This is a genomic window from Egbenema bharatensis FJBBOT/2019, assembly GCF_048077055.1.
Taxonomy (GTDB): domain Bacteria; phylum Cyanobacteriota; class Cyanobacteriia; order Elainellales; family Elainellaceae; genus Egbenema; species Egbenema bharatensis.
In genome coordinates, this window is the sequence record NZ_CP182236.1 from 6,356,935 (window position 1) to 6,414,605 (window position 57,671).

Sequence of the window (57,671 nt, forward strand, 5' to 3'; positions counted from 1 at the left end):
TTCTCGACATCTTCCGGCTGACCGATGATCAGGATTTTGACGAAACGACGAGCAGCAGAAACCGGTCGATCGCCGGAGGGTGGCTGACCGATGAATTTATTTGCCATAGGGAATGAATCTCCTTGTGTTCCAGGGTTTGAAGAAACCCTAGAGACTAGCTCCTAGTTTCAGACAGCACAAGCTAAGAGCATCGGATGCTATCATGCATCCTAGCCGAGGACTAGTGTTCGTAGTCTGAGGTTAGGGGGTTAAGCGTTTTGCTTGTCACGGCACGCTTGACCTCCGCTAGAGAATTCGCCTCTAGGTGATCCAGCTCTCCTTCGGATCAGGTCAACCCAAAAGATCGCTATAGCTGATGAGCGTAGCATCAAACGTTTCGATAAATCAAGTCAAAAATGTTACCGATCGCGTGAAGTTATCTATCTTTTTTCGATGGGCGATCGCTTGGTTGCTGGTGGCAGAGTTTCCACGGGTGGCTTAACTGGCTGGCTTGACGAATGGCGCAGTATATTTGAGAATATTTGGCATTAAATCTAAAAACTTACTGCGATCGTCCCTCAAGCACTCATGGCAATTACCCTTTCCAGAGCAGACTACGATGAGTTGTGGAAACAGTGTAATCCTACGACCCCATTCGCAAATGCCTCAGAAACCCCTGAGATTGTTAAGTCTGTCCCACCACAAATTGGACAGGGATACATTTGCTTAATTCCACTGCGGGGGATGAACCTCTCTATCTTGAGATACCAACTCCATGATGACCTGTTCATTAAAGAGGAATCTGCTGGAACTGAATGGGAATTTGGCTTCAATATTTCTGGAAATCGTGGCGGAAAGCGAACCGGGGAAAGCTTTATTGGCTGGGGAAATTATGAGAATGAAGGAATATATGAAACCTATGCAAATGATGCCATCTTGAAAATGGATATTGATTTACACGCCCCAGGTTATCTTTATCAACTGATTGGTGAAGAGTTAGAGGAAGTATCTCCAGAAATTAGAAAACTCGTTGAAGAAAACCATCAATCATTTTTTAGTGATATTAATTTGATCACACCCGCAATGCGATCGGCACTCGATCAGATTTTGAATTGTCCCTTTACCGGAAACACAAGACGAATTTATTTAGAAAGCAAGTGCTTAGAATTAATTGCCCTGAGACTGGAGCAGTTTAAACAGAGGGATAGATACGATCGCAAACCCTTATGCTCCCTCAAGCCAGATGATGTCGATCGGATTTATCTGGCACGGGATATTATCACCGAGAATGCAGACCATCCCCCCTCTTTAATGCAGTTAGCACGGCAGGTAGGACTGAATGACTTCAAGCTGAAGCTGGGATTCCGCCAAATTTTTGGAACAACGGTGTTTGGCTATGTGCATCGCCATCGGATGGAAACCGCCCGTCAACTGTTGAGCGATCGCCGTATGAATGTCAGGGAAGTTGCTCAAGCTGTAGGCTATGCCAATCAAAGTCGGTTTGCCGCTGCGTTTCGCAAACAGTTTGGCATGAATCCGAAAGCCTATCTCTTGAATAAAAAATCCGTTTAGGGCGAAAAAAGATCCGGATGGGATCGATCGTCCTGCCCCACAGTGCCTAATTTCTCGGTATCTTTTTGAGAATAGTTCTTAGCAATTCAGCATTGCTAACAAATTTCAATAAAGTGTGGGGAGAGAGTAGGAATGAGTTTGTTGTGGAACAGAATGTTGTCGCGGTTCATTTCTAGAGATGCAGCGCGATCGTCTGCCTTGCTGGGGTTGTGGGTTTTGGGGCTGCTGTTGACGAAGATGCAGCCAGTGTGGGCGAATGAAGGAATGACAACAACATCGGATGATGCACAGCTTACAGAAACCGTAGATGTGGAAACTGGAAGCGAAGATGCACCGATTTCTACATTTGCTCTGACCTCTGATTCTACGGCGATGACCATTCCTCAACTGAATGAACTGGAGCAACCCGCTACCACGATCGAAGATTGGGTGGCTCAGATATCGCAGGCTCTTGTGCAAGTGACAGGAGTGCGGGTGGAGGTGACGGAATCCGGTTTGCAGGTGGTGCTGGAAACTGCTGAGGGCGAATTGCCAACTCCCACAACGCGATCGGTGGGTAATGCCTTGATTGCTGAATTTCCGAATGTGATGTTGACCTTACCAGATGGAGATGAATTTTCTCAAGCAAATCCGATCGAGGGGATTGCGCTGGTGAACGCGACGAGTTTACCGGATAACCGGGTCAGGGTTGCCATTACCGGGGTAGAGGCTCCTCCGATGGCAGACGTGCGCGGGGAAGGTCAGGAATTTGTCCTCAGCGTGGTTCCAGGAACGGAAGGGATGGGTGCAGGTCAAGATGCCGCCATTCAGGTAGTGGTGACGGGTGAACAGGATGAAGGCTACAACCCTTCCAGAGCCAGCACTGCGACGCGAACGGATACGCCCTTGCGCGATATCCCGGCTTCTATTACTGTGATTCCTCGTCAAGTGATTGAAGATCAGGGAGCCGTTCGCCTCGACGAAATATTGCGTAACGCAAGTGGGGTGACTTTCTCCAGTTCTTTCGGGAATCGGGGGCAGGATTTCCGAATTCGGGGATTTAGCGCAACGCAGTTTAGAAATGGATTAAGGGAAGATGCGGGCGGTGGCGGTTCTTTTGTCAATCGTACCGTACAAGAAACGGCAAACATCGAGCGGGTTGAAGTGCTTCGAGGCCCTGCTTCGGTTTTGTTTGGGCAGGGTGAACCGGGGGGAGTGATTAATCTTGTTTCAAAAAGCCCTCTCACCGTGCCTTTCTACAATATTGACTTTACGGCTGGAAACTTTAACTTTTACCGTCCTACACTAGATTTTTCCGGCCCATTAACGGATGATGGTGCGCTGGCATACCGTCTGAATTTGGTCTACGAAGATACCGATAGCTTTCGAGATTTTGCTGATTCAAGGCGTTACTTTATTGCTCCGACCTTAGCGTGGCGAATTGGTGCAGATACAACGCTGACCTTAGAGGCTTCTTATCTGCAAGATCGACGCACATTCGATCGCGGTTTGATTGTGTTAAATGGCGACGATCGCCCAGCCGATTTACCCTTGAGTCGAGCCTTGTATGATCCCAGATTCTCTAGAAATAACTTTGACGAAACGCGAGCCTACCTTTACCTTGATCACGAGTTTTCTGATAACCTTGCCATTCGTAGTGCCTTTCGGTACACCACTAGCTTTGAGTCCGATCGGGAAGGAACATCACAAATCAGTCGGTTGCGGGATGATAATCGTACGGTTGAAATTGAAGCCTATTTTGGTGAGCAATTTTTTGAAACTTACACCTTTCAAAATGATTTGACGTGGGGATTTAGCACAGGGCCGATCGATCACACATTGTTAGTTGGCGTAGAGCTGGCAAGTAATAGTTCCCGATTTGGATCTTCTGCTCCTGAAGGACGGCAAGCCCTGACTGGAGGGGTACTCGACATCTTTGATCCAGACTATGATGCGATTACCTATACGGGAGGCTACGATTTCTATTTTGGAGGTGAGCGTCAAGATCAAAGAACATTGGGTATCTATGTACAAGACCAAATTAATGTATTGGATAACCTCATCTTGTTATTGGGTGGTAGATTTGATCTCGTTAACTCTGAGGAACGGTTTGGAGATTTCAGACAAGATATTGACGATACTGCTTTTTCTCCACGGTTTGGAATTGTTTATCAACCGAATGAGATTTTATCGCTCTATGCCAGTTACGCTCGATCGTTTGTTCCAGTCGGAGGGCGAAATGCCACAAATACGCCATTTGAGCCAACCAGAGGCACTCAGTACGAAATTGGAGTTAAAGCCGATTTTCTAGACGGTCGCCTTTCCTCAACCCTGGCTGCCTATGACATCACCCGAAGTAATATCACCACCCCTGACCCTGACAATCCTAATTTTTCGATTCAAGTGGGTGAGCAAAGAGGTCGAGGAATTGATTTTGATATTGCTGGCGAAATCCTGCCCGGTTGGAATATTATTGCTGGCTATTCTTACCTGGATGCATCAATTACTAGAGATAATAATTTCGAGGTCGGTAATCAACTCAATAATGCGCCTCGCAATTCAGCAAGTTTATGGACAACATACACCATTCAATCAGGTAATTTAAGAGGGCTTGGTTTCGGTGCAGGAGTCTTTTTTGTGGATCAACGTACGGGAGATCTGGCTAATAGTTTCACGATTCCAAGCTATACTCGGTTTGATGCAGCCCTTTACTATAACCGTGATAGGTTCCGGGCTGCGTTGAATTTCAAAAATTTATTCGACACTGAGTATTTTGCAGGTTCACAAAATCGGTTTGCAGTTGTACCCGGTGCGCCTTTTGAGGTGAGAGGTACGGTTTCCTGGCAGTTCTGAGTCGTTGGAAAATGAAGTATTGGTCTAGGCGATTGAATGTGTGGTTATTGGCAACCCTTTTATGTGTTGTTATCATTGCTTGCAATGGTAATTCATCTCAATCAGGAAACTCTCAATCTAACAGCAATCAAACTGTAGACAACATTCCTTCAGATTGTCGTGTCATTCAGCATGACGGAGGAGAAACTGAAATCTGTGGGCAACCCCAAAAGATTGTGGCTCTCAGTCCGCCTTTGCTGGACATTCTGCTGTCATTAGGGGTGCAGCCTGCTGGTTATGCAGAAGTAGACTTGCTAAGTCAGAAAGTATTTGACAATCCTGCTGAACAAATTCCCTTCCTGGGCGATCGCGTCACCAGTCAACCTGTGAATTTGGGCGATCGCCACAATCCTTCCATCGAAACCCTTTTGCAACTTAAGCCTGACTTAATTCTAGGTGAAGCTTCTTACTTAGAAGCAAATCACAAGCTGTTATCAAACATTGCACCCACTGCGGCTTTTGAAATCAGTGGAGAGACGGGATGGAAAACTGCATTACAGGCGATCGCCCCAGGATTGGAACGCGAACAGCAGGCACAACAGGTTATTGCTATGTATGAGCAGCGTTTGCAAACCGCAAAGCAGCAACTCGCACCCCTCACATCAGAGCAAACGATCATTGTTTTAGGCTGGCAGCGTATCTCCAATCAATCCTTTGTTTTTGCCTCTGATTTCATCACTGAACTGCTAGAAGCTCTGGGATTTGAGGTAATTGTGGGAGCATCCGATCGTCCCAGCATCTCCATTGAAGCCATCGCCCAAATAGAAGCCGATCATATTTTGGTGATGCCCTCTGGAGATAACACCATTGATAACGCAAAGCAGCAGTGGCAAAGTGATCCGATTTTGAGTTCTATTCCTGCTGTAAAAGCTGGCAACATCTATTTGATGGACTATCAATTCGCCCGCATTCGCGGCCCGATCGCCGCTGAGATTTTTATTAATCAATTTCAAGATCTTCTCATGGATCATTAAATTAAAGCAGTGAAACAACTGGCGATCGGGGATAATGAGAAGCTATCCCATTAAGCTGTCGTTGGTATGCACCGCTGGGGGCGATCGCTCCCAACACTCAACTGGTGCTTCAGCAAATTCTTAACTGTCCCTACATCGGGTCAATCCAGCAGGTTTATCTGGAAGGGAAAGCCCTAGAACTGATTGCCCTCCAGTCAGCTCAATTCTTGCAGTCAGCTCCAGCCAGCCCACATTATTTCCTAAAGCGATCGGATATTGAGCGCATTCATCAAGCCAGAGAACTCGTCCCTCAGCGGTTAGAAAATCTACCCTCGCTAGGGGCGATCGCCCCACAGTGCCCTACTCTAAATTCTCAAACCAGGCTTCCAAGTCTGTGAGGGTTTCAAAATCCAGCAACGCTTCACCAAGTGCTTCAAGTTGTTCCAGGGAAAGCGTAGTCAGGCGCGATCGCAGTTCCTCTGGCACTTCTCCAATGCGTCGATTCAGCAAACGCAAGATGAGCGATCGTTCTCCTTCCTGCCGTCCTTCCTGTCGCCCTTCCTGTCGCCCTTCCTGTCGCCCTTCCTGTCGCCCTTCCTGTCGCCCTTCCTGTCGCCCTTCCTGTCGCCCTTTTTCCAAAATGTCCTGATAAATGACTGACTCCCGCATCATGCCCTCCCGAAAGACTTGCCGAATCACATCCTTCTCAAATTTTAGCCCAGCTAGAATCTGGGTATATCCAGACACCTCTTGTCGTTGAATCTCCTCCAGTTGGCTCACTTGTGCTGCCACTCGTTGTAATAATGCTTCTGCCTGGGTCGTTGCGGTCAATGGGGCTAAAGTGCTCTGAATATTCTTCAGACAGCAGCTTACAAACATTATCGAACGACATGCACCTGGACTATGTGATGATTTCTACAAAACCAATGCGATCGCTCACCATCAAACTTCAGGAAGCTGATCCGGATCAATTCCTTGCGATCGCAGGTAATGCTGCATGTTGTAGTAGACGGTCAGGTTACCGGAGATGTAAAAGACTTGGCGATCGTGCCACCAGGCTTTCAGTAGTCGAATCAGCAGGTCAATCTGATGGCGGTGGAGGTCACTTTCCAAGGATGGCTCATCACTATACAGGTTGCTCGGAGGCAGTACAATTTCGTCAGCGATGTCCTCACCGACCACGGGGAGATTCTCATCCAGACGAACCATAGCCAGACGCTCCGACGATACTGACATCAGTATAACTGCAAGAGAAAAGTTGCCTTGATTCAGTGATATCGTCGCTACTGCCACTTTCAACACTGCCAGATACCGCTCAGCGTAGCAAATTTGGGATGTTTGCTCCAAATGGTTCAAATGGGTAGTGCATGATTGCCATTCGCTCGATCGTTGCGGTATGAGTAATAGTAATCTTTTTCAATAAGAGAGTGGGCTAGTTATGGCGATCGCGCTTTCGGAGACAACCTGGTATGAACTGTGGAATCAAAGCCGCTCCCAGTCTACCCTTGCTGACCCAGACGATGGGGGCGATCGCCTGGTGATCTGTCCCACTCCGTTGGCAACGGGGTATAAACGAGACATTGCCCTCAGGAATGGCATTGACCTGACCTTGCATCGGTTTAAGTTCCATGACGACGTTGCCGTCACCCATGAGCAGTCTGAGGACACAGGGTTTCTGGAGTTTGTGTTTAACCTATCATCCAGGTCTAGCCTGGAAAACGGAGTTGCGCTAACGGCTGGTCAGTATTGCTTGCTGGGACGGTTCAGCCCAGAACAAGAGACCCTTGTTTACTTTGCCCAGGAGCCGACGGTAGGGGTTGACATCCATATTGAACCTGAAGCATTCCAGACCCTACTGGCAGGCAACACCGACCCATCGGGGATCATAGAGCGCCTACCCTCAGACCTTCAGCGCATGATTGCGGGCGATCCAACCATCACCGTTTCATCGCCTCAGCCCATCTCTCCAGCGATGCAGGTGGACTTGCAGCAGATCTTAAATTGTCCCTATCACGGAGTGGTGAAGCAACTGTATCTGGAAAGCAAATCCCTGGAAGTGTTAGCCCTCTGGCTAGAGCAAGCTCTTTGCACCCCTGCCCCAAAGCCCACCTGCGCCCGGTTACAGTCGGACGAGATCGATCGCATCCACCATGCCCGCGACATTTTGATCCAACAGATGGATCATCCTCCGTCCCTGACCGATCTGGCCCACCAGGTCGGACTCAACGACTGCACGCTCAAACGCGGATTCCGGCAGGTGTTTGGCTATACGGTGTTTGGCTATCTGCAACAGCATCGCCTGGAGCAGGCCCGATCGCTCTTGCTCGACCATCAGTTAACCATTACGGCGATCGCCCATCGGGTCGGCTATACCAATCTTTGTGCCTTCAGCACGGCCTTTCGCAAGAAGTTTGGGGTGAGTCCCAGGGAGATGAGAGGGTGAGGAAGTGTTGGTGTTGCCTGCCCGCAGTACTCAGGCTGGACGAGCTATGGTTTGCCCTCGTACCAATCTTGCCCTCCTGGCAATTGGGCGAGATGAGCGGTGATGACAGCGGGTAGTGCTTTAGGGGAACAGTCATAGGTCAAACTGAGCAGTCTTTGAGCTGTACTGATCACGCTCTCTCTATCAACCCGTTTACTCAGCTGATCTGGATTTAATTGACCATTCAACACCTCGACACTGGCAGGGGCAATTGCTGCCTCGGTTGACTCTTCTAACAATAGCAACCATTTATTTTCGTTGACATAGTAAGAGGCTTTGTTTGCTTTTAAGTTCAACTTCTGGATTCTCAAAATCGAATCTGAAATCGAAGCCGCCCAGGAGTTAGTCAGTCGTTTTTCGATCTGATTTTTAATCAAATGCACCATTAACCGAATCAAGAATGACTCAATACTGCGTAAGATGGACTGTTTACTCATCTCCTCCAGTTCATCCACAATGGCCAAGGCATCTTCATAGCGCCCTTCAACGATACTGAGTCGCAGATCGAGCAATTCTTGAGTCATCTTTATCACCTTTGATTCAGTAATTCAGTTTGGTACCCCTGAACAAACCCAGCCTCTATATTTTATGCGTACTTTCACTTTCATCATAATCTGGATCAAGTCGGTGGGCTGATTGACTTGTGTGTACACTCTAGGAGAAATGAGAGGATAATGCCTCGGCAAAAAATTCCGTTTCAACAAACAAAAGTTCCGTTTCAACAAAGTCTCCTTCTCGAAATCCAGATATTATCTCATTCATGATAATTGCGAGTGATTCCCAACTAACTCGCTGTTGAGGATGAGTACTGCTGTCATGGTCGTTTGATCTGCTCATCAACGGGATGAAGGGCGATCGCCATGCGCTATCGGATGAGATGAAAGGTGTGAGACAGATGCAAAATTGGTGTTCGTTCAGTCTTATTCTGGGATTTTTAGTAACCTTCGCCGCACAGCCAGTCTGGGCCGAGGTGAATGAGTCAAGTCAGGTGGGCGTGACTCAGTCGTCATTTTCCCACCCATCTACCCACTTACCCATCCACCCATCCACCCCCCAACCCGCGACCACTGTGGCTGAATGGCTGGCTCAACTGGAAGCATCACGGGTGCAAATTACGGGGGTGCGGATTGAGACGACTGAGACTGGCTTGCAGGTGGTGTTGGAAACGGCTGCGGGAGAACTATCTGCTCCCACTACAGAGGCGGTAGGGAATGCCCTGATTGCCGAAATTCCCAATGCAGTGCTGGCCTTACCGGAAGGAGACTCGTTTGAGCAGTTTAATCCGGCTGAGGGGATTGCGCTGGTGAGTGTGACGGGTTTACCAGGCGACAGAGTGCGAGTGTCGATTACGGGAACGGATGCGCCGCCAGAGGCACAGGTCGGTATGACAACGGGGAGCCTGGTGTTGAGCGTGGTGCCAGGGATAGCTCAGGTGGGGGATGCCGATGATGCCATTCAAATCGTGGTAACTGGGGAACAAGACGAGGGCTACAATCCTTCTGAGGCGACGACGGCAACCCGAACCGAGACTCCTCTGCGTGATATTCCGTTTTCCGTGCAGGTGGTGCCCCAGGAGTTATTAGAAGATCGGCAGGTACAGAGCGTTAACGAAGCCCTGCGTACTGTGGTCAGCGTCACCCCCGATAACTCTTCTCAATCAGCCTTTGAAGGATTGACCATTCGCGGATTTTCGGGTCGAAACATCATCCGCAATGGTCTGCGCGACGACACCAATATTACCAACCGCATCGCTGTTCCCAATATCGAGCGCATTGAGGTGCTACGAGGCCCTGCCGGAGCATTGTTTAGCCAGGGCGCACCGGGCGGCACGGTAAACATTGTCACCAAAAGGCCGCTGGAGACTCCTCAATATCAGGTCAATGGCATCTTCGGCAACTTCGACACCTACAGTGGCTCACTGGATTTTACCGGCCCCTTAAATGACTCAGCAACGTTGCTCTATCGGTTGGTTGCAGGTGCATCTAGCACCAATACATTCATCGACTTTTTTGAGCGTCGTAGCTATGTGGTGGCCCCTTCACTGACCTGGCAAATCGGAACCAACACTCGGCTTAACCTGGAGGGAGAATATACAGCTTCTGAACAGCCCAACGATCGCGGACTGCCTGCGATCGGCACCGTCTTGCCTAACATCAACGGTCAACTTCCCCGCAATCGCTTCATCGGCGAACCCGACGACGAATTAGATCAAAACAATCGCTACGCGCTGCGGCTGGGCTACACCCTGAATCATCAAATCGATCCTGACTGGCAACTGCAAAATGCCTTTCGCGTCACCTTTCAGCGGGTGCCCCAAAACTCTCTTTTCCCCAGTAATTTATTGGACGATCAACGCACCCTGGAACGCGGCCTTTTTAGCACCAGCGATCAGGCGCAAGACAACTGGGCCATCGATACTAACCTTGTAGGTCGCTTCAACACGGGCAGTATTAGCCACCAGGTGTTATTTGGCTTTGATTTTAATCGTGATGTTTACTCGGCGAGCAGCCAGGAATTTACCCTTGACCCCATCGATATTTTTAACCCTGTGTATGGGCAGGCTCAGCGACAGTTTGTGGCCGATTACCCCAGGGATGTCTATACCACGGATACCTTTGGCCTTTATCTACAAGACCAAATTGATTTGCTGCCTCAGCTCAAACTGCTGCTAGGGGGGCGAGTCGATTGGGCCGCCCAACGCGCCGATTTTGGGGATGGGTCTGAGTCTTCCCAGCAGGATTTTGCCTTTAGCCCTCGGGTGGGATTAGTCTACCAGCCCAGCCCAGAACATGCTCTTTATGCCAGTTATAGCCGATCGTTTCTGCAAAATGTGGGCACTGCCTTTGACAACACTACCTTCGACCCCGAACGCGGCACCCAGTACGAGGTTGGTTTGAAATCGGATTGGCTGGACGGACGGCTATCAACGACACTGGCACTGTACCAAATTACCCGCTCCAACGTGTTGACGGATGATCCGATGAACCCCAATTTTTCGGTGCAGACGGGGGAACAGCGCAGTCGTGGGGTAGAACTGACGGCCACAGGGGAGATTTTACCCGGATGGAATCTGGTAGTGGGTTATGCCTATACCGATGCCCAGATCACCGCTGACAATACGCTAACCGTTGGCAACCGCATCAATAATGTCCCAGAGCACGCTGCAAGTTTATGGACAACCTATGAGCTGCAATCGGGTTTGCTTCAGGGACTGGGCTTTGGGCTAGGGGTGTTTTATGTGGGCGATCGCCAGGGCGACCTCGATAATTCTTTCCAGGTACCGGGCTATACCCGGACTGATGCTGCTGTGTATTATCGCGGCGACAATTTTCGCGTCGGCTTAAACGTTGAGAACTTGTTCGATGTCAACTACTTTGAAGCCGCAGAAGGCCCGTTGCGCGTTTTTTACGGTGCTCCTTTTACGGTTAGAGGCACCGTCTCCTGGACGTTTTAAGGATTATGGACTGAATCACCTGCACAACGTTTTACTTTGCTGACTGGGCGGGCAAGATGCCCACCCCACAAGAGTTCCAGATTATTGAATTCGCACTCTTAAGCGTTTGTCTAGGGGGGACGAGGAACAGAGGCATGATCGATAAAGTTTGGTGGCAACGATTCTTATTGTTCTGGGTTGGAGTTTTGATGGTAGCTCTGCTCCAGAGTTGTGGCAGTTCAAAAAACCAGGTGGCCGGGAGCCTAACGTCACCCACCGAATCATCAAATTGTCGGATGGTGCGCCATGCAATGGGGGAAACCTGTGTTCCACTCCAGCCGCAACGGGTCATTACCCTCAGCGTGCCGAGTCTGGGAGATGCGATCGCCCTTGGCATTGAGCCGATCGCCACCATTGTCTACTTTGATGATCCCCCTCCTTATCTGGCGGAACACTTAGGCTCTATTCAAGTGTTAGGTCAAGAAGAACAGCCGAATCTGGAAAAGATATTGGCCTTAAAGCCAGATCTGATCATTGGCATCAGAGATTCAACCGAAGCCATTTACAATCAATTGACTCAAATTGCTCCAACCGTTGTAGACGAGTGGGAAGGCTATCCATCCTGGCGAGAGCATTTTGACTTTATTGCCGATGTATTAGGAAAGTCGGAGTCCGCCGAACAGGTTTGGAGTCATTACTACCAACGCATTGAATCCCTCAAAACTGCCCTGGGCGATCGCACTCAAGACTTAGAAGTGTCGTTTGTGCATAGCTGCTGCGGCACAATTGATTTGGATTTGAAGAATTCCTTCAACGGCAGTATCCTCGCCGATGCAGAATTACGCCGTCCGCCTGCCCAGTCTGTTCCCATTGCAGGAGGGATCGTGTCAATCTCGCAGGAGCGGCTTATGGATGTTGATGGCGACGTTCTATTTGTTGCAACCGATGGAGACGAAGCCACGCAAAAGATAGCTAACCTCCAGCGCAATCCATTGTGGCAGAGGCTAAGAGCGGTGCAGAACGATCGCGTTTACCCCGTCAATTATCCTACATGGCGCGGGGGCAATCCCCTGGCGGCTGATGCTGTGATCGATGACTTATTTAAGTATTTAGTAATCGCACAAATGCCTGATGAGTTGGTGAATTGATTCCCTGTTGCAACACCGCCAACACCGTTGCCATGTCACCTGCGAGCAATGCCGACACCGATAGCCACAATCCCGGAAAGATGCGACTACGCACAATGCCCTGGTCATCGGGACATTGCACCTGATAGTCATCTGCCTCCAAGACAAACCAATCCAACCGTCCTTCCAGCGTGCACCAGACCATATATTCCTGCACTTGATTCCGACGATAGGCGCGTTTTTTATCGTGTAAATCGATCGCCGCACTACTCGCCGCCACTTCCACCACCAGCTCCGGTGTCCCTTCGATGTAATCCTCCGCACCAATTGTTGCCTGTCTCCCTGGCACCAGCAATACCGCATCAGGTTGGGGTTCATTCTCCAGATCTAGCCGCACCGTGGGTTCAATGCCCGCTACCACTCCTGGAGTGAACGCCTGGTAAGTTCCCAACCATGTGGCTAAAAAACCATGCGGTTCCCCGTGACTTTTGATTCTCAGCGGCGATGCCATGTAAACCATTCCCTCGATCAGTTCAGCCTTTTTCAAATGCGGCATGGCTTCATAGCGCCGCTCAAACTCAGAACGCGACAGGCGATCGCCATTTTCTAGTGGTGGAATCACAAACCTAGACTCTGGAATTGCAACCATCAATCTACCCTCAACCCTGCTCCCATTCTAAATCCCGTCTACCCACCCGACCACTCACCTACCCACCTACCCACCTACCCACCCGACCACTCACCTACCCACCTACCCACCCACTCCCCCATGCGCACCTTCACCCTCATCTGGTTCGGTCAACTCGTCTCCACCATCGGCACCTACATGACCGAGTTTGCGCTTATTCTCTGGGCTTGGGACGTGACGACGGGTTCCGCGACAGCACTGGCACTGATGGGCTTTTTTTCGCAATTGCCGCGCATTCCCATCACGCTAGTATCAGGGCTGATTGTGGATTCTCCTTCGGAGACGCTAGGCGAACACTTCAACCGCAAGCATTTGATGGTGTTGGGCGATAGTGTTGCTGCCCTTTCTACCATCGGCATTGGGCTGCTTTATCTGGTTGACCGTTTAGAGATTTGGCATCTTTACCTGGCTGCCAGTCTCAATGGAGGCTTCGGGCAAATCCAAAGTTTAGCTTACCAAACCTCTATTTCTTCGATGGTGTTGCCGCATCAGCTCACGCGAGCGAACAGCATGAATTCAGCCGTTCATTATGGTTCAGCCATTTTTGCCCCCGCGCTTGCCGGAGTATCCTATCCTCTCATTGGCTTGCTGGGAATTATTGGGATTGACCTGGTCGGCTTTGGGGTAGCGATCGCCACTCTCTACTTCGTCCACATCCCCCAACCCACCCCTCAAACGGCCACTGAAATCGAACCCCTGATTTCTAAACTCACCTTCGGCTTTCGAGCGGTTTGGCGACAGCCGGGTCTGCGAACCTTATTGCTCATCAGTACCCTGTTTTGGTTCTTCCATGATTTGGGGGGAGCCATCTACGATCCCATGATTTTGGCTCGCTCTAACGGTAGTGCCCAAGTCCTGGCCAGCACTGCCTCCGCAGCGGGCATTGGGGGAGTCACCGGAGCCATTCTCCTGACGGTCTGGGGTGGGCAAAGCGACGGGTCAAGGGAATGCTCGCAGGATTCATCGGCGCAGGCTTGAGTAAAACTCTGTTTGGACTGGGGCGTTCCCCTGCCATCTGGATACCCGCCCAATTTTGCTCATCACTCAACTTTCCGCTGCTGGGCAGTTCTGAAACCGCGATCTGGATGACCCAGATTGTCCCTAACCTTCAGGGGCGAGTGTTTGCCGCTAATGCTCTGGTATTGCAGATTGTGAGTGCGATCGCCACGTTGATGGCTGGCCCCTTAGCCGATCGGATATTTGAACCAGCCATGCAGGCAGGGGGCCAGTTTGCCGCTCTTTTTAGTCCGATCGTGGGGATGGGGGCAGGAGCAGGTATGGCATTGCTGTATGTGATCACCTCGATCGGTTTGTTTTTAGTAGGGATGGGTGGTTTCGCAATCCCTCAACTGCGACAGGTAGAGCAAGAAACGCCAGAGGCAAAAGTCTTCTGACGGCTCTCTGTCTAAACTTGCTCACCTGCAAGGGTGAGCAAGCAATCGCCCACTGGTGGGATTTGTCCTGATGTCCAGCACAGGATTGCGATTAGCTCGATCGTTGCGGTATGAGTAATAGTAATCTTTTTCAATAAGAGGGTAGGCTGATCATGGCGATCGCGTCTCGGCAAACTTCAACCACGGTTTTGCAAAATGAGTTTTGGGAGTTGATGGCTTTGCAACTGGTTCAAATCCTGAATTCTGAGCAGACTGGCGATCGCTCACCTGGTTTGAAACCAGACGATGTGGAGCGAATCCACTATGCCAAAGAGCTATTGGTAGCGCGGCTAAATCATCCACCGTCCCTGATGGAATTAGCGCGGTTAGCGGGCATTAACGATTGCAAACTCAAGAGTGGGTTTCGGCAGGTGTTTGGCACCACGGTATTTGGCTATTTGCATGATTGTCGGATGGAGCGATCGCGCCAGTTATTAGAAGCCGGTGAAATGACTGTAACTGAAGCTGCACAAGCCGTCGGATTTGTTAGTCGAGGACACTTTGCCGCTGCATTTAAACGACGATTTGGGGTGAATCCGAGTGTGTATGTGGCTCAAAATCGGCAAGATGAGCGATTTTTGAAGTAGCGATCGTTGATCATGGATTCGCTAAAATAACTCTAACTCCTTTGTGCTGAAGGTTGACTATGGTGTTGCAACAACCTCATTCTCTGCCAATTCCCCCTCTAGAGAGTGGCGATCGCCTGACTCGTGCCGAGTTTGAACGTCGCTATGAGGCGACCCCAGAAAAATTCAAAGCAGAACTGATTGAAGGAGTCGTTTACGTGGCATCTCCAGTTAGAGTTTTTCATGGCACCCCCCATGCCGCCTTGATTACCTGGTTAGGAGTCTATTGGACTGCAACTCCCGGAGTTAGCGCAGCGGACAACACGACCACACGGCTAGATATGGACAATGAACCCCAACCGGATGCCTTACTACGGATTGAAATGGGGGGAACATCGACTATCAGCGAGGACGGCTATATTGAAGGGGCACCCGAACTGATTGCAGAAATTGCTACCAGCAGTGCCGCCATTGACTTGGGAGCCAAGCAAAATGCCTATCGTCGCAATGGGGTTCAGGAATATCTGGTGTGGCAAACCTTTGAGAATCGCTTGAGCTGGTTCCGGTTACAAGCAGAAGAATTTGTCTTAATTGAACCGGATGCGGATGGCATCATTCGTAGCAGCGTGTTTCCGGGGTTATGGTTGGCAGTTCCCGCGTTGCTAGAAGGCAGGATGATGGAGGTGCTGAGTGTGCTGCAAGCCGGAATTGCTGACCCCGTGCATCAAGCCTTTGTTCAGAGGCTGACATCCCCCAATCTCGAATAAGCACTTTTTCCACGACTAATCGATCGCTGCTTTCGCCAGAAAAACTCCAGATAGGGATCAGAAAAACTCCCGCTAGGGATCAGGGCGATCGTCCCGGTGATCTGGCGAATACCTTTGACTTACCCAGCTATGCCCGCACGGATGCCGCCCTCTTTTACCGCCGCGATAACTGGCAGGCTCAACTAAATTTCAAAAACCTGTTTGATGTAGGCTATTTTGAAAATGCGATCGGTCGCAATAGTGTTAGCCCTGGTGCTCCGTTCACGGTGCTGGGAACTGTATCTGTTCGTTTCTAATTCCTCAAGTTGATGATTCTCAAATCTGTCGCTCATTGGGTTAAATGGTGTTTATTCGCCCTGTTTACCGCCAGTTTAATCATTGCCTGTAATGGACATTCTTCTGCCCCCACGCTCCAGGCAGAACCAACGAATGATAGTGCCCGATCTGCGACTCGCCTTGTGCAACATGATATGGGTGAAACTCGTGTTCCTGTGAACCCGCAGCGGGTGGTGACGCTGGACACTGGACATCTGGCAAATGCAGTGGCATTGGGCATCCAGCCGATAGGTTCAACGGCATGGTATCGGACAGACCATCAGAGTGGCTTGAGTCCGGTGGAGCCGTACCTGGGCGATCGGCTGGAAGAGCTGACCATTCTGGGCTACGGGTTCACTGCCGATCAGGTCAACCTGGAAACGCTGTTGAGTCTGAAGCCAGATTTGATCATAGCGGTGACTCCCCACAAAGCGATTTATGATCAGCTCTCACAAATTGCCCCTACCGTACTTTATGAATACCCCAGTGCCGATGAGTGGAAAGACTTTTTGCGATCGTCTAGCATTGCCTTGGGGAAAACTCAGGAAGCCGAAATTCTATTAAATGAATACGAACAGCGGATTCAAAGCTTTCAGCAACAAATGGGGCATCGGCTTTCCACCCAAATTTCAGTGATTCATCCACTGAAAGAGGGAACCCGCATCATGTATAGGGGATTCTTTGGCGGTAGCGTCATCCAAGATGCTGGATTAGCCCGCCCTCCCGAACAGGATAAAGAGGAATTTAACTCCCAGCCCGTTTCGGCTGAATGGATTCCTCAGATGGATGGAGATGTGATGTTTGTGATTTCCTTTGGGGATGACGAAAGCCTGAACGTGGTTGACCAATTAAAGCAACAGCCATTGTGGTCACAGTTGAATGCAGTTCAGCAAAACAAAATCTATCCAGTGAATGCAGAACATTGGTATGGCGGTGATATTGTCGCAGCGAATCGGGTTCTGGATGATTTATTCAGATTTTTACTGGAAGAAGAGTAGAGGTTCTCACAGCTTACGCAATTCTGGAGTAGTGGCGCAAAAGGTTTCTGTGTTTTCTCTGATTTGCGCCACTGTTATCTGGTTATCCTGCTTTTATCCGCACAATTGCAGCATGGGGATCACTGAGATTTTGGGATTGATCAAAATTCAGTACAGTGGTGGGTAGAACATGGGTCAATTGACCACTTTTGCGATCAGGAGTCAGGGTGATAACCCCCAACCCTGGGCAACTCCCCTCTGCTGCATGACTGACTGTCAGTGGGAAAGGGCCGCGTAATGCGACGTAAATTCGTCTTCCATCTGGCACACCTCCTGGCGATAAATCCCCAAGGTCTGGCGTAGGCTTATTACTCAGCCTGGCACCCTGCGTCGTTCCGCATACCCCTGTGGTAGTCAGACTATAGGTTCCTTCATAACGAGCGTTCAAATTGTCCCAGGGCGGAGCAACTCTAAAGACCTCAACATTGTCACGGATCCGATCCAGTTGATGAATGTAGCGTGGCGTATCTGATACTACGTTACGCACCAACACAATGCCGTGGGCATCACGGTTAGTCCCTGCGGGAAGATCGACACCTGCTACCTTGCCATTATCTGCGTCAGCCCATACCGCTGTAGGTGCAGGAGTATTGGCTGCATTGAACCCTGGTGCGGCTGGATAGTTGAGCGGAAAACGATAGAGCGAGAACTCGGAAATATTTGGCCCCGGTGTTCCAGTATTGAGATGCATAAAACCAGCCGCATCAACGCCACCACAACCCGCCGCGCTTACCACGTTCACGTCATACTCACCGACAATTGCCATTGGTGTAGCACGGACATCAACCACGAACATGCCGCCCCCTCCCAAGGTCGAAAAGACATGTTGACCTGTGCTGGAAGGGATCGGGCAGATGACCGTGTTCAAAGGGCGAATTCCAGGAGCCTGCTTCAGCGCACCCGTTGGAGTCGTCGTCGGCTGACCATCTGGCACGATGCCGCTCACAGTACATGAAATCTCATCATTTGGATTGCTGTCTACTGCAACGGGTTGTGCCAGGATTCGTCCTACCCCGCCAATCAGATCAAGACTGGCAGCAGCATTGAAATCAAAGCCCGTCACCATACCTTTATCGTCACGCACAAGCTCAACACGCTCTAAGATCTCTCCATTTTGATTACCCACAATCACCGTGTTACCATCCGGTGGCCAGAAGCTCATGTGGTTCTGCCGACCCGTAGAGGTGCCTGTAGTCCGGAAAAGGCAGACCGGTGACTTGGTCTCACCGTCAACAATGCCCAGATGTCCTGAAGCCACAAAGTTTAGTGCCATGTAGCGGCTATCTGGGCTAGGCAGAATACCATGCATCCGAGCGACATGGGCCCCCGTTGTCACATCCGCAGTTGGAAACAGGTCTATCGTGACATCTAACACTAAAGGATTATCGACGAGTGGAGTCTGCTCAAGATCTGCGCTGTCGTAGATACGCACCTTTCCCCCATGGGTTCCAGTGGGAGTGTCAGCCGTGATGCCTTGAGTATTTGCCTGGTCACTGATCCACACTTCGTAGCCTGCTATGGGGGGTTCTGGAACCTTGCCCGGTTGAGCAGATAGCTTGGGTGCTGCTATCAGACCCAGCGTAATGGTCAATGAAAACAATAGCCAGAGGTAGCGACGTGAGCCAAACATCAAATAATTTTTAACTCTCCTAAACATTTAACAAAGATCTCCATATTCGATGATGTCGTTACATCCTGGATGACTGACAAATCTTTTCCCGTAGGTTGGGTTGAATAACGTGAAACCCAACACTAGCCTATGTTCTGTTGGGTTACGCTATCGCTAACCCAACCTACGGGAGAATAAGGGTTTCAGGAGTTTTGTCAGTCAATCAGCGTTACATCAGTCTTGCGTCATATTAAACTACACTCGTCATTTCGGAAGTTTTTCTCGAGAATTTAACAGTAATGCCCCGTATCAGGAATCATTACGGGTAAAAATGGCAGCAATAATTCAACTATTTTTAACAAAGTGAACTTGTAAATTGCGACCTCTAAAAATTGCGACCTCAAATAGTCAATTGTTGAGCTTGGGCAGAAAGGGTGTATCCCACTTTTGCAGTTGTATGACTGATAGTTCACTGGCAGGCAAGATGCCTGCGCTACGGAAATCGATCCATTTGCATCAATGGTTGCATCAACGGGATGCTCCCGAATAAAAATTCAGGAGCAGCACAAAAGACTTCACTTACTGCTTGATAAAGCTTGGGAGTGAATGTTATCAGTTTTCTCTTAACTTTGGTTAACTCATCCATAGAGACAATCACTGCTTGCCAAAGATATCGAGATAAATGATAATGATTTGCATCAAACCTCAATCAAAGATCCTCAAACTGCGATCGCGCCGGGTCTAACGAAAAGAAGATAGGTTTTACAAAAAGAAGCAAGGTCACATGGATAACTTTTTCTGTGCCGAACAGTCACGCCAGTCTGGAGTGGATATCATCGGTTCTGCCGCCGAACATCAGATTTATGTGGCGATCGAGTGTCCTCCCCCCTGGACAACCGATGATATGGAGTCTAAGGGCATTCCCGATAACCTGCGCCAACTGAGTGAAGCCATTTACGACGACTACGATCGCTTCCAAACTCGGTTTTTGCTGATCTACAACGAACACCTGAAGCAAGAAAACTGTACTCGCGTTTTGTTTTTCCGTAAGCCATCCGGATTCGCCAACGCCTATGAGAAACAAGAATTTCACCTGACGAATATTCAGGATGTCGCGCCTTTGGTGCAGCAGTATGTCAGGGGTGAGCCAATCGATTTACATCCGATCGACCATCCCACCAGAGATATCTTGATTTGTACCCACGGCAGCCGCGATCGCTGTTGTGCCCGGTTTGGTAATCCCATCTATCATCAAGCATTGAAGATTGTAGAGGAATACTCCCTGGAGCAGGTTCGCATGTGGCAAGCCAGTCATATTGGCGGACATCGGATGGCTCCAACGGCGATCGATTTTCCTGAGGCTCGCTACTATGGTTATCTAGACCCCGTTTCGCTGACGGCAGTACTGACCCGTACTGGTGACATTCAATGTCTGGATAAAATCTATCGTGGTTGGGGAGTGTTACCCTGGGCAGCGCAGGTGCTTGAAAAACAATTGTTGCTGACCTGTGGATGGGATTGGTTCAGCCATAGCGTGACAGCTCAGGTGTTGGACTGCGATGCTGATGAAACCTTCAACCGGGTTGAACTGACTGACAAATCTCCAACAGGCGAGTGTCAAACTTACCATGCCGACGTAGTAGCCGACGATCGTTGCACCGTTCACCTCAAAGGTTCTTGTACCAGTGAAAAGCTATCTGCTATCACTCCCTACCGGGTGAAAGATCTAAGTAAAAGCTAGGGTGAGGGTGGGCATCAACCGTTGGAGGTTTTTCAGTGACTTGGTTTGCCACAGAATTGTATCGGTTCCATGCAGTGTCAGTTGAACATCGCCTCGTTGTCTGGCTCGAACCACAAACATCGACAGCATACTGATACCCGAACTATTGAGAAACTCCAGCTTCTGTAAGTTGACGGTTAAATTCGGTGAAGCCTCGATCGCCGCAACCAGCAGATCCATAATCGGTTGATATTCTTCAATCCCATTAAGCCGTAAGAATCCCTGAAAATACACAGTGGCACTCGCTGAATCATGCCAGACGGTATAGTTATCGGCTTGAATCTCCATCAGCCTATCCTCTTCACTTTAATAAATAAACTAAAACACTCAAAAATGACCAGATTACGGAAACGCGCAATACAGTTCTACCCATCGCTTTTTATACGTGAAGCCGAACGACAACGTTTACCTGAGTGATCCAATCTGCCTCCTCCTGAACCACAGAATGATCCGTCATGGGCTGAAACTTCCAACTGAAACAAGCTGCATAGTCATTGATCATCGTCAGGATTCCCATGTTCGATCCACCATTGCCCATTGCCGTTTGTTCAAGCTGCTGGATGTACAATTCATCCAGGTTGGAATTTAGCAACATCTGAATAAAGCTTTGATAGCGATCGACCTCTGGTTGACTGGCATAGTTAACTGCTTGAAACACAATTTGCTGTTCATGTAAGTACAGGGAAATACTAACGGGTAATTTACTGGACATTTCACTGTACTTTACGGCATTTTCAATGAGTTCATTGGCAATGTAGCTGACGGCCGCTTTCACGGTGTCTCGCTGGTTGATTGGACTATCGCAATCGGCTTCTCCGGGAAAAAACGCAGCAAAGTAATCTCCCAGAAAGTCCGCTGAAAGCCCATAGTTACCCCATCGTCGTTTACGGGCAGCTAAATTGGGGGAAAAACTCAGCGTTAAATACTCTTCTCCACCAGAAAAATCATCAGAGAAGTCTCCATAGGTTTGGGTTAAATGGGTATCAGTCATGAAAGCAGGTAAAATAGTATGTTTTAGGCAATTGTGGTTCTATGGCAATTGTGGTTCTATGGCAATTGTGGTTCTATGGCAATTGTGGTTCTATGGCGATCGACAACCTCAGGGGTTAGGGTGTGACTGACAGCGACATGACCTGATTTTTGCCATGCTGTTTTGCGAGGTAGAGTGCTCGATCTGCTTGATCCATCAGGAGTGCCGGAGTGCCGCACAAGGTTGGAACCACACAAGCGGCCCCTACACTGATGGTGATGACAGAATCGATTTCAGATTGGCAATGGGGAATCTGGCACTCCCGTACCGCAACGCGAAGCTTTTCAGCAACCTGTAGTGCGCCCCGCAGAGACGTTTGAGGCAACACCACCGCGAACTCTTCCCCTCCATAACGAGCCAGGAGATCAGCGGGACGGTTGATTTGTTGACTGAGGATCTGCGCGATTTGCTGCAAACAATGATCGCCCTGCAAATGCCCGTAAGTATCGTTATAGTCTTTGAAATGGTCAACATCACACAAAATGGCTGAGAGCGGCAGGTGCGATCGACTCATCTGTTGCCATTGCTGGTCTAAATACTCATCAAACCGGCGACGATTGGCGATGTGGGTTAAGCTGTCGCAGTTGGCCAGTTCCGTCACTTCAGTTAGCTTATTTTCCCACTGCCTATCTACAACATCACCATGCTCCATGATGGTTTGAACGATCGTTTCTAGATCATCCTTCTCTCGAAGAATCATTTCTACAAGGGCGTGAAGGGTGGATTCAGCCCGCATTCGTTCCTTCACTTCTTCCTTCAGCCGCAAATTAGTCTCATGAAGTTCCGCTTCAATCAGATCGCCATGTTCAGCCGTGGTAAAGAGAGAAATGCTTAAATCTTGATTCATTTGCCGTAACTGCTCATTTTCCTGGCGCAGTCGCTCAATTTCTGCCAAAAGTGATTGCTCCTGAATTTCATCTTGCGTCTGGGATTCCATAGTGCACTGTAATGTCTATACCATGACTTTACCAACTCGATCGCTTCATCTACTCATTAATCTGTTTTATCCGTAAAAATCGCAGTTATAGCTGAGGTTTTAGGAGGGATTACGTGATATTACAGGGACAAACATGGGTATTAATAAGGAATGATCGGTAAACCACCGCAACCCTGACTAGAAAATGAAATCTTTATTAAAGCTTACCTCCCGTAAAATTTCGCTTCGTCATCTACTGATTATTCCCTTTGTATTGCAACTTTCAGCAGCCGTGGGGGTAACGGGTTATTTAACTTTTTTAAGCGGTCGGGAAAGCGTGGGTCGGCTGGCTTCACAGCTCCGCCAGGAAATGAGTTCTCGGATTGAAGCGGAATTGAACCTCTATCTGGAAAGCCCCTACCAATTCAACCACATCAACGCAGCCAGCCTGGCCCAGGGACAAGTCGATTTACAGAATAGCCAGAATGCAGCCCAGTTTTTGCGCCAGGTACAACTTTCTCCTTTTATCTATGCTTCTTACTGCGGGGATGAGTCTGGAGAATATCTGGGGGTCTATCGTCCTGCGGATGATCGCTTTGCACCACCAGGAATGTGGGTGAGCAATGCCGCTTCAGAATACGACCTGTTTTCCTACGACATTGATGTCAATGGCAATCGGCAAGCTCTGGTGGAAGTTGGCAATCCTTACGATCCCCGGCAACGTCCCTGGTACAAGTCAGCCGTTGAAACCGGATCTGCCACCTGGGGGGAGGTCTATTCTGACTTTTTGACGGGGCTGCCAACCCTCACAGCCAGCGAACCCGTTTATGATGCGAACGATCGCCTGATTGGAGTCTGTGCGATCGATGTGAAGCTGCCCCAGGAGTTTCGGCAATTTCTGGCAAATTTATCCATCGGGCAAACGGGCAAAGCCTTTGTGATGGAGCGATCGGGTACATTAGTCTCCAGTTCAACCGATGAACCCATCACGGTACAGCAAGGCGATCGCATTACTCTGATTCAGGCCACTGAAAGCACTGAATCCCTGATCCGGGAAACGGCCCACTTCTTAAAGGCTCAGTTTGGGGATTTTTCTGACCTGACAGAAGCCCAGCAGTTAGATTTTAGCCTCAACCAGGAACGGCAGTTTGTTCAGGTGTTGCCCTTACAAAACGATCGAGGTTTAGATTGGCTGATTGTTCTGGTTGTGCCCGAATCAGATTTTATGGCTCAAATTCATGCCAGTGCCCGCACCACCTTCTGGCTGTGCCTGCTGACCTTGGGGGCAACGACCCTATCGGGAATTCTAATTGCGCGCTGGGTGGCTCGCCCGATTTCACAGTTGGGTCGCGCTAGCCAATTAATTGCCCAGGGAAATTTAGACCAGCAGGTTGATATTCATAACATTGAGGAAATCGACACCCTGGGGCAGTCCTTCAACCAGATGGCAGGGCAGTTGCGTCAGTCCTTTACCGAATTGGAACACATTAATCAAACGCTGGAAGCCCGTGTGGAAGACCGTACGGCTGAACTCAAAGCAGCCAATGATGAAATCAATTTATTGAATGAGAAATTACAAGAAGATAACCTGCGGATGGGAGCAGAACTGAATGTCGCACGGCAATTACAGCAAATGATTTTGCCTAAAGAGCAGGAACTTAACCAAATTCCAGATCTGGATATTGCTGGGTTCATGGAAGTGGCAACGGAGGTGGGTGGAGATTACTATGATGTGATTCAGCGTCAAGCTGGAGTGCTGGTGGGCATTGGGGATGTGACGGGGCATGGATTGGAAAGTGGCGTACTCATGATCATGGCACAAACTGCAATTCGGGCCCTTGCTGCGGCTAACGATGCGGCTCCTGCTACTTTTTTGAATGCCGTCAATCAGGTCATTTATCAAAACGTCCAGCGCATGAGTCCAGGGAAAAACTTGACGCTGTCTCTGCTGGACTATCGAGATGAACAGCTCTGGCTGACCGGACAGCATGAGGAAGTACTGGTCGTCCGGGCAGACGGCAACATTGAGCGGGTTGATACGATCGACCTGGGATTTCCCCTGGGTATGGTCGATGACATCACAGAGTTTGTCGCCCAGGTTCCCATTCATTTGGCTCCAGGAGATGGCATTGTTCTATACACGGACGGTGTGATCGAAGCGGAGAATGACCAACAGCAACTTTATGGACTGGAACGCTTAATGGAGCAAATTCAACACTACTGGCAACAGTCTGCGATCGAGATTCGTCGCGCAATCATTGCCGATGTTCAGCAACATATTGGCGATCGGGCGGTACTGGATGACATTACGCTTGTAGTGTTGAAAAAAGTCAACGAACCATCAACCAACAATCCGCCGATAACGCGCCTCTAACACCGAGTAAATGCCGTAGGCAATAAACCCGAAGGCGACGCTCCCCAACAGCCATGAACCAAAGGGTTGTTCTGCCAGAGCTTGCAGGGCACCCCCCAGTCCGATCGCTTCACTGGGATCAAATTTCCACGCAGCGATGATCAGGAAAATCCCAATTACGCCAAATACGATTCCCCGTGCTGCAATTCCAAAGCGACCCAGACGAATTGTCCAGAATCGCTCTGTGGTGTTCATCTCATTCAGCTTAAACTCATCTCGGAACTTCAGCTTATAGGACTGATAAAGGTAGGACACCCCCAAGCCGATCGTCAACAAGCCGCCAAGCCCAACTATCCATTGCCCAAAGGGCTGAGCCAGCAAGCGGGCCGTCCAATCCTGAGGTGTATTGCTGCTATCACCGTTACCCCCCGATACACTGGCTGCTCCCAGGATCAACTTAACGGCAGTGATTGCCAATCCACAGTAGGCCAGGCTACTGAAGGCATATCCCAGTCGTTGCAAAACTCGCTTCAGGCTGACTTTCTCATGGGAATGGAGCGGATCGAGCAAAGCCTGGACAATTCGCCAGAGGGCATAGCCAAGCAATCCGATCGCCACGACACCCAAAATCATTGAACCAAACGGTGGAATCATCAACGTGTGTAGCGCACCCTCTGTATCGGTGGTTCTGCCGCCTGATCCTGTAGCCGCCTGGGCCGCCAGCCAGCCGATCGTAAGATACACTAATCCTTTCGCAGTATAGCCAAATCGAGCCAGGGATTCCACCCAGGGATGGGAAGCGGCTCGCTTAATCGGACGCTTTAATGCTTTTTGAGGTGAATGGTGCTGTGACATACCTGTGATTGAAGAAAATAGTGTTATGGGAAATGTTATGGAAAAATGAATAACTGCTCGATCTGACTCAATCAAGGATTAGAGGGCGATCGAACATCTGAACTCAAGAAAATGCCAGAATCTTACAATCAGTCACCCTGGTTTAGTGAACAGCACGTGAGTACAGTTAGATACCATCACAACGTAACAAAAACATCTCCTAGTTTCGTAGAAATTGGCTCTAGTAGCGTCTATCTGAAGTCAACAGAAGCTTCCTTTCGTCCTCCATCCGAAGGTAGAGGCAAGGTCAACCTCCAAATACTTCAAACTAGAAAAATGAGTACTCCATAGGCGATCGCGCCTGTCAAAAATGACCAGAAGCAACTTTCCCGTTCCTCTGGTAGTTCTTCTTTGAGAATATTGAGGATAATCGCTCCGGCAATCAAAGCATGAATAACTGCGATCGTTCCTTCATGGACTGCAAGGGTTTCTCCCAACACGGCCCCCGCGACAATAGCTCCTGCCAGGATCCAGCGTCCGTACTTATCGTATAAATGCTTGTGGTGTTCTCTGAGGCTGCGATCGTTCACCATAAAATGCAGCCCAAAGGCAATGAAAAATAAGATAGATGCGGTTACTCCCTGCTGGGCAAACTCTTGCAGAAGATATCCCAGAATGGCATTGTAAACAGCAAAGGAAAAGATATGTAGCCCAAAAATCTCCAGACTCGTCCAATCCCGTCCTTGAGTATGTTGATTAAACGTGCGCGATCGCAAAGCTAAACTTTCTAAGCCATAAAATACCGTGAGTCCCACAAAAGACAGCAGGTAAACGTGATCCTCTAAAAACGCCAGGAAAGGAATATCGATATCTTCGAGCTGCGCCTGAGAATGACTGAGTTCCGGCAATATATCAAGAAATAAGTAAGCGATGGAAACCCCTCCTGCTAAAGACTTCCAGCGACGCTGCGGGATGAGTTCCAGAAATTTCCAGCTCGATGCTGAAATGTGGATCAGAGCCAGGGCGATCGCCAGTAATAAACTAAGGATTTCCATTTCTTGAGGAATGCGAACTGAATAATCTGAAATTCTTGTAGGGTGGGCATCTTGCTCGTCCAGTCAGCAAAAACGATTTACAGGTTATTTAATCCATGATCCTGAGCCTTGGATTTCGGAGAACGGTAAATCCGAATTCAAACGCTTATCCTATGGAGTATCCTCATCTGGATCAACTCCCAGGAACCTTAACCGTTCCGCCAGTCGTTCCGCCCGTTGGCGTTCCTGCTCGGCCCGTTGGCGTTCCTGCTCGGCCCGTTGGCGTTCCTGCTCGGCCCGTTGGCGTTCTTGCTCCGCTTCCGTCGAAATCCAGTGCCCTTTCGCATCATACCAGCGCAACCAGAGCCGATGAATCCCGGCATATTCTCCCTGCCATAAACCCAACCCCAACCCAATATCTGGCATCCAGATCTTCGGTTCCCGGAGATCAAGCTCTTGATACTGTCCGGCTTGAAGGGTAAAAACCTGTAGGCATTCAGTGTAGCGACTAAAGACAATGTAGTAGGGGATTCGCAAAATCTTCTCATAAACCTGCCATTTGGTGGGCGGTTGATCATTTTCCCGTTCAACCCGTCCCAGGTCTTCATCCTCTGTACCCGGCGACAGCAATTCCACCACCACCACCGGACTGATTCCCTCTTGCCAAATCACATAGCTGCGGCGTAAATCTCGTCCTTCATAAAGCCTGGGCACACCCACCACGCCAAACCAATCGGGTCGCTTATACCAGTTGGGATAGCGGACATCGTAGTAGAGGTTCATGTCACTGGCGCTAAACACCTGCTCTGGTTGATGGGAGGGAGGCTGAAAGGTGATCCGCAATAGCTCAGGTTGAAAGTCATGAAATTCATCCGGCAAGCCAGGTTCCTCCGGATCTTCGCTGGGTAAGTCATACATGGTGGGCAGCGTTTCCCTGGGAGGACGGGGAGGATCGGTTTGCTCGATGGATCTGGCAAAAGACATGACAACCTCTTTCGCAACTTGGAAAACGACCTATAGAGCTATTTTAGCCATCGTTAGCCCTTAGAAGTCCATCCAACCTTGATCACTGCTTCTGATACTCCGTCCCACTGTTTGGGCATTCTAGGTGCTAGTTCACGTCAGTTGCGCCTGCGAGGCAATGTCTATGCCCGAACCGCAGATTTCTGCCATCATTTGTACCCACAATCGAGATGCCTACTTAGGAGCAGCGATCGATAGCCTGCTAGCACAAACCTTTGCTGGCGAGTTTGAGGTGATTGTGGTAGACAATGCCTCAAGCGATCGAACCCGTGAGGTCGTCGAATCTCGCTTACCCCATCCACGTTTGCAGTATGTCTATGAACCTGTTACTGGACTTTCAGTGGCGCGAAATACCGGAGCGAAGGTCGCGCAAAGCCCAATTCTGGCCTATCTCGATGATGATGCAGTGGCTACCCCATCCTGGTTAAGCGACCTATATCAGGCCTATCAACAGAATGAACAACTGGCGATCGCTGGCGGTAAAGTCACCCTCCTCTGGGCAGCAGGCACTACTCCCCCCCGATGGCTCTCTCCAGGGCTAGCTGGAAATTTGGGAGCCTATGACTTGGGGGATGAAGTCGTGTACATCGATCGTCCCAGCCTGACACCCAGAGGGCTAAACTACTCTATCCGTCGAGACTTTTTGGAGCAAGTAGGCGGCTTTGATCTCAACCTGGGACGAGTCGGTAAATCCCTCTTATCTAATGAAGAACTGCGGATGACGGAACTCGCTCTAGCTCAAGGCTGGCAGGTTGCTTACCTCCCTAATGCGATCGTCGCCCATCACGTTGCACCCGAACGCCTGAACCGCTCCTGGTTCCTTAGCCGGGGCTGGTGGCAGGGTATCAGCGAGTGTTACCGGGAACAGCTAGCCGGACGAGCCGGTTGGGGGCAACTCCGGCGCGGCACAGAACGATTCCTCCGTGGACTCTATCAATCCCTCAAATACTTTAACCACCCCGCCCAACGTTTTGACAGCTTCGCCTATGCCTACGGGCAAATTGGTTATCTCAAAGCGGCGATCGAGGGAATGGTTAAGAAGAGAAGTGAGGAGTGAGGAGTGAGGGGTGAGGAGCCAGGAGTCAGAAGTCAGAAGTGCTCACCACCAAGCTCCTGATCGGTTTTCAAAGCCTTTGGTGGGCAGTGCCCACCCTACTTTTCTCCTCCCTCCCCACTCCCTATTCCCCACTCCCCACTCCCTACTCCCTACTCCCCACTCCCTACTCCCTACTCCCTATTCCCCACTCCCCACTCCCTATGACTACCAAACTCCCCATCTCCGTCCTAATTCCTGCTAAAAACGAAGAAGCCAATCTGCCTGCCTGCCTGGAAAGCGTGGTCAGAGCCGATGAAATATTTGTGGTGGATTCTCAGAGTACCGATCGATCGATTGAGATTGCCGAACAGCGTGGTGCAACCGTCGTCCAGTTTCAGTTCAATGGCCGGTGGCCTAAGAAGAAAAACTGGTCGCTGGAGAATTTGCCCTTTCGCAATGAGTGGGTGCTAATTGTCGATTGTGATGAGCGCATTACTCCCGAATTATGGGATGAAATTGCAGAAGCGATTCAAAATCCGGAATATGCCGGTTACTACCTGAATCGACGGGTCTTCTTCCTGGGGCAATGGATTCGGCATGGTGGCAAATATCCTGACTGGAATTTGCGTCTGTTTCGACATCAAAAAGGACGATACGAAAACTTGAATACTGAGGAAATCCGCAATACCGGAGATAACGAAGTTCATGAACACGTTGTTCTGGAAGGGAAAGTGGGCTATCTCAAAGAAGATATGCTGCACATTGACTTCCGCGATATTTTTCAATGGTTGGAGCGTCATAACCGCTATTCCAACTGGGAAGCCAGGGTCTATTACAACTTGCTGACCGGCATGGGCGAAGGCGGGACGATCGGCGCAAATCTACTTGGAGACTCGGTGCAGCGTAAGCGGTTCCTCAAGAAAATCTGGGTGCGTCTTCCCTTCAAACCCTTGCTTCGGTTTATCTTGTCCTATTTCATCCGCCTGGGTTTCCTGGATGGCAAAGCTGGCTACATCTACGCTCGTTTACTCAGTCAGTACGAGTATCAAATCGGGGTCAAACTCCACGAAATCCAGCAATTTAATGGTCAGTTAAACAAGTCTCCCGCTCCGGCGACGGTGCGATCGGTGAGTTAGGACTGAGGGCTGAGGGCTGAGTGTTGAGGACTGAAGAAGTCTCGCGCATCATCGGCGGACTCCGTGCTTCCGTCGATCGCCAAAAGAACCAACAGAGCTAATCTAAATTTCCTCCAAATCCCCTCCAAACCCCCTCCAAACTATGCAACCTCCAACCTCTCCCCAAAACCTCTCCTCTCCCTCCTTCCCCCTCCCTCCTCAGTCCTCAGTCCTCAGTCCTCAGTCCTCAGTCCTCAGTCCTCAGTCCTCAACACTCACTAACCTCCACCACTACAACCAATCCCACTTCGATCGCGGTCGTTCAGGATGGGTGATCTTGCTGTGGTGGTTGGTGCAGGCGATCGTGTTTCCGCTGACTCCTCACAGTTTCCATGCACCTCGAATTGCAGTGTTGCGGCTATTTGGGGCAAAATTGGACGCGGGGTGATTATTCGGCCAACAGCTCGATTTACCTATCCCTGGAAAGTGACGATCGGTGAGTATAGCTGGATTGGTGATGATGTGGTGCTGTATAGCCTGGATCAGATTTGGATTGGGGCACATTGCGTGATTTCTCAGAAAAGCTATCTCTGTACTGGAAGCCACGATATTCAGGATCCGGCGTTCGGTTTACAAACAGCTCCGATTCAGGTGGGTCATGGGGTTTGGGTGGCAGCAGATTGCTTTGTGGCTCCGGGGGTGACGATTGGAGCCAATGCCGTGATTGGGGCCCGGAGCAGTGTGTTCAAGTCGATGCCGGAGCAGCAGGTGTGCTGGGGAAATCCCTGTCAACCTCGCTACCAGAGGGAAGTGAAGCTGAGTTAATGCGATCGCCTGAGTACAATTGCCTGAGTACAATCGCCTGAATACAACCACTCAAGGGATATTCAACCCCAGCGATATCCAGCCCTCAACGCTTCTTGCGCTTCGATGACTTGGGTGTCTTGTCGGGCAGCTCAGATGCTAACTTCAACGCAGACTTAGGCTTTTTAGGCGGTTCGTAATCATAATCCGGTTCTTGAAACCGAACGATCGGCGGAACGTACTCTTCTTCGTCTGCCTCGGCAAAATTGTCCTCTTTTGCCATCAATTGAGCAAGGGCTTCCTGGACATCAGGTGGCATATGCCGCTTCAAGCTATCAATGAACGACTGCTCGGTTAGTCCTCCTCCCGGCTCATCACTCAGGGGTTCAACGGGTTCAAGGCTGGCTGCAAACCGACTGGCTTCCGCTGCAAATTCTTCGGCCGAGACGCTATCGGGGGGTTGCCACCGATGGACAAAATCAAACCGCCACAGCTTGGGGTAGTCTTCCACGATCGCGCTTTTGAGATCGTGAATGCCAGTCATTGCCTGCTGATGGACTTGATCGGAAATCATTTGTTTGGCAAGCAAAAAGTCATACACATAGGACATTCCCCATAGCAATCCGAAGCCGATCGCCTGAGTCATAGACAGCAACCCACCAATCATCTGGTGAACGGTGTAATCGAGGTCATCCTGCTCAAAGGCAAAGTAAAGTTCGGGTTGGGAAAGCTTTTTGTTGGGAATTTGTCGATTGTCCAGGAAGTTCACTACTGATTTCCAAATGGCATAACTGCAAACAAAGCTCATTTGCTTTTGTTTGGCCATGTATTGATAAAAGCCAATGGAGAGGGTACGAAGGGCTGCGGCCCGATCGCGCTTAAACTGGGCCAGGAAAGCTGGATTTTTTTCGACTTCCGTCGTTAGACTTTGCTGAATTTCGGCAATCCACTTCGGCTTTTTGGGAAACCCATACCGCACGGTTTCCTCTAGAAATGCATCCCAGTCAACCGATTCATCCTGCTGAAGCTGTTCATAGGCACGTTGCATTCGATCGTACAGCAACACATTGCTGAACTCCATTTCAGTCCCCCGAATCACCATGGGAGAATCCTTCACGGGTTCGTAGGCCGCCTGACACAGTTCGATCGCCAAATCTCTGGCATCGTATAGCTTCAGGTAATCCAACGTCATCAACGTTTGATCGATGTCCTCAACCGGATTGAGCAGGAATTGTCCTAGCCCTTCCCGCACCTGCTCCAGATCGTTTTTGTAAAGAAAATACTCAATCAGCAAACTATCCAGAAAGGGGAATTCTGCTTGATGGAACTCAGGCTGCTGTTGGTGTAATACATGAAGCAACGCAACGGCTTTCTCAAGCTGATTTTTATGAACCAACTCATCGCGCATCATTGCCAGCAGCAGCCCCAGATCCAGGTCTTCTATCAGGTCTGGAGTGAGCGGTTGGGACAGTGCATCCAGGAGCATATCGTACTGCTGTTTGACGGAGGCAGCATCGTACTCTGTATTCCATTGCTCCGGATTAGCTACTGATAATGTCATCATGAACCTCCGCTAGACAGAACCGAAGCCATTTTACAGGCATGATCGCATGGTTTGCTGTTGCGATCATAGCCATTCGCAATATTGGTTAACCTAAAGCGGTTGGATACTCCCAGCCTGACAATCTCTGAGCCACAATCGCATGGCCTGAGCAATCACACCCTGGCTACTATCCTGAGGGGGAGTAGACGGTTCATTAGCTGGAACATTGCCGATCGCTGAAAACAGAAAGACCAGTCGCCAGCCACGGGTCGTTTGGGTCAAAAAGGCCCAATGGTGATGCTGTAACCGTACCGAAGTATTGGGGACATACTGGCGTTCCAGCGTGGTAAAGAAAATTTGCGTAGTGTCGTCTTCTCGGAGGGGGGTGTACTCCCTGGAGACAAGGGGTAGCGGTTCCAATTCTGGACGGTCTACCAGCAGGACGTACCCCGGTATATTATTCTGCGTTCGCCAGTCCAAGGGATAAGCCCGTTGATTGACGCGATTGGCATAGCTGGGTAAGTCCCGCAACAACAGCGGCAGTAGTTCCTCTAACTCATTGGGGCACTGCATGAGTGGGCGAATGTACTGAGTTTCCATAGTGCGCTGGGTTTCCGAGCTGGCGATCGTCCCTCGATCCCTCTGTGGTAGCGATTCCCCAGCGAAGGATGTCACTGGCAAAGACGGCATGATTCCCAACGCTAGTCCACCCAGGAGTAACCTGCTACCCCAACGAACGATCGCCGCTTGCCATTGCTGAAGCCCATCCTCCATCGCTTCTTCCTCCCTCAGCCGAACCGGGTTACACAATTTTTTGTCCAGGCTATATCTTCCCCAGGCTCAGTAGATCGAAAATGAATTGCATTCACGGCACTGCCTGCTGTTGATCCCCCTAAATCCCCCTTAAAAAGGGGGACTTCAAACCTCTTTTGGATCGGTTCCCCCTTTTTTAAGGGGGGCTAGGGGGGATCTAAACAGGGTTTGCGATCTACTGAGGCTATATTTTTCCAGGCTATAACTTGCCTCCCTCCTCTCCCGTCAAATCCTGACCGATTCGCTGAAATGCGGCTGCCGGATCTTCTGCCATTGTAATGGGACGACCAACCACTAAATAATCTGCCCCTGCCTTGAAGGCTGCCTCAGGGGTTAGGGTTCGTTTCTGATCCTTCGCCTCTGCCCAGCGGGGACGCACCCCCGGACAAACCAGCAAAAAATCTTGACCACAAACGTCCCGCAGTTGCGCTGCTTCTTGGGGAGAGCAAACCACCCCTGCCAGTCCACTCTCCTGGGCCAGCAAAGCCATTTGCAGGGCATAGTCATTTAACTCCAGGGGAATTTTAAGTTCAAAGGCCAGCGATCGCGGGGTGAGACTCGTTAGCACCGTAATCGCAATCACTTTCGGTGGAGAACACCCTGCCTCTGCCGCGCCTGCCTCTGCCGCCGCTTGAGCTGCCCTGAGAGCCTCCTGCCCCGCCGCCGCATGAACCGTCAGCAAATCCACCCCATACCGCCCTGCTGCCCGACAGGCTCCTGCCATTGTATTAGGAATGTCATGAAACTTGAGATCCAAAAAAATCCGCTTCTGGCGTTCCTTCAGGATGTTGAGAATACCGGCTCCAGTGCTGGTAAATAACTCCAACCCCACTTTCCAAAAGGTGACATCGGGCAGGCGATCGAGCAGGGCCAGCGCATCCGCTTCAGAGGGAACGTCGAGGGGAACAATAATGCGATCGAGCATGGTAGGGAATGGGGAGTGGGGAGTGGGGAATGGGGAGTGGGGAGGGAGAAGGAGTCGGGAGTCGGGAGTCGAGAGGAGAAAAGGAGAAGGAGGGAGAGGAGAAAAGGAGAAGGAGGGAGAGGAGAAATGTAGGTGGGCACTGCCCACCAAAGGCTTTGAAAACCGATCGGGAGCTTTGAAACCTGATCAGGAGCTTGGTGATGAGCACTGCCTACCCTACTTCTGACTCCTCACTCCTCACTCCTCACTCCTCACTCCTCACCAGCCTGACAAACTTCCGCTTACCGACTTGCAGCAACTTGCCTTCCAACTCCTCTGCCGACTCGAAGGTGCGATCGACCTGTTTGATCGGTTCACCCTCCAGGCGGACGGCTCCTCCCTGAATTTGACGACGGGCATCAGAACTGCTGCTACATAGTCCGGCCGCACTGAGGATGTAGAACAGCTTGGCGGGAAAACTGACGTTAGATAGGGAAAATTCGACAGCTTCTCCGACATGATCTAATTTACCTCCGGCGACGGCTCTGGCGGCTTGCTGGGCTGCCACTGCGGCATCTTTTCCGTGGTACTGGGTGGTCACTTCCAGGGCAAGGAGTTCCTGGCGATCGCGGGCAGTTTCGGGGAGTTGTTCAAGCGGCAAATTTGTGAGTAGCTCGAAGTACTCTTCCACCAGCGCATCGGGTGTTTTTTGCAGCTTGTTATACATATCCTGAGCCGTATCCATTAGCCCCACATAGTTGCCCAGGGACTTTGACATTTTTTGTACCCCGTCTGTGCCAACCAAAATCGGCAGCAGTAACCCGAACTGGGGAGATTGCCCAAAGTGACGCTGTAAGTCTCGTCCGACAGCCAAGTTGAATTTTTGATCCGTGCCGCCTAACTCCACATCAGCCTGTACGGCTACCGAGTCATAGCCCTGCATCAGGGGATACAGGAACTCATGTAAATAAATGGGGGTTTCTTTTTTGTACCGTTCCGCAAATCCTTCCTTGGCCAGCATTTGCCCGACGGTCATCGTCCCCAACAATTCCAGCGTTTGGGACAGATCCAAACCCGCCAACCATTCCGAGTTGTAACGAATTTCCAATTTCTCTGGAGAAAAGTCTAGAATAGGGCGAACCTGCTCTAGATAGGTTTCAGCATTTTGCTTCACCTGCTCTACCGTTAGTTGCTTTCGCACTTCTGATTTGCCAGTGGGATCCCCAATTCGGGCGGTAAAGTCGCCAATAATCAGCACGGCTTTGTGTCCAGCGTCCTGGAAGGCCCGGAGTTTACGAATCACAATGCTATGCCCCAGGTGGATTTCTGTCCCAGTGGGGTCAATGCCCAGCTTAATCCGTAAGGGGCGATCGGCCTGGGCTAGACGCACCTCCAGGTTTTCGTTGGCATCGGTAGAATCTGGCTGGTGAGGGAAAATCTCATTTGTCCCTCGGTGGAGCCAGGAAAAAGATTGCGCTACAGTCTTAGTGGGTTGATCAGAAGCCATACATATTTACTTGGCAATTTACTCGCAAGATCCGCTACACTCTCTGCAATGTTTGTCTGCAATCTGCAATATTCATTTGAGTGTAATGGGTCGTTTAACAAACAACCTACTATAATTGCAAAACTTGTGAGGAATTAACACTAGCTGTGTCATCCAACCCTGCCAGATCAAAGCCAATCTCTCCCAAATCGTCCCGGAAAAGTAAAGCTGCGGGGACGACCAATCCGGTTGTGGGATATTTGCTGGGCGTTACTCAAGTGACTGCGGGTACGCTCCTGACCATCACCATGTTGTCTAGCTCCATAGTGGCTGGTGGACTCGTTGGTTTGGCTCTCAGCTTCCGAAATTTGCCAGATGTGCGGCTGCTGCGTAACTATATCCCGTCGGAAACCAGCTACATCTACGATTTGAATGGGACGTTGCTCTCCAGCATCCATGATGAGGCCAACCGGGATGTCGTCGATCTCAACAATGTCTCGCCCCACCTGAAGCGGGCTGTGCTGGCGATCGAAGATAGCTACTTTTTCTCTCACCACGGTATTAATCCTCCCAGCGTGACCGGGCCTTTCTGGCGAACCTCCAGGAAGGAGAAACCGTTGAGGGTGGCTCGACTGTGACGATGCAGTTGGTGAAAAACCTGTTTTTGTCCCCCGATCGCACCGTCAGCCGGAAGCTGGCGGAAGCGGTGTTAGCCCTGCGCCTGGAGCAAGTTTTCTCCAAGGATCAAATTCTGGAGATGTACTTGAACCAGGTGTACTGGGGTCACAATACCTATGGGGCAGAAACCGCTGCTAAAAGTTACTTCAGTAAGCGCGCTTCAGAACTTACGCTAGCAGAAGCAGCAATGATGGCTGGGTTGATTCAGGCTCCTGAAGGGTACAGTCCGTTTGTCAACTATCAACTCGCCAAACAGCGCCAAGCGGTCGTTCTGGAACGGATGCAGATTTTAGGATGGATCACGCCAGAGGAAGCGGAGGAAGCCAGGGCCCAACCCATTGTTCTGGGGCAGATTACTTCCTTCCAGGGTAGCCAGGTTCCCTATGTTACCGATGCGGTTGTGCAGGAATTAACCGATCGCTTTGGGCAGGATGCTGTGCTGAAGGGCGGCATGCGGGTACAGACAACGATCGACCTGGAACTCCAGCGATTGGCGGAAGAGGTGGCGCGTAGTGGGCTGGCATCGGTGCAGTACCAGGGAGTTTATGCCGATCAAATTTCGATCGTGGCCGTTGATCCCCGGACGCACTTCGTCAAGGCAATGGTGGGTGGGGTAGATTACGATCAGAGCCAGTATAACCGCGCCGTTCAAGCACTGCGACAGCCCGGCTCCGCCTTTAAACCCTTTGTTTACTATGCAGCCTTTGCCACGGGTCGGTATGCTCCGGACTCAACGATCATGGATACGCCCGTGAGCTATCCTGACGGAGATGGTTACTATACGCCGCAAAACTACGATCGCAGCTTCGGTGGAGCCATGTCGATGCGGCAAGCGATGGCCATGTCACGGAATGTTCCGGCGATTCGGCTGGGGCAGGAAGTGAGTATTAACCGGGTGATTGAGATCTGCCGGATTTTGGGGATCAAGAGTCCGATGGAGCCTGTGACTTCTCTGCCACTGGGAGCCGTTGACCTCACTCCCCTGGAAATGGCTGCCTCCTTTGCCACCTTTGCCAATGGCGGATGGCAGTCGGAAACCACCACGATCGTCCAGGTGATGGATAGCCAGGGTAATATTTTACTGGACAATACGCCGAACCCCCAACTGGTGCTTGACCCGTGGGCGGTAGCTGCTCTGAATGATGTGATGCAGGCCGTCATTAACAATGGAACCGGAACGGCAGCCCGGCTCGATCGTCCAGCAGCGGGTAAAACTGGAACCACGTCAGCAGAGCGGGATATCTGGTTTGTTGGTTACGTACCACAACTGTCTGTTTCCGTCTGGATTGGCCGCGATGATTATGGCCCCCTTGGCGGTGGAGCAACGGGAGGGGGCTATGTCGCTCCGATTTGGCGCAACTTCATGCAGCAAGCATTAAGTGGAGTTCCAGTTGAGACATTCCCACCTGCCTCAAATTTTGTGCGTCCATAGCTTTGTCTATCCATCACACTGGGTTCTGCTCAGGTGGGGCACCCATCACGGTTGATGAATGGTCATTATTGAACAATCCCAGTCATCATTGAACAATCCCAATAAGGTGCAAGGAATGTGCACCTTAGATTCCAGTTATGCGATCGTCTCTTAAACGTTCCTTCACAAAGCAGATGGAAATTGTGCAGTTTTGATTGCGAATGGACAAATTAAGTACACGAGTCTTGTTGTTGTTCTAAACTTGAGATTAATTCCACCGAGGCTTCAAGCATCGCCTTGGATTTAGAAATGGCTTCTAGGTGAAAAATTATTGCATATTGTGAGAGTTTTCTTACAATCTCAGCGAGTTGACCGGAATTCACTTTAGCTGCCCCGTAAACTTCTAACAAGGACTTCAATCGATTTACCACTTCGATTGATGTGCATCTCCAATCGATTTGTACCCTGTCTTTATTCCTGCGATCGGACTGCATAGCAAATTGCCATTTGCCATGTCACTATCCGTTCTGAATCTAATCTTGACTCACGGTGTATTTCTACCACTTACTCGGCTTTTGAGTTTATAGTCGCTTTAAAATTTGGAGCAAGCAATATGGGTAGATTGCATCTGAAAAACATCGTTTTACCGGCTGTGTTAGTTTCCTGTGCCACTTTTTCAAGCTTCACCCTGCCGTTCATTCTGTCCGATTCTAAACCGATTTCAATCAATATGCCACCCCTGTTTGAAGGTGAAATTCAACCTGTTTTTAACCGTGAAAATAAGGGAGGCGCAATTCGTCACATTGGTTTAGCGATTGTCTCCAGTGTTGGGGCTGGCCTCGCCACAGTTGAGATTTTGAGACGGTTGCAATCTGCTGAGTCCGATACACCCCTGTCAACGCAAGAGGAAAATTTCTGTCCTCCAGATCAGGTTTACCCAACAAATCATTATGTTGCCAGTGATCCAGGTCATAAACGCAGTCTGGTTCAAGTGGGTGCATCAGCAAGCAATCCATTTGAAGGTCATGGTCGTATGCTTGCCGATGACGGGCGATCGTTCCCACCATCAATTACAGAAAATCCTTTATTCATTGCAGCAGCAGAAGAGTTTAATCTCAATCCAGTTGCTGCGGTTGAGGAACCCTCTCTCGAAGACCTTTCGATTGAAGAGTTAACAATTGAAGAAGCCTCTAAATTATTGAATACAAATGCAGCGGCTGAAGTCTCACCGTCCATGTGCAGTTTGATTTCAGTCCTCAAGCATGGCCAGACTTGTCATATTAAAACCGCAACCTCTGATCACAGTCAGTTTGCCCTGCACTGGAATCAAGAATACTATCGGTTTTTCCGGGTGCAACCGATCCGCGAAAAAGCATTGACGATCGCGCAACGGCTTGCCAATCGAGGGGAGCAAGTGGTGATCACGGAGCAGGATCAGGGCTTCGTCGTTTGGGTCAAAGAGAGTAGCGCATCTGTTGAATTGATTTCATAAAAGCTTGGTTGTTCTCGCTGTAGAACCATTATTCTCAGGGAAGACGGCTACCATGAATGCCGATGAATTATTGAAAAAGTACGCAGCTGGAACCAGAGATTTCAGTGGAGTGATTTTACGCCAGGTTGACCTCTGCCGTGCCGTATTGCCTGGAATCGATTTCTGGGAAGCAGATCTGCAAGAGGCTAATCTGGGGGAAGCAACATTGCAGAATGCCAATTTGCGGGAAGCCCTGCTCAATGGTGCCGTCCTGGCTGGGGCAGACCTCCGACGGGCAGATCTCAGGGGAGCCAAACTCAAACAGGCCAATCTGCGATCGACCCGTCTGGATGAGTCGCTCTGTGATGAAACCACAGAATTTCCCACTGATGCTGAATGGTCGAATGTGGGAGCCTATATCATTGCCCCGCACTCAAACTTAGTTCGGGCAAACTTGAGTCATTTTGACTTGAGTGGGGCAGATCTGCACAATGCTGACTTAAAGGATGCCAATTTGACCGGAGCCAATCTCCTGGGATCTGATCTAAGCAATGCCAACATTAGTCGGGTGAATTTTCATCAGGCAAATTTGACTCAGGCAAGGCTAGTCAGGGCAATTCTCACGGGGGCGAATTTACAGCAGTCTAACTTAAATGAGACTGACCTGCGTTATGCCAATCTGTTTGGCGCAAATCTGCGATCGGCTTCCTTGCAATGTGCCTCGCTCCAGGGGGCAGTTTGCAATGAAGCAACCCAGTTTCCCCCAGACTATGATCCGATCGCTAATGGAATCCACGTTGCAGTGCCGGGGGCAATCCTCCGAGGGGCAAACTTAAGCGGAGTCAGTTTAGCTGGAGCTGATTTACGTCATGCTGACCTCTCAAAAGCAAATCTGACGCGAGCGGATTTGTGGGGAGCTATCCTGGACGGAGCCGACCTATCCAACGCTAATTTAACTGCTGCGAATTTGTGGGGGCCAGCCTGGTGGGGGCAAACCTGCAAGACACCTGCCTGACCTCTGCCAATTTGCAGGCAGCAGATTTGAGTGAGGCGAGGGGGATAGGGAGTGGGGAGTAGGGGCGAATCGTGATTCGCCCTACGGGGATTAGGAAGCAAGCTTCTTGTGGGGTGGGCATCTTGCCTGCCCAGTCAGCATAGGGAGAATCGGATCCGGAAAGCAACTTCTTGTGGGGTGGGCATCTTGCCTGCCCTTTTTGCTGAGGTAGGTATCTGAAAGCCTCCCTGCTCAAGCGGAATCCAGAAGCAGTAGCTCGAAAACGAATTTACATTGGGAGCATCCCACTTTTGTAAAAGGGTGAAGATAAACCCACCCCTGCCCCTCCCAGGAGGGGATCTTGTGGACATTCTTCTGGTTGAGCAGGGATTTTTCAGAGGTTCCCCTCCTGGGAGGGGTTAGGGGTGAGTTCACTGTCTGATGCCACCAGACCTTTCAGTATCTAATCGCCCTGATGTGCATTTGTATGACGGATTGTTCACTGGCAGGCAAGATGCCTGCGCTACGAAATCGATCGATTTGCATCAATTCGTTTGCATCAATGGAATGCTCCCAACCGACTTATCAGATCTATCGCAGAAACTCTTCAGGAGAAGGAGGGGCATCGGTAATCCGGGTTCCAGGGAATTCCAGATCAGTAGGATTCGGCGGTTCATTAGGGATGATGTATCGATCGCCCCAGCCACCATTGCGGTCTTCTGGTCGTTGGGGGGGAGGCGTGGTGCGACCAGAGGGCAGGGCAACTGCCAGGGTTTGTTGAATTTGAGCGTAGCGGAACCCTTCGGAAGTGCTGAGAATCGTTCCGCCTGGAAAGCGCACACCGCGACGGGAAAGATCCTGTTCTAGTCTGGATAGCTCATCTGCCGAGGACAGGATTGCCATAAAAATTACGTTATCTTCAGGACGAAATGATAAACCAACCTGGGATTGTTCCAACTGCCAGGCTTCCTGAAATCGTCCATCGGCAGCCACTTTCCAGAGATTCACATCGGCTTGCCATTCGCCACGCTGCACGATCGCAGGTTGGTACGCCAGGATAGAGTAGGTAAGACGGGAAGGATGGCTAGAGGGATTTTCAGCCGCGATCGCTTCAGTTAGGGCTTCAGTGAATGCCTCAGATGCTATATCCTGATCCAACAGATCGTCAGTTGATGAATCGCTCGAAGCAGTAGCCCTTTGCGGACGATTAGTGGGGCGATCGTCTAACTGCAAATACCGCACAGCCGCGATCGTGATGGGCGTATCATCTGGCAGATTTGCTCGACCGCTAACCGAGAATGATCCAGGGGTGTTTGTGGGTTCCACCTGAATGGCTAAATCTACCTCCGACCAGCGAAAAAAGGATGGCAACTGCACCGAAGCACATCCAGATAGCAGCAGTAGTAAAACCATCAGTTTAGCGATGCCAAACGATTGGATGGAGTGAATGAAGGGGGCCACAGACTGCTTGAGTTGCATAAACCGCTATCGTAAGGTTCTAAATAACATTTTCTAGGTCATCCTTCTGACTTTTATGGGTTAATCCGGAGGGAATGGGTCATGCTTTATATTGTTTTTGTCTGGACACTTCACCCTTTGCCAAAGCTTCATCCCCGCCTTGAGGCAAATGCTTAAAAAAGCCCGCAACTCTGGCGTTCCGCCCTGGAGAGATGGATAGCCGATCGCCTATAATTCGGAGAATTGCTTGTAACTTTACTGAGAACAATTGGCTTCTTTACTGAGGCTTTATAGACAAATGTTATAAGTTGAGTGAGATTATTAAATAGAGATTAAAGGGGAGCATCCCATTAGTTCAAATAAATCGATTTCCGTAGCGCAGGCATCTTGCCTGTCAGCGAGAGATTTGTCCGGTAAATGCAGGGATGGTCATCTGCCAAACTGAGGGAATCCTCCATTGGATTTGATCTTTAACCCATCATAATTCAGGCGAAATACAATTCTTTCCTGATGGAATGCAAGGGTTGGAGGATAATCTGAAAAACTGTCCTATTTCTGCTACCTGAAACGATCGCTGCCTGAGATCTTCGCAATTTGCCAATATTATCATTCCAGGGTCACTTTCATCGCGCAGTTGTATCTACCCTCTGTATCCAGGCAAAACTTAAGGCAATTTGCGGTCAGCATTGTTGTCAGTACGCCTCACTGTTGCTTGTGAAGCGGATATCTACCACCTGGTCTTAACCCTTAACTCGATCGATTCCCTGGGAAACGATAACGTCAGCGCAACTTCGGATCTGCAAAGATTCCCAATGATTGATTTGGGAACGATACTGTCGTGTGTTTGGCACGGCTCAGACTCTATCCTTTAGCATTTTGATATGGATCTACACGCCAACTCGATCGCATCTCGATCGCATCACGCATCACCATCGTTACCCTACCTGCGGGTATTGCTCTCCATTAGTACCTCTTCAATCGGCGGCTTACTGGGGCTGGGAGAAGCTTCAGTTCAAGCGTATCCGGTATTGCCTGAGTCTGACTTAACGAGTGCGATCGATAGTATAACAACTGAGACAGAAACGGCAACCCCAGAACGCATTGTCACGATCGCCAATGATGAAGCAACTCATGATGTTTATGAGTTCGATTTGCGGTTTGACGCAATGACCGATCGCAACGCTCAGATTGAACTGGAATCCGATAGCGAAACAGAACTTTTTTGGGGGCGATCGAGCATTATTTCAGAGTTGGCAAATTCAGCTTCAGAATCTATAGACTCACTCGATTTTCACTCTAATGATCTAGATCACACGGATACCCTTCCCCCATCTTCCCTGCAAGCGGATAACACCGAATTGGATTGGGTGGAGCAGTTCGATCAGGTGTATGCCGCCACTGAACGCGAATTATGGGTAGAACAGAGTCAAGAATCAACGGTTGTGGCTACGGACGATGGCAAAGAATCTACAGAGGAATCTACAGCTGATCAAGAAAATGATCTAGGACAGTACGTCACCCGTGCAGCGGATCTTTTACCAGAATCCTCCACTTCACCACCGATCGAACTGGCTGAAACCCCTAACGGGACTGAAACAGAGCAACCGTTGTTGGACTCAGTCGATCGGCTCGTTTTGAACCTACAGGGGGTCTATTTGCTGGAAGGCAATGATTCTTCAGCCCGGGCCCGCCTATCGGGAAATTATCTCCTCGCCCCTAACGTTTTGTTCGGTGCCACCCTGGATTGGACGACGGGAGATGCCTTTGGTGAGACGGCAGAGGATGGAGTGGATCTGAGTGAGCTGTTTGTCACAATTACGCCCTCGACGGTACCCACCCTCCGCTTCACGGTCGGCATGATTGATTTAACTGGCTATTTCGATCGCAACAGCTTTGCCAAGGATGCAGCAACCCAGTTTTTCAATCCCGTCTTTCAAACGAATCCAGCGCTGGCCTCAGCAGGGTTAGGCTCCCGTCCGGGTCTGATGGTGAACTGGGATGTCACGGATCAGCTCATCCTGCGGGGAGCGGCCTTCTCCTCCGATCGAGATTTGGGAGACTTCACCTTTGATAGTGCTGCTGCTGAAGTGGGCGTGCGGATCGGCAATGGGATTATCCGGGGCACTTATGTCAACAGTCGGGATGCCGGACGGCAGAGCGGTTTCCGAGAAATCTTTCAGTTCGATCGCGGCAATGATGCCTTTGGGGTACTTTCCGGCGATCGAGAGGTGGCCTACGGGGTGAACGCTGAGTATTTTATCCCTGAAGTCAATCTGGGACTGTTTGCCCGCTATGGCTGGTATAACAATCAGACCCTTGGGCAGAGCGGCAATACCTATAGCTTTGGTGTGAACGTGCTGGATCTGTTTTTTGCAGACGATCGCCTGGGGCTGGCCTACGGTCGGGAGTTGTCGAATAACTGTCTGCGGCGCGATCGCGGGGATGAAATTCCGGATGTGTTTGAAGCCTTTTATGATGTCCGGCTGACGCGCAATTTGCGGGCTGGAGTGTCATTACAGGGGCGAGATGCCTGGTCGGAAACAGTTCTAGGCTTACGAGTTCGGGCCGATCTTGATTTGGCTAGATTGTGGAGGTAGAGCAATGGGGCAATTGTTTACAAGACAATTTAAGGGGCACATGGTTAAAAAATATCCCCGCTGGATTTCGATCGTCAGTGGAGTCGGAATTGCGGCTGGAATTACGGCAGGTACGATCGGTGTTACCTTGAGTCAGGTTCAGGCCCAGGTGCGACCTGCAATTGTTTCGGAGGGCTACACCCTGTTAGATCGAGGCTGGGTGAATGATGCGATCGGCGTGTTTCGGCAGGCCGTGCAGCAGTATCCCCAATCGGTTGAAGCGCAGTTGGGTCTGGCCATTGCCTATCAGCGGAATGGCCAGGATGCCGATGCCTGGAACCGCTATCAGCAAGTGTTGAGCCTTGATCCTCAGAATCGTCCTGCTCTGGCGGCGATTGGCGAACTGGGTGGCTACCGGACTGAATGGCAGCGATCGGGGATTGCAGCCCTCACCACTTTATTAGAGTTAGATCCATCTAACCTGACGGCCAGATCCCAGCGGGCATTGCTCTATGGCTACCAGGGACAGTTCACAGAAGCGATCGCCGACTATGAGATTGTCCTGGCGGCGGAACCAACCCCTGATCGCCTCCTGGGTGCAGCAGAAATTTACACCTACAGTGGCAACTATTCCCAGGGGTTAGAGTGGTTTGAAGCCTACCTCAGAACCAATGCAACGATTCCCAATAATCAAATCTCTGCCTATGCCTTAGCCCTGCAAGAAACCGGTCGTGCCGATCGCGCAGTGCAGGTTCTGAGTAGTCGGTTAGCGTCTCTACCCACCCTGGATGAAACGGCCATTCAAATTCGCACTACGTTAGCCATTGCCTATCAGCGAACGGGTCAGCTAGAAGCGGCTCTCAGCACCCTGGAACCGTTAGAGGGCAATGCGAATGCGAGATTACCCCTGGCGCGGGCCCTGAGTACGATCGGACGATTGGAAGATGATTGGGAGATCTACGAGGTTGCGGTGTCGCTATACAGGCAAATTTTAGAGCAAACCACCAATCCCTCCCCTGGATTGCAAACTGAAATTGCTGATGTACTGAGCGAATTTCCGATGACGCAGCCCCAGGCTTTGATGCTGTATCAAGCACTTTTATCAGAACAGCCTGAGAATCAGAGCTTACAAATCAAGCAGCTCGTGGTTGCGAATCAAATTGGGCAACTGCCAAGAATTGAACTGTACGAACAACTGGCAGCTATTTTACAAACTTTACCCACTTCCCCCACGGAAACCCGCCTGCTGGCTCAGGCTTTGGTGCGGGTTGATCCCCCGGCTCCGGCCCTGCTGCCCATTTATCAATCCTTACTGCAAGCCAACACCGAGGTTCCCTTTCTCCACTTCCGCCTGGCCCAAATCTATCTGCAACAGGGTAATTTTGCCAACGCTCGCCAGGCCCTGAGTCAGTATAGTGCCACGCCGATCGGTTCCCAGGATTGGGCCCCAGAGTTACTGCTGGCAGAAATCGATCGTCGGGAAGGCAACTTCAATGCCAGTGTGCAACGCTATGAGTCCATCATTGCAGCCAATCCTCGCCCGAAGATTGTTTCCGATGCCCTGCGAGGACTGGCCGGGATTCGGCTGGCGCAGGGACAGTTAAACGATGCGCTGATTCTTTATAATCAGTTACTGGACAATAACCCAGACGATCTGGTCAGCCAGATTGGTAAAGCCAGTATCGCCTACCAGACCCAACAAATCTCCCGGGCAGAGGCAGAATCCGTCCTCGATCGCTGGCAACGATCGGAACCCGTGACAGAGCCACCCCCAGAGGTGTTTAACCTGGCAGGTGTACTACCCCCGGCAATCGATCGCCAACCGCTTTACCTGGCTTTGCTGGCTCAGGAACCTGATAATCTGGCCATTAATCGTCGCCTGGTGCAGGTATTAGTGGCTCGTGATCCGGATGAAGCCCGCCAGCGGGTGAACGAGTTAGTGATTCGTGATCCCAATAACCTGAATGTGTACTATGTGCAGGGAGAATTTGCCCAGGCGATCGGCGATTTGGAACTGGCGGGGCAGTCCTATGAAATAATTCTGGCGCAGCAGCCGAACAATCCAGATGCGCTTTCGGCGTTGGGGGGTGTCCGGTTTCAGCAGCGACGCTATGGGGAAGCGACCAATCTGTTTACTGAAGTGTTGTCTTTGAAGCCAGGTGATTTAGAAACTCGTCGTGTATTGGCCGAATTGAGAGCAGCCCAGGATCAGCCGATCGAGGCATTGGAGCAACTGCGGGAGATTCAAACCCTGCAAGCGGAGGCAGGAATTACGGATCCGAGGGTGGAAGCTCGGATTCGCCAACTGCAAGGCGACCTGTTGAGACGACGCGGCTTTCAACCTGAATGGGAACGATTTTAGTGGATTTCATTTCTAACGGTGCAGAGTCTTTGTATAGCCAGCGAATATGACTAAACTGTTGCTTCGTCTACACCTATCCCTCTCCCTAAATCGTGCCAAACAACGGCTATGGTTAGGTTTTCTGACCAGTTTCGCAGCATTGATGACGATTTTAATCAATCCTGTTTTGGCTAATCCGAACCCAGTCAACCCCGCGGATTCAAACCCTCCCACCGTTGCCGATTCTCCCTCGCTGCTCCTGACCCAACCCGTCGATACGAATCCCGCTCCCACCGATCGAACTGATTCATCTCAGCCGGTCTGTCCCAATTCATCTAGACAAACTGTTCTCTCCTTACCGCCCATTGCATCTGCTGAAGTCTCCCCTGAACGGCTAGCGATACTTCGAGAAAGCTGGCTGACTTACCGCGATCGGTTCATTCAGGCGGATGGTCGAGTCATCGATCGGGAGGACAACGATCGCACGGTATCGGAAGGACAGGCCTACGCCATGCTGCGGGCTGTGATGATTAACGATCCAGACACCTTCGATCGAACATTTATCTGGGCAGAAAATAACCTGCGCCGCAAGGATGAAGCCGGGGAACCGACGGACTCCCTCTGGGCCTGGAAATGGGGTGAGCATGACAGTGGCGAGTGGCGCATTCTGGATGCCAACTTTGCCAGTGATGCCGATCTGGATGCTGCCTATGCTCTGATTCTGGCTGCTCGACGCTGGAACTGTTCTGCCTATCTGGACATTGCCCGCGAAAAGTTAAATGACCTGTGGGAACTGTCTACGGGAACGCTTCGCCGCAGGCAATACTTCATTCCTGGCCCCAAAGAAGCCTTCTGGAATGATGCCGATGGCTATATTCTAAACTCCTCCTATTTTGCCCCCTATGCGTTTCGGCTCTTTGCCCAGGTTGACCCCGATCACCGCTGGATGCGGCTGGTCAACAGTAGCTACGAGGCCTTAGAGCGAGATGCCAACCTCTCAAGGGTAGGACTGCCCAGCGATTGGGTGGCGATCAATCCCCGAACTGGCCGCTTTCAACCCTTACCCGCTTCCCATCCCCTCATCACGCGGTATGGATTTGATGCCTACCGGGTTTGGTGGCGGATTACCTGGGATGCTGCCTGGTTTCAAGAACGCAAAGCCGATCGCTTCCTGCGGCGGAACCTGTCTCACTTAGAAGACCTGTGGCAAACCGAGCAGCAAATTCCAGCCCGAATTGATTTATCTGGCGCAGCGATCGTGGACTATGAAGCCACCTCTCAATACGCCATGCTCTACTACGCCTTTAGTCGGCTCAATCCTGATGTGGCAGAGGAAATCTATCAACAAAAGCTTCTCCCCGCATACAACAACGGCATTTGGGACAACGACACAGCTTATTACACTCAGAACCTGGTCTGGTTTGGCTTACTGCCAACTGCGGCTCCCCGTGAATTTTTGCAAACTGAAGCGCGTACCCCCTGCTGGTTTTCTTTTCACTTTTTAAGTTCGGTGATTCGTTCCGCGACTGCATCTTAACCTTTATCTTTAATTCGTGACGGGATCATGAAACATCGCATTCGTAAATTTAACCTGGCTGCATCCTCTACCCGCAAACGGCGATCGCACTCGATCGGTCGCATGGCGCGTCTACTAGGGTGCTTTTTACTGACGGGTAGCATCATGTTGGCGGGATCGGTGTCTCTGGTACAGGCTCAAACGGGTGCTGAATCTCCTCCAGCAATTGAATCTCCAGCAGCAGAGTCCCCCCGCCCAACTCCCAGTCAAACCTTTGCCCTGCCTCGTTCAGCCACCATTCCTACAGTTGCCCCAGCGGAACCCGGTCAGTACGTCCTGGAGTTTAACCGCAGTCCGGTGGTAGGCAATCGTCTGCGGCTCCAGAGCATTTATGATGAAGCCCGGCTGCAATTTACTCGTCCCCGTGATTGGCAAGCAGAATCCGTCAAAGTATTGCTGCGCTTTCGTCATTCCGCCGCGCTCTACGCCAGCCGTTCCAACCTGACGGTGTTGGTGAATGGCACCAGTGTGGGCAGTGTGCCGCTAAATAAACCCCAGGGGGAAATCGGCAGCGTTGCCTTTGATGTGCCGACGAATTTGCTTCAGGATTATAACGAGGTGGTAATTGCTGCGCTGCAAAACAATTCCCCCACCTGCACCCAGGATCCCTATGATCCGTCCCTGTGGACTGAGATTCTTCCCGATTCTAAAGTCGTATTCGACTACGAACCCCAGGCGATCGCCCTGGATTTCAGTCGGTATCCCTTCCCGGTATACGACACCCTCAGCCTTCAGGGAAATCGAGTCGCTTACTTGCTGCCCCAGACGATCGATGATACCTGGCTGACTACCACAACCCGCTACCAGACTTCCCTGGGACGAATTGCAGAGTATCGATCGCTGGACACTCGCCTGATCGCTTCGCTCAATGAAGTAGAAGAACAGGAACGCCTGATTGTGATTGGTACACCAGAGGAACAGCCTGCTTTGGCTGCTCTAACCTTGCCCCTGGCGATTCAAGGGGGTAACGTTTTGGATGGTCAGCAGCGAACTTTGCCACCTGATGTGGGCGTGCTGATGCTAACGACGACCGCTGAAAATCAGGTTCCGGTACTGGTGGCAACGGGCAATAGCTCGGAGGGTGTGGCTAAAGCGGTTCAGTTTTTGGCCCAATCCCAGGATCAAAAAATTGGCACGGGTAGCGTCATTTTTGTAAATCAGGTGACAGAGATTCCGACTCCATCCTCGCGGGAATGGGCAGGTTATTTACCCACAACCGATTCTTTCCGATTAAGCGATCTGCGGACTTACGGCAATCAACCCTACGGCGATGTTATGGTGCGAGGTTCCCATGCCCCCGCCCTGGAATTTGACTTTCGGGCCCTGCCAGACGATCAATTTTCCCCTGGCAATACGATGGTGCTGCGGTACAGCTACAGTCCCCAGGTCAATCCCGTTACTTCGTTAGTGGAAGTAGAACTGGATGGGATTCCGGTGAACGGTCGGCGGCTGAGTTCAGTCAACGGGGCAACGCGACAGGAATTTCGCCTGGATCTGCCGGAGCGGATTCGTCCCGATTCTAAAATGCAGGTCAATTTCCGCCTCGATCCCCGTGAGCGACGGGCTTGTAGCCGGGTGACGGATCAGCAGTTGTGGGGCACCATCCACGCCGATACTAGCTTTGATCTGAATCGGCAAAATGTTGTGAATATCCCCGATCTAGATCTATTCCGGTTTGGCTATCCCTTTGCGGCACCCCAGGACTTGTCCAGTACGGCGATCGTCCTGCCCGATAATCCCACAGAAGCTGATCTACTCCTGCTGCTGGAAACCAGCGAACGATTGGGCCGGTTGAGTAAGGCAGAATCCGTCAAGCTGAATGTCTATCGCACCAGTCAGTTACCATCTGAGGTGCGGAGTACAGCCCATTTAATTGGGATTGGGGAGCAAGAACGCTTTCCCTTCCCAGAAGCGTTTCAGGATGAAGGGTTTAACCTGAACACCGTTTCTTTGCGGCAATGGCAGCAAAGTCAGATCCAGTCTTCTCCCGATGCGGAAGGGGTGGTGAAGCAAGTCGTTTCTCCCTGGAATGGGGAGCGGGTTTTACTGGCGCTGAGTAGTCAATCGCCGGAAGGATTGGGGCATGTCCGTGATTTAATTGCCCAGGATCCGCTGTTTTACCAACTGCAAGGGGACACGGTGTTAATTAGTGCCAACACCGCAGATCCTTCTCCCTTTGATGCCAATGATTACACGCTGCAATTTTTGCGCCTGTCTCCGCCTCAGCAGGTGGTTGGCGATCAGCGCAGTTGGTGGTTACTGTTTCGCAGCAATTGGCTGATTCTGGTTCCCGCTCTGGTAATCGCCGCCCTTTTGCTGTATGGAGTCGCTCAACTTTACCTCCAGCGGGTTAGCCCCGCCAGCCGATCGTAAAGTTGCCAAAAGCTGTGCTAAAAGTTGCAAGCTGCAACCGCCCCTGGTGCATCTGCCGTTCGATCGCTAATTTACTTTCCAGGAGCGTTATCGCAGGAGCCGTTGATGATCCGTCCTTCCAGTAGACCTCGCCGAACCCCAGAATGGATAGAACGCCTGAATACCGGAGCGACCACTGTACTGGTCGATCGCATCCCACGTAGCTTTGATTGGTTATTGCAATGGTTGGGCCGCCGCCAGCTTGTGCTGATGATGCTCTGCCTGGTGTGGATGTGCATTCCGCTGATCACGATTCGTCCCAGCTTTTGGCAGCAGGGGATGGTAGCCTTGCTGATGATTGGCGTTGGACGATTTCTGTTGACTCTGGAGGAACATCAGCCCCAGGGACGAGTCAGTGAGTATTTGCATTTATTACTCGTTTGTCTGAGCGTACTTGTTACCCTCCGCTATTTTTATTATCGAACCGCCTATACGCTGAATCTAGATGGCTGGCTGAATACATTTTTCTCATTATTGCTCTACTTTGCGGAGCTATACGGCATTGCCACACTCATGCTGGCCTACTTCCAGACTGCCCAGCTTCAGACACGAAAGCCCGTTGATCTGGAACAATTCCCGCAGGAAGATTGGTTTACCGTTGATGTATTTATTCCTACCTACAACGAAGACCTAGAGATTGTTCGTAAGACGGTATTAGGGGCACTGGCGATCGACTATCCGGCAGACAAAAAGCAGGTTTATGTTCTGGATGATGGGCGAAAATTTCCAGAGCGAAGAGAAGCCATTCGCCAGATGTGCGAAGAGTTGGAATGTACGCTGCTGACCAGAGAGAACAACGATCATGCGAAGGCAGGAAATATTAATACGGCCTTTGAAAAAACCAGTGGAGATTTGATCTTAATTCTCGACTGCGATCACATTCCATCCCACACATTTCTGAAAGAAACCGTTGGCTTCTTCTTCCGGGAGAAAGTGTCCCTGGTGCAAACGCCCCACTGGTTCTATAACCCCGATCCGTTTGAGCGAAATTTGCGAACGGGTGGTCATGTTCCAGTTAGTAACGAATTGTTTTACAAGGTGCTGCAAAAAGGAAATGATTTCTGGAATGCAGCCTTCTTCTGCGGGTCGGCGGCGGTGATTCGTCGTCAGCACGTTCTGGAAGTGGGGGGAATTGCCACAGAAACCGTGACAGAAGACTGCCATACAGCACTCCGGCTCCACTCCCAAGGATACGAAACGGTTTACTATGACAAAATCATGGTAGCAGGGCTGGCTCCTGAAAAATTTTCTGCCTATGTGGGGCAGCAGGTACGTTGGGCAGGGGAATGGCACAGATCCTGCGGTTGGAAAATCCGCTATTCAACCCTAAACTCAAACTGTCGATCGGGCAACGACTGTGTTATCTGAGTGCAACCTCTCACTTCTTTTTTGGATTTCCCCGTTTGATGTATGCCGTTGCACCATCGCTGTTTCTTCTCTTTGGAATTAACTCGGTGCGGGGCTTGGGGTTAGAAACCCTGTTCTATGCATTGCCCCACATTGTTCTGTCAATGCAGGCTAATCACGTTCGCTATAAGCACGTGCGATTCTCCTTCTGGAATGAAATCTATGAGTTTGCCATGTCTTTCCAGGCGGGTATCGTTACGATGTTAGCGATGATTAATCCTAAACTGGGATCATTCAATGTCACCGATAAGGGATTGAGCGTTACCGAGCGCAAATTTGATCTGGAGTCAATTCGCTATCTGGTGATTTTGGGATGTGTGACGGGAGCTTCACTGCTGGCCATTCCATTCTGGTTATTGTTAAGCCCTCAAGATACTGAAGCGGTCTTAATTAATACGTTGTGGTGTACCTTTAACTTACTGCTGGTGGTGGCTGCCTGCCTGGCCGCCTTTGAGCAGCCTCAGCTCCGCCGATCGCACCGTCTACCCCGTCAGATTAAAGCCATCATTCACAGTGACGATCGCAGTTGGGTTGGGAAAACGCTGAATGTCAGTGAATCCGGTACGCTCGTACTGCTCGACACCTGGCCCAACATTCCCGATCAGGTGCGGGTCGAACTTGTGGGGGACTTTGGCGCGAGGGCACTGGTGGATGCAGAAATTGTGCGCGGGATTGCAACGGATAAACTCCAGACATTACTGGCGATCGACTTCATTAATGTCAGCCGGACTCAAATGGATGACTTAGTGGTGGTGATCTATTCGGATGTGAAGGAATGGTATTCCCAAAACCGAGTTGAAGTGGATAAACCGCTGCATTCCCTGCGATTTATTTCATCCAGTTTAAGACGAGCCTTTCAAGAGTTTCGCCCAGAAATGGGGGTGAAAGTGCGTAAACAGGTGGATGCGATCGCCCATCTGTACTGGGAGGGTTGGGAAGGACAATCCTACACGGCCAGAGTCACCGAAATGGGAATGCGAGATCTGCGTCTGGAAATTGTCGGTGATGCAGTAGAAAACTTGGATACTATCCGCATTACCCAACCGTTGATTGCCTTATCGGTTGGTCAAAATCACGCGGATCCATACACCTACAGTTTGCTGGCTCAGGTTCAAATGGTTGAAGAATTTGCCATGATTCCAGCCAATTCTATTTACGATTTATCCCATCGAGTGGCGATCGAATTGCGATTTCCTGAATTTCTCGATCGCCAACAGAAAGACAAAATTCAGCGCATTCTGCGATCGTTGAGCTAGTTCACAAGGAGCTTAAAACCCTTTGAAATTAAGCCTCATCACAACTTTAAATCTACCTCGTCGATCTTTACAGTTCCTTCCAGCAACCCATGAGGCTACCTGATACTATAAACTTAGGAAGAGTATCTACCTCAACTTTCCCTGGCTAAAAAGTGCTTGACTAAAAAACCTAGTTGACTGACAAATCTTTTCCCGTAGGTTGGGTTGAACAACGTGAAACCCAACACCAGCCTATGTTCTGTTGGGTTACGCTATCGCTAACCCAACCTACGGCAGAATCAAGGTTTCAAGAGTTTTGTCAGTCAATCAGCTAAAAAGCTAATTTTGCTGAATTCAATCCCTCAATCGATTGTTTAATCATACGGAATCACTCATTCAGTGGTCGTTCAATCGATTGTTCAATTCGTAGCTGACTTAGCAATCAGGATGTATCACCCCGTTGATGAAGTGATGAGGAAACAATTGAGCAGATGCCAGCTTTGAGAGTTGGTCAAATAAATCAATAAAAGATTGATTTCACTCAGCTTATTCTATTTGCATCCTCATTGCGGTTCAGGACAGCGAATTCTCATTCTTTTCAGATTGCATCAACCTGCATCAATGGTTTTCCCTTTCAGCGCAAGTTTTTAGGCTTTTGCATAGTCCCACTTACCAGCTCAACGTGTTCCCTACCCACGAACTCCAGGTGCGATTACCCGCCGCCATCAGGGTCTGTCCGCAACCTGTGCAGCCTAACCTGGGGTATCTGCCTGCCTTGTAACTCGGCTCAATTCTTCAAGTTACAAGCCCCCGAATTGAATTGGAGCGATACACATGAATACCATCACTATGGGCAGTTATAGACCTTTTCAAAAGTTGCATCCATTAACCTTGCTGGCGCAGCTTTCCAGCCGTCAAGCAAATGGCTGCTTACAGGTTTCCAACGGATCAGTTAATTGGTCTTTATTCCTGGAACAGGGCAAACTCGTTTATGCCACAAACTCAAACAACCCGTTTGAGCGGCTCGATCGCCACCTGCGTCGTCTCAGTGCTCAGGTGCCCAGCCTGGTCAGTGCTGTCCGGGTGCAGGTGCGCTTGCTGTTTGAAGGGGCAGAACCAACGACTTTGCCGAACGACTACCGAGCGGTCTGCTGGTTGGTGGATCAGCAACATCTGAGTGCTAGCCAGGCCAGCCTGCTGGTGGAAGAATTGGCGATCGAAGTGATTGAATCCTTCCTGGCAGTTCAGGACGGCTCTCATGAGTTGATTCCGCCTGATCAGTTTGCGAACCAATCAGTACCGCAGTTCTGTCAGCTTGACTTGCGCTTTTTGGTTGAACAGTGCCAGACCCGGCAACGGCAACGGCAATCTCCACGCCCTATGCCATCCCATTCTGCGACCGAATCCCCCGTCATTGCTGACCAGAACGGCTCAGGAGCTAAACTAGAAGCTTCAGTGATGTCTGATAATCCGGTGGAACCCCCCAGCCCAACCGCAACACCAGAGTATCCCAGCTATCAGTTTAATACCTTAACCTCAACCGCTCCAACCAAGAAAAATCAATATACGATCGCCTGCATTGATGATAGCCCCACAGTGCTACAAGCCATTCGTTCTTTTCTGGATGATAAGAGCTTCACGGTATTAATGATTGACAATCCGGTGAAAGCATTAATGCAGATTGTGCGGAGCAAGCCAGATCTCATTTTGTTAGATGTGACGATGCCCAATCTGGATGGCTACGAACTATGCTCCCTCCTCCGAAAGCATCCCAGTTTCCGGCATACTCCTGTCATTATGGTGACCGGGAATACTGGCTTACTTGACCGGGCAAGAGCGAAATTTGTCGGAGCTTCCGGATATCTGACCAAGCCTTTCACCCAGTCTGATTTAGTCAAGATGGTGTTTAAACACTTGACCTAATTATTGTCCTGAAATTAACCGTTCAATCTGTCATCCATCACCCTTTCCAAGAACTTTTTTGTGCAGATCTGGGCTATGCCAATTCGGGTTGGATCAATTCGGGTTGGATCAATCTGGGCTGAATCAATCTGGGCTGGATTAATCTGAGCTACCCCCCTCCCAGCTCTCCCTCCCATTGCACAAATGAGGATTCTCTTAACAAACCCTCAAAAGAGTTCGGATATTGCTCACAACGTCAGAAATAGTATTAGGTGGCAAGGAAACATAGCATGAACACAACCCTGATGGGCACAATTTTGATTGTTGAAGATACGCCGTCCGAAATGGAACTCATGTCCCATTATCTAAAGGAGAGTGGATACAGCGTCATTAGCGCAGTCAGCGCCAGAGAAGCCTTAAATATTGCGATCGAACACAAACCGAATGTGATTGTGACAGATATTGTCATGCCCGGTATGAGCGGATTTGAACTCTGTCGCAACCTGAAAAAGCATCCCGCAACGGAAAAAGTTCCAGTGGTGATTTGCACGTCCAAAAATCAGGAAATCGATCGACTTTGGGGGATGAAACAAGGGGCAGATGCCTACATTACAAAACCCTTTACCCGCGAACAACTGGTTCGGGCCATTAAATCTGTGGTGGTTTAAACCCATATCGATTGAGCAGGGATTGTTCAATCCAGAGGAATCAGAGGCACTTCAGAGGCACTAAAGAATTTATGAATACATCTGCGCTGGTACAATCCGCTCACTCCCGCAAAGCTGCAGGAGATGCCTTCCTGCGATTTGAGCTTTACCCCCAAACCTCTGCTGTATTTCCCATGCGGCATGTTCAGGAGGCGATGGTATTACCCGCACGCCGCCTGACCCCAATGCCAAACATGCCTGCCTGCATGCTGGGGTTAATGAACCGTCGCAGCCGCGTTATCTGGGTGGTTGATTTGGCGCGCATGCTAGGGTTAGCTGCTCTCGATACCAATGTTCAACAGTACAACCTGGTGATTACTCAAGTGGGAGCAGTGACATTAGGTTTGGCAGTGCAGTGCGTTGAAGGAATTACCTGGATCGAGCCTAATCAAATTCAATCACCGATCGGGCAAATTATTCCATCGCTGGTGCCTTACCTGCGAGGTTGTGCCATTCAATCGCAAGACCAAACCAAAACCCTGCTGATGGTCTTAGATGCTGAAGCCGTGGTTCAATCCTCCATTCTCCGCAATCCTTAGGACGCTAATTTTTTCCTGCTTTAACTTTTCGTTTTATCGATTCTTTTTGCCAAGCTATCCACCTGATAAGGAAATCTGCGATATGACCACCCAGCCTCGCCGCTTGTCCTCTGACGAGTCACAACCCCTGACCGATGAAGCACTGCATCTGCAAAGTGACCTGGAAAATGATACCGCTGACGAAACGGTGATTCAACCCGCCAACCCCTTGCAGTATCGTGGTGCTAACCGTAGTGTGCCCATTACAACAGGTTCACAACTGCAATGGTTTTATAACCTGCCGGTACGCAGTAAGCAATTGCTGGGACTGTTTAGCTCAGAAGCGATTTCAGTGGTGGGACTGGTTGGGGTCAGCTCATGGATCATCGTGGCGGGAGGACGCGCGCAATTAGTCAATCAAGCCCAATCTGAATTAGCTGTTACTGATATTCAGTACAACATTAAAGTTGATCAGATGGGGTTTGGTTTCCGGGGTCAATCGGACAATGCTGCCATTATTGCAGCTGCAAGGGCGTATTCCAGTGGTCAAACTGCGATTCCCGAAACCCTCCAGCAAGTCGAACAAATTTTGCGGAATGAGGTTTCAGCCCGGCAAATTGAGTATGCCACGCTGGTGGGGCGAGATTTGCGCATCATTGCCAGTGCTAATGCCGATCGCCAGGGAGAGCGGTTTGATCCAGGGGGATTGGTCGGAACGGTTTTAGCAAATCCCCGCCAGATTAAAACCAGTGCGATCGTCCCCTGGGATGAGCTGCAACGGGAAAATCCGCCCCTGCCCGAAGGATTCTCCAACCAGGATGCCCTGATTCGGTACACCTTCACGCCGGTGCGAGATCCTAACACGCAGGAAGTGGTCGGCGTTTTAATTTCAGGAGATATTGTTAACAACAAGCTGCCGATCGTAGAAGGAACAGTGGGAGCCTTTGACAACGGCTACAGCGCCATTTATCTGCGGAAACCCGATGGAGCGTTTGAGTTAGTCACCTCCATGGACTTGCAGGATCAGGATAATCTGAGCCTGGCGCAAACCAATGTTCCCTTGCCAGATAACGCGATTCTGGAATGGGCAACAGAACAAGAAAATTCTCCGGTGACGCGCAGGATGGAGATTGGCGATCGCACCTACACAGTTGCCGCTCAAACCATTACTAACTTCAACAATGAACCCGTGGGCGTAATGGTGCGGGGAACCTCGGAAGCTGCCCTGAATCAACTGCTGCGCAATAGCCTGCTGTTACAGTTAGCGATCGCCGTGATTGCCCTGGCGGCGGATGTAGGACTGGCCATATTGTTAGGACGCGCCATTGCCAACCCCATTGAACGACTGCGGCAAGCCAATCTATGGTTTGCTTCAGGCAATCGCAGTGCTCGGGCTGAAGTGTTTGCTAAAGATGAAGTCGGACAACTGACTGAGGCGTTTAATCAATTAGCCGACGTGGTGACTGCATCAGAACAGGAACT

General features: G+C 50.3%; 41 protein-coding genes and 5 pseudogenes (2 of these 46 only partly in view). 29 read left to right on the forward strand and 17 right to left on the reverse strand.

Annotated elements, in window-relative coordinates:
* Positions 1-107: the 5' portion of a hypothetical protein gene (locus ACM1PF_RS29635; protein WP_416669899.1), read on the reverse strand. The gene continues 142 nt to the left of window position 1, outside the view; 107 of the gene's 249 nt are visible here — the first part of the coding sequence; the start codon lies at positions 105-107; its stop codon lies off the left edge, out of view.
* Positions 108-567: 460 nt separating this feature from the next.
* Here ACM1PF_RS29635 and ACM1PF_RS29640 point away from each other — a divergent pair, with 460 nt between their 5' ends.
* From ACM1PF_RS29640 to ACM1PF_RS29655, 4 genes are all read left to right on the forward strand, one after another.
* Positions 568-1,551 (forward strand): helix-turn-helix transcriptional regulator, encoded by a 984-nt coding sequence (locus ACM1PF_RS29640; protein ID WP_416669901.1) that lies wholly within the window; start codon positions 568-570, stop codon positions 1,549-1,551.
* A gap of 132 nt (positions 1,552-1,683) precedes the next feature.
* Complete coding sequence (locus ACM1PF_RS29645) at positions 1,684-4,383, forward strand: TonB-dependent siderophore receptor (protein WP_416669902.1); 2,700 nt, start codon at positions 1,684-1,686, stop codon at positions 4,381-4,383.
* An 11-nt stretch (positions 4,384-4,394) separates the two neighbouring features.
* Positions 4,395-5,396, forward strand: coding sequence for an ABC transporter substrate-binding protein (locus ACM1PF_RS29650; protein WP_416669904.1), 1,002 nt, complete (start codon positions 4,395-4,397; stop codon positions 5,394-5,396).
* Positions 5,397-5,500: 104 nt separating this feature from the next.
* On the forward strand, positions 5,501-5,773 hold the full coding sequence (locus ACM1PF_RS29655) for a hypothetical protein (RefSeq protein WP_416669906.1): 273 nt from the start codon (positions 5,501-5,503) through the stop codon (positions 5,771-5,773).
* Here ACM1PF_RS29655 and ACM1PF_RS29660 read toward each other — a convergent pair.
* Positions 5,736-6,215, reverse strand: a pseudogene (locus ACM1PF_RS29660) (Rpn family recombination-promoting nuclease/putative transposase); the annotation flags it as partial. The gene ACM1PF_RS29655 and the pseudogene ACM1PF_RS29660 sit on opposite strands and share 38 nt — an antisense overlap.
* A 102-nt stretch (positions 6,216-6,317) precedes the next feature.
* Positions 6,318-6,611, reverse strand: coding sequence for a hypothetical protein (locus ACM1PF_RS29665; protein WP_416669907.1), 294 nt, complete (start codon positions 6,609-6,611; stop codon positions 6,318-6,320).
* A 202-nt stretch (positions 6,612-6,813) separates the two neighbouring features.
* On the opposite strand from ACM1PF_RS29665, the gene ACM1PF_RS29670 reads away from it, so the two are divergent.
* Entirely contained in the window at positions 6,814-7,818 is a 1,005-nt protein-coding gene (locus tag ACM1PF_RS29670; RefSeq protein WP_416669909.1) for a helix-turn-helix transcriptional regulator, read from the forward strand.
* A gap of 44 nt (positions 7,819-7,862) precedes the next feature.
* Here ACM1PF_RS29670 and ACM1PF_RS29675 read toward each other — a convergent pair whose 3' ends face one another.
* Positions 7,863-8,381 (reverse strand): DUF29 family protein, encoded by a 519-nt coding sequence (locus ACM1PF_RS29675; RefSeq protein ID WP_416669911.1) that lies wholly within the window; start codon positions 8,379-8,381, stop codon positions 7,863-7,865.
* 371 nt (positions 8,382-8,752) lie between these two features.
* On the opposite strand from ACM1PF_RS29675, the gene ACM1PF_RS29680 reads away from it, so the two are divergent.
* Both ACM1PF_RS29680 and ACM1PF_RS29685 read left to right on the forward strand, forming a co-directional pair.
* Complete coding sequence (locus ACM1PF_RS29680; protein ID WP_416669913.1) at positions 8,753-11,311, forward strand: TonB-dependent siderophore receptor; 2,559 nt, start codon at positions 8,753-8,755, stop codon at positions 11,309-11,311.
* Positions 11,312-11,445: 134 nt separating this feature from the next.
* Positions 11,446-12,438, forward strand: coding sequence for an ABC transporter substrate-binding protein (locus ACM1PF_RS29685; RefSeq protein WP_416669915.1), 993 nt, complete (start codon positions 11,446-11,448; stop codon positions 12,436-12,438).
* Here the strand turns inward: ACM1PF_RS29685 and ACM1PF_RS29690 are convergent.
* Positions 12,392-13,066, reverse strand: coding sequence for a Uma2 family endonuclease (locus ACM1PF_RS29690; RefSeq protein WP_416669917.1), 675 nt, complete (start codon positions 13,064-13,066; stop codon positions 12,392-12,394). The two genes, ACM1PF_RS29685 and ACM1PF_RS29690, sit on opposite strands and share 47 nt — an antisense overlap.
* Before the next feature lie 120 nt (positions 13,067-13,186).
* On the opposite strand from ACM1PF_RS29690, the pseudogene ACM1PF_RS29695 reads away from it, so the two are divergent.
* The 4 genes and pseudogenes from ACM1PF_RS29695 to ACM1PF_RS29710 all read left to right on the forward strand — a co-directional run bounded on the left by ACM1PF_RS29695 (position 13,187) and on the right by ACM1PF_RS29710 (position 17,184).
* Positions 13,187-14,499 (forward strand): annotated as a pseudogene (locus ACM1PF_RS29695) (MFS transporter).
* Positions 14,500-14,651: 152 nt separating this feature from the next.
* Positions 14,652-15,125 carry a helix-turn-helix transcriptional regulator gene (locus tag ACM1PF_RS29700; RefSeq protein WP_416669919.1) on the forward strand — a complete coding sequence of 158 codons (474 nt, stop codon included), beginning with the start codon at positions 14,652-14,654 and terminating at the stop codon, positions 15,123-15,125.
* A 59-nt stretch (positions 15,126-15,184) separates the two neighbouring features.
* Positions 15,185-15,871: a Uma2 family endonuclease gene (locus tag ACM1PF_RS29705; protein ID WP_416669921.1), complete on the forward strand. Its 687-nt coding sequence runs from the start codon at positions 15,185-15,187 to the stop codon at positions 15,869-15,871.
* Between the two features lie 308 nt (positions 15,872-16,179).
* Positions 16,180-17,184 carry an ABC transporter substrate-binding protein gene (locus ACM1PF_RS29710; protein WP_416669923.1) on the forward strand — a complete coding sequence of 335 codons (1,005 nt, stop codon included), beginning with the start codon at positions 16,180-16,182 and terminating at the stop codon, positions 17,182-17,184.
* An 82-nt stretch (positions 17,185-17,266) separates the two neighbouring features.
* Here the strand turns inward: ACM1PF_RS29710 and ACM1PF_RS29715 are convergent, their stop codons facing one another.
* Positions 17,267-18,880, reverse strand: a complete 1,614-nt coding sequence (locus tag ACM1PF_RS29715; protein WP_416669925.1) for a hypothetical protein — start codon at positions 18,878-18,880, stop codon at positions 17,267-17,269.
* 736 nt (positions 18,881-19,616) lie between these two features.
* Here ACM1PF_RS29715 and ACM1PF_RS29720 point away from each other — a divergent pair.
* Positions 19,617-20,573: a sucrase ferredoxin gene (locus ACM1PF_RS29720; protein WP_416669927.1), complete on the forward strand. Its 957-nt coding sequence runs from the start codon at positions 19,617-19,619 to the stop codon at positions 20,571-20,573.
* On the opposite strand, the gene ACM1PF_RS29725 is transcribed toward ACM1PF_RS29720, so the two are convergent.
* From ACM1PF_RS29725 to ACM1PF_RS29735, 3 genes are all read right to left on the reverse strand, one after another.
* The gene (locus ACM1PF_RS29725; protein ID WP_416669929.1) at positions 20,559-20,900 is read right to left on the reverse strand and encodes a slr1659 superfamily regulator; all 342 of its coding nucleotides are present in this window, start codon (positions 20,898-20,900) and stop codon (positions 20,559-20,561) included. The genes ACM1PF_RS29720 and ACM1PF_RS29725 overlap by 15 nt on opposite strands.
* Before the next feature lie 91 nt (positions 20,901-20,991).
* On the reverse strand, positions 20,992-21,603 hold the full coding sequence (locus tag ACM1PF_RS29730; protein ID WP_416669931.1) for a DUF6272 family protein: 612 nt from the start codon (positions 21,601-21,603) through the stop codon (positions 20,992-20,994).
* 115 nt (positions 21,604-21,718) lie between these two features.
* Positions 21,719-22,579, reverse strand: coding sequence for a diguanylate cyclase (locus tag ACM1PF_RS29735; RefSeq protein WP_416669933.1), 861 nt, complete (start codon positions 22,577-22,579; stop codon positions 21,719-21,721).
* Positions 22,580-22,763: 184 nt separating this feature from the next.
* Here ACM1PF_RS29735 and ACM1PF_RS29740 point away from each other — a divergent pair, with 184 nt between their 5' ends.
* Positions 22,764-24,932 (forward strand): SpoIIE family protein phosphatase, encoded by a 2,169-nt coding sequence (locus ACM1PF_RS29740; RefSeq protein WP_416669935.1) that lies wholly within the window; start codon positions 22,764-22,766, stop codon positions 24,930-24,932.
* On the opposite strand, the gene ACM1PF_RS29745 is transcribed toward ACM1PF_RS29740, so the two are convergent.
* The 3 genes from ACM1PF_RS29745 to ACM1PF_RS29755 all read right to left on the reverse strand — a co-directional run bounded on the left by ACM1PF_RS29745 (position 24,900) and on the right by ACM1PF_RS29755 (position 27,763).
* Positions 24,900-25,766, reverse strand: a complete 867-nt coding sequence (locus ACM1PF_RS29745) for a DUF1206 domain-containing protein (protein WP_416669937.1) — start codon at positions 25,764-25,766, stop codon at positions 24,900-24,902. The two genes, ACM1PF_RS29740 and ACM1PF_RS29745, sit on opposite strands and share 33 nt — an antisense overlap.
* A gap of 302 nt (positions 25,767-26,068) precedes the next feature.
* Entirely contained in the window at positions 26,069-26,800 is a 732-nt protein-coding gene (locus tag ACM1PF_RS29750) for a hypothetical protein (RefSeq protein ID WP_416669939.1), read from the reverse strand.
* Positions 26,801-26,950: 150 nt separating this feature from the next.
* The gene (locus tag ACM1PF_RS29755; protein ID WP_416669941.1) at positions 26,951-27,763 is read right to left on the reverse strand and encodes a Uma2 family endonuclease; all 813 of its coding nucleotides are present in this window, start codon (positions 27,761-27,763) and stop codon (positions 26,951-26,953) included.
* A gap of 163 nt (positions 27,764-27,926) precedes the next feature.
* Between ACM1PF_RS29755 and ACM1PF_RS29760 the strand changes: the two genes are divergently transcribed.
* From ACM1PF_RS29760 to hpsU, 3 genes and pseudogenes are all read left to right on the forward strand, one after another.
* Entirely contained in the window at positions 27,927-28,859 is a 933-nt protein-coding gene (locus tag ACM1PF_RS29760) for a glycosyltransferase family 2 protein (RefSeq protein WP_416669943.1), read from the forward strand.
* Between the two features lie 200 nt (positions 28,860-29,059).
* The gene (locus ACM1PF_RS29765; RefSeq protein WP_416676857.1) at positions 29,060-29,974 is read left to right on the forward strand and encodes a glycosyltransferase family 2 protein; all 915 of its coding nucleotides are present in this window, start codon (positions 29,060-29,062) and stop codon (positions 29,972-29,974) included.
* Between the two features lie 142 nt (positions 29,975-30,116).
* A pseudogene (hpsU, locus tag ACM1PF_RS29770) lies at positions 30,117-30,778 on the forward strand (hormogonium polysaccharide biosynthesis acetyltransferase HpsU).
* Positions 30,779-30,863: 85 nt separating this feature from the next.
* Here the strand turns inward: hpsU and ACM1PF_RS29775 are convergent.
* The 4 genes from ACM1PF_RS29775 to tyrS all read right to left on the reverse strand — a co-directional run bounded on the left by ACM1PF_RS29775 (position 30,864) and on the right by tyrS (position 35,524).
* Entirely contained in the window at positions 30,864-32,321 is a 1,458-nt protein-coding gene (locus ACM1PF_RS29775) for a hypothetical protein (protein ID WP_416669945.1), read from the reverse strand.
* A 90-nt stretch (positions 32,322-32,411) separates the two neighbouring features.
* The gene (locus ACM1PF_RS29780; RefSeq protein WP_416669947.1) at positions 32,412-33,074 is read right to left on the reverse strand and encodes a hypothetical protein; all 663 of its coding nucleotides are present in this window, start codon (positions 33,072-33,074) and stop codon (positions 32,412-32,414) included.
* A 238-nt stretch (positions 33,075-33,312) separates the two neighbouring features.
* Positions 33,313-34,038 carry an orotidine-5'-phosphate decarboxylase gene (pyrF, locus tag ACM1PF_RS29785; RefSeq protein WP_416676859.1) on the reverse strand — a complete coding sequence of 242 codons (726 nt, stop codon included), beginning with the start codon at positions 34,036-34,038 and terminating at the stop codon, positions 33,313-33,315.
* Positions 34,039-34,282: 244 nt separating this feature from the next.
* Entirely contained in the window at positions 34,283-35,524 is a 1,242-nt protein-coding gene (tyrS, locus tag ACM1PF_RS29790; protein WP_416669949.1) for a tyrosine--tRNA ligase, read from the reverse strand.
* A 176-nt stretch (positions 35,525-35,700) separates the two neighbouring features.
* Here tyrS and ACM1PF_RS29795 point away from each other — a divergent pair.
* From ACM1PF_RS29795 to ACM1PF_RS29810, 4 genes and pseudogenes are all read left to right on the forward strand, one after another.
* A pseudogene (locus ACM1PF_RS29795) lies at positions 35,701-37,613 on the forward strand (transglycosylase domain-containing protein).
* A gap of 592 nt (positions 37,614-38,205) precedes the next feature.
* Positions 38,206-39,084: a hypothetical protein gene (locus tag ACM1PF_RS29800; RefSeq protein ID WP_416669951.1), complete on the forward strand. Its 879-nt coding sequence runs from the start codon at positions 38,206-38,208 to the stop codon at positions 39,082-39,084.
* A 52-nt stretch (positions 39,085-39,136) separates the two neighbouring features.
* Positions 39,137-40,078: a pentapeptide repeat-containing protein gene (locus ACM1PF_RS29805; protein WP_416669953.1), complete on the forward strand. Its 942-nt coding sequence runs from the start codon at positions 39,137-39,139 to the stop codon at positions 40,076-40,078.
* Positions 40,048-40,140, forward strand: coding sequence for a pentapeptide repeat-containing protein (locus ACM1PF_RS29810; RefSeq protein ID WP_416669955.1), 93 nt, complete (start codon positions 40,048-40,050; stop codon positions 40,138-40,140). The genes ACM1PF_RS29805 and ACM1PF_RS29810 overlap by 31 nt, the downstream gene beginning before the upstream one ends.
* Before the next feature lie 508 nt (positions 40,141-40,648).
* On the opposite strand, the gene ACM1PF_RS29815 is transcribed toward ACM1PF_RS29810, so the two are convergent.
* Positions 40,649-41,536: a hypothetical protein gene (locus ACM1PF_RS29815; protein WP_416669957.1), complete on the reverse strand. Its 888-nt coding sequence runs from the start codon at positions 41,534-41,536 to the stop codon at positions 40,649-40,651.
* An 860-nt stretch (positions 41,537-42,396) separates the two neighbouring features.
* Between ACM1PF_RS29815 and ACM1PF_RS29820 the strand changes: the two genes are divergently transcribed.
* The 9 genes and pseudogenes from ACM1PF_RS29820 to ACM1PF_RS29860 form a co-directional block, all read left to right on the forward strand.
* Positions 42,397-44,112 (forward strand): hypothetical protein, encoded by a 1,716-nt coding sequence (locus ACM1PF_RS29820; RefSeq protein ID WP_416669959.1) that lies wholly within the window; start codon positions 42,397-42,399, stop codon positions 44,110-44,112.
* 4 nt (positions 44,113-44,116) lie between these two features.
* Positions 44,117-46,453, forward strand: a complete 2,337-nt coding sequence (locus ACM1PF_RS29825; protein WP_416669960.1) for a tetratricopeptide repeat protein — start codon at positions 44,117-44,119, stop codon at positions 46,451-46,453.
* Positions 46,454-46,499: 46 nt separating this feature from the next.
* Positions 46,500-47,969, forward strand: a complete 1,470-nt coding sequence (locus ACM1PF_RS29830; RefSeq protein ID WP_416669962.1) for a glycosyl hydrolase family 8 — start codon at positions 46,500-46,502, stop codon at positions 47,967-47,969.
* Between the two features lie 27 nt (positions 47,970-47,996).
* The gene (locus ACM1PF_RS29835) at positions 47,997-50,381 is read left to right on the forward strand and encodes a cellulose biosynthesis cyclic di-GMP-binding regulatory protein BcsB (protein ID WP_416669963.1); all 2,385 of its coding nucleotides are present in this window, start codon (positions 47,997-47,999) and stop codon (positions 50,379-50,381) included.
* Between the two features lie 105 nt (positions 50,382-50,486).
* Positions 50,487-53,083 (forward strand): annotated as a pseudogene (gene bcsA, locus ACM1PF_RS29840) (UDP-forming cellulose synthase catalytic subunit).
* A gap of 813 nt (positions 53,084-53,896) precedes the next feature.
* Positions 53,897-54,985, forward strand: a complete 1,089-nt coding sequence (locus tag ACM1PF_RS29845) for a response regulator (protein ID WP_416669964.1) — start codon at positions 53,897-53,899, stop codon at positions 54,983-54,985.
* A gap of 269 nt (positions 54,986-55,254) precedes the next feature.
* Positions 55,255-55,632: a response regulator transcription factor gene (locus ACM1PF_RS29850; protein WP_416669966.1), complete on the forward strand. Its 378-nt coding sequence runs from the start codon at positions 55,255-55,257 to the stop codon at positions 55,630-55,632.
* A gap of 71 nt (positions 55,633-55,703) precedes the next feature.
* Positions 55,704-56,210, forward strand: a complete 507-nt coding sequence (locus tag ACM1PF_RS29855) for a chemotaxis protein CheW (protein ID WP_416669967.1) — start codon at positions 55,704-55,706, stop codon at positions 56,208-56,210.
* An 82-nt stretch (positions 56,211-56,292) separates the two neighbouring features.
* On the forward strand, positions 56,293-57,671 hold the 5' end (the start) of the coding sequence (locus tag ACM1PF_RS29860) for a GAF domain-containing protein (protein ID WP_416669969.1). The gene runs 2,122 nt beyond the window's last position; 1,379 of the gene's 3,501 nt are visible here — the first part of the coding sequence; the start codon lies at positions 56,293-56,295; its stop codon lies beyond the right edge, outside the window.

Coding starts and splice junctions, on each gene's coding strand:
- ACM1PF_RS29640 (WP_416669901.1), top strand. CDS start 568: ATGGCAATTACCCTTTCCAGAGCAGACTACGATGAGTTGTGGAAACAG.
- ACM1PF_RS29645 (WP_416669902.1), top strand. CDS start 1,684: ATGAGTTTGTTGTGGAACAGAATGTTGTCGCGGTTCATTTCTAGAGAT.
- ACM1PF_RS29650 (WP_416669904.1), top strand. CDS start 4,395: ATGAAGTATTGGTCTAGGCGATTGAATGTGTGGTTATTGGCAACCCTT.
- ACM1PF_RS29665 (WP_416669907.1), bottom strand. CDS start 6,611: ATGTCAGTATCGTCGGAGCGTCTGGCTATGGTTCGTCTGGATGAGAAT.
- ACM1PF_RS29670 (WP_416669909.1), top strand. CDS start 6,814: ATGGCGATCGCGCTTTCGGAGACAACCTGGTATGAACTGTGGAATCAA.
- ACM1PF_RS29675 (WP_416669911.1), bottom strand. CDS start 8,381: ATGACTCAAGAATTGCTCGATCTGCGACTCAGTATCGTTGAAGGGCGC.
- ACM1PF_RS29680 (WP_416669913.1), top strand. CDS start 8,753: ATGCAAAATTGGTGTTCGTTCAGTCTTATTCTGGGATTTTTAGTAACC.
- ACM1PF_RS29685 (WP_416669915.1), top strand. CDS start 11,446: ATGATCGATAAAGTTTGGTGGCAACGATTCTTATTGTTCTGGGTTGGA.
- ACM1PF_RS29690 (WP_416669917.1), bottom strand. CDS start 13,066: ATGGTTGCAATTCCAGAGTCTAGGTTTGTGATTCCACCACTAGAAAAT.
- ACM1PF_RS29700 (WP_416669919.1), top strand. CDS start 14,652: ATGGCGATCGCGTCTCGGCAAACTTCAACCACGGTTTTGCAAAATGAG.
- ACM1PF_RS29705 (WP_416669921.1), top strand. CDS start 15,185: ATGGTGTTGCAACAACCTCATTCTCTGCCAATTCCCCCTCTAGAGAGT.
- ACM1PF_RS29710 (WP_416669923.1), top strand. CDS start 16,180: ATGATTCTCAAATCTGTCGCTCATTGGGTTAAATGGTGTTTATTCGCC.
- ACM1PF_RS29715 (WP_416669925.1), bottom strand. CDS start 18,880: ATGTTTAGGAGAGTTAAAAATTATTTGATGTTTGGCTCACGTCGCTAC.
- ACM1PF_RS29720 (WP_416669927.1), top strand. CDS start 19,617: ATGGATAACTTTTTCTGTGCCGAACAGTCACGCCAGTCTGGAGTGGAT.
- ACM1PF_RS29725 (WP_416669929.1), bottom strand. CDS start 20,900: ATGGAGATTCAAGCCGATAACTATACCGTCTGGCATGATTCAGCGAGT.
- ACM1PF_RS29730 (WP_416669931.1), bottom strand. CDS start 21,603: ATGACTGATACCCATTTAACCCAAACCTATGGAGACTTCTCTGATGAT.
- ACM1PF_RS29735 (WP_416669933.1), bottom strand. CDS start 22,579: ATGGAATCCCAGACGCAAGATGAAATTCAGGAGCAATCACTTTTGGCA.
- ACM1PF_RS29740 (WP_416669935.1), top strand. CDS start 22,764: ATGAAATCTTTATTAAAGCTTACCTCCCGTAAAATTTCGCTTCGTCAT.
- ACM1PF_RS29745 (WP_416669937.1), bottom strand. CDS start 25,766: ATGTCACAGCACCATTCACCTCAAAAAGCATTAAAGCGTCCGATTAAG.
- ACM1PF_RS29750 (WP_416669939.1), bottom strand. CDS start 26,800: ATGGAAATCCTTAGTTTATTACTGGCGATCGCCCTGGCTCTGATCCAC.
- ACM1PF_RS29755 (WP_416669941.1), bottom strand. CDS start 27,763: ATGTCTTTTGCCAGATCCATCGAGCAAACCGATCCTCCCCGTCCTCCC.
- ACM1PF_RS29760 (WP_416669943.1), top strand. CDS start 27,927: ATGCCCGAACCGCAGATTTCTGCCATCATTTGTACCCACAATCGAGAT.
- ACM1PF_RS29765 (WP_416676857.1), top strand. CDS start 29,060: ATGACTACCAAACTCCCCATCTCCGTCCTAATTCCTGCTAAAAACGAA.
- ACM1PF_RS29775 (WP_416669945.1), bottom strand. CDS start 32,321: ATGATGACATTATCAGTAGCTAATCCGGAGCAATGGAATACAGAGTAC.
- ACM1PF_RS29780 (WP_416669947.1), bottom strand. CDS start 33,074: ATGGAGGATGGGCTTCAGCAATGGCAAGCGGCGATCGTTCGTTGGGGT.
- pyrF (WP_416676859.1), bottom strand. CDS start 34,038: ATGCTCGATCGCATTATTGTTCCCCTCGACGTTCCCTCTGAAGCGGAT.
- tyrS (WP_416669949.1), bottom strand. CDS start 35,524: ATGGCTTCTGATCAACCCACTAAGACTGTAGCGCAATCTTTTTCCTGG.
- ACM1PF_RS29800 (WP_416669951.1), top strand. CDS start 38,206: ATGGGTAGATTGCATCTGAAAAACATCGTTTTACCGGCTGTGTTAGTT.
- ACM1PF_RS29805 (WP_416669953.1), top strand. CDS start 39,137: ATGAATGCCGATGAATTATTGAAAAAGTACGCAGCTGGAACCAGAGAT.
- ACM1PF_RS29815 (WP_416669957.1), bottom strand. CDS start 41,536: ATGCAACTCAAGCAGTCTGTGGCCCCCTTCATTCACTCCATCCAATCG.
- ACM1PF_RS29820 (WP_416669959.1), top strand. CDS start 42,397: ATGGATCTACACGCCAACTCGATCGCATCTCGATCGCATCACGCATCA.
- ACM1PF_RS29825 (WP_416669960.1), top strand. CDS start 44,117: ATGGGGCAATTGTTTACAAGACAATTTAAGGGGCACATGGTTAAAAAA.
- ACM1PF_RS29830 (WP_416669962.1), top strand. CDS start 46,500: ATGACTAAACTGTTGCTTCGTCTACACCTATCCCTCTCCCTAAATCGT.
- ACM1PF_RS29835 (WP_416669963.1), top strand. CDS start 47,997: ATGAAACATCGCATTCGTAAATTTAACCTGGCTGCATCCTCTACCCGC.
- ACM1PF_RS29845 (WP_416669964.1), top strand. CDS start 53,897: ATGAATACCATCACTATGGGCAGTTATAGACCTTTTCAAAAGTTGCAT.
- ACM1PF_RS29850 (WP_416669966.1), top strand. CDS start 55,255: ATGAACACAACCCTGATGGGCACAATTTTGATTGTTGAAGATACGCCG.
- ACM1PF_RS29855 (WP_416669967.1), top strand. CDS start 55,704: ATGAATACATCTGCGCTGGTACAATCCGCTCACTCCCGCAAAGCTGCA.